Consider the following 51,645-nt stretch of genomic DNA (forward strand, 5'->3'; position numbering starts at 1 on the left):
AGGTAGCGACTATGCAATTTTACAGATCGACCAAGCTCCCGCTCATACCAGTTCTGCCATTCGCTGGCCAGAAAATATTATTCCTTTACTTCAACCCCCTCATTCTCCCGAACTTAATCCGATTGAGAGGCTTTGGCAGTTCCTCAAAAAATCGCTCAAAAATGAACTATTTTCTTCTCTACAAAATTTACGCGAGCGCATACAGCAATTGTTCGAGCAACTTACATTTGAGCAGGTAATGTCTGTTTCTTCTTATAACTTTATTTTAGAAGCTCTTTTCTATGCAGCCTCATATTAAATTGGTATTATACCAATTCTCTATGAAGTTGCACTTAATAAAGCGGAGGTGATGTAATCCCATCCACAAATGGAGGCGATCGCTTCGGATGAGATGGAATCAAGAACTTGTTTTAACTTCTGTCTTAACTGATCTAAAGTTGTGCAATGTTCCCAGGACAATTCGTACTTGATGTGTTCCCATAAGCGTTCTATAGGATTCAACTCAGGGCTATTTGGTGGCTGGAAAATGGGGATAACATTATCAGGCCATTTTAAATCCAAGGACTTGTGAAAGCTGCCATTGTCCATCTGAACCAAATTCAATACGTCAGGGTATGCTTTTGAGAAAAGGTTTAAAAAATCTTGAAAACACGTACCATCCAAGTGAGAAAATTCCCAAAAGAAACTATCTCCTGTTGCTGGTTCAACAAGACCATACAGATAAAAGTTTTTTCGTTGCCAACCAACAATACCTTCTATCTTTATCCCCTTTGAGAGTGATTGTACGACCTGTCAAAGTTTTAAGCCCTAAACGACTTTCATCTTCACACCAGTACCGTACTTGTTGATCTGTCCCCAAATAGCGCAGCAACACTTGAATTATTTCTGGCAGTTTTTTTTAAAGGCTTCTTGGACTTCAGGTTTCGCTTTTGCGCTGCGCGGACGGGGTACTTTCAATTTGGCATTGAGTTTGTAACGCACAATTTTATGTACAGTTTTATACGCAGCAATAATATTGCACTCTTGAGTCAGCCATTCTTGGATTTGGCTGTAGCTCTTGAATCCTTGAGGCTGACCTAGACGTTCGTGAAGTTGGCTCATGACATTTGCTGGTACTACACTTGACTTCCCTGGAGGTGTTTTGACTTCAAGCAATCCATTGATTCCGCCTTGCTGATATCGTTTCAACCAGCGATACACTGTTGATTCATCTCGTCCTAATCGTTGCGACAGTTCCTGCCTTGTTGCGATCGCTTGAGTTTTCACCCAGTAGAGCATTTGTACTCGTTCTTTCGTTGCAGCAGTTACCGCATGACGCAATCGGTGTTGTAATTCTTCACTACTCTCGCGCACTTCCACCCGAAACTGATTACCCATGCCCCTGCATCCTTAATTTATTCCTCTATTAATTTAGTGCATCTTCATGGAGAATTGGTATTAATTAAAACCTATGTGATTACATTTATCCAAAAAGCAATAAAAGCCACTCCCGCGCCAGAAGGTAAGCAGCAGTGGCTCTCAGAAGCTTGTGTGTAGGAAGTTTTACACCCAGGCTTTCTTTGCTAGAGTAAACATCAAGTTTGACAGTTCGTCTTTTGACAGCGATCGCAACTTCACTTACAGTGCCCCACTAGAGGAGTGCTGAGTACTGAGCAAAGAAGAAAAGAATTATATTATTACTTCTTTAAAATCTTTATTCTGACACTCAGGACTCATGACTCAGAACTCAGGACTTTTTTTATGGTAGATTTCTTGCTGATCGCGATCGTGGGTTTCCTGGGGAGTTTTGGGCACTGCTTTGGGATGTGTGGCCCGCTAACGGTGGCGTTTTCTCTGTCTCATCAGCCGAAACAGACATCATCCTCAGAAAAGTCCGACACTTGGCAACAGCAATTAAAATTTCATATCCTACTAAACCTGGGGCGGATGTTAAGCTATGCTCTAGTCGGTGCTGGCATTGGGGCGCTAGGTTCGGTATTGCTGCAAGGTGGACAGCTAGCGGGTATTGGCAGCGACTTCCGGCGTTGGATGGCAATTCTGACTGGTATAATGCTGATTTGGTTTGGCTTAGGACAAGTAAAACCCGATTTGCTGCCGCGCATTCCCGTATTACATCCTCTATTGCAAGGTAGTTTACACGATCGCCTCAGCAGAGGAATGGTTAAGCTTTCCTTAAAAGCCAAATGGTGGACACCAATGCTTTTGGGGATGACTTGGGGTTTAATGCCCTGTGGTTTCCTGTATGCAGCCCAAATTAAAGCTGCTGAAACTGGCAATTTATGGATGGGTGGGGCAATTATGCTGGCTTTTGGCTTGGGAACCCTGCCGACGATGCTAGGCGTAGGCGTTTCCACATCATTGGTAAGTAAAGACAGGCGCAGTCAGTTATTCCGATTAGGCGGTTGGGTGACACTGATTATTGGCGTGATCACCTTGTTGCGGACTGGTGACACAATGGTAGATTACACCGGACACGCCGCCTTGATCTGCTTAATCTTGGCGTTAATTGCGCGTCCCATTAGTGGCTTGTGGGCTTCACCACTGCGTTACCGCCGGGGCTTGGGAGTGGGATCTTTTGTGCTTTCTGTGGTTCACACCGCCCACATGATCGAACACTCATTGCAATGGAATTTTGCCGCCTTTGATTTTATGCCGCCAGAATTTCAGTGGGGTATGGCTGCGGGTGCTGTAGCATTGGTATTAATGTCCCCCGCCGCTTTAACGAGTTGGGAATCATTGCAGAAATCTTTGGGCAAGCGTTGGCGACAGATTCATCTATTGGGTGTGCCAGCCTTGCTCTTGAGTGCCATTCATACTGTGTTGATTGGTTCCCATTACCTGGGTTCGTTGCAATCAACTTGGGGAAATAAATTAGCGACAGTACTAATGGTAATTGTTACCCTCGGTGTCTTGCTAGTGCGATCGCGCTTTTTTTGGTCAAAGTTAGCCGTAGAAAAGTTTTATGTCCCGCCAACCAAATCGCGGTAAATCATCTTTGTTTTTTGGCTCAATCCCAACGAGTCAAAAACAGAGACATTACCTAAACAAAGGAACAATGAAGTATTTATTATTCCTGAGTTCCTTAGTTATATCAATAACTAATGTTTACCCTGTTGCTGCTCATAAAGTGGAAGTAGCTGGAGATGTCGGTGGCACCCTGCACATTGAACCAAATGATAATCCCAGTGCTGAAGAACCAAGCCAAGCCTGGTTTGCACTTACCCGCAGAGGTGGAAAGGTGATTCCCTTAGCACAATGTAATTGTCGGTTGGCTGTTTATGCCAAACCCTATGCAGCCGGAGAGCCACCACTCATAGAGCCAGCGTTAGAACCTGTGGCAGTTGAGCGTTATCAAGGCATCCCAGGTGCAGAAGTTGTCTTTCCCAAGCCAGGTATTTATGAGTTGCAACTAAATGGTAAACCAATCTCTGGGGCAAGATTCAAACCCTTTAAGTTCAAATTTGAAGTTACTGTGGCAGGTGGGTCTACAGAAAACACACGAAACCTGCGAAATGTCAATGGTGATTTAGCAGAGGGTGAATCTCAGAAATTACCAGTTTGGGCGATCGCACTTCCAATCCTCGGATTTATCGGTATCTTATTTGTCGTCATGCAAAGTATGAGGAGGAATGGGGAGTAGGGAGTAGGGAGTGGGGAGTGGGGGGAGACAATGGAGCAATTTTTCTTTCTTGTCCCCCTTGTCCTCTGGCTCTAAAATGCCAATGCGATCGCTTGGCTGAAGCTACAATTAATAATTTAGGAATCAGGTCAAACTCTATCTGCCAGGCTGAATGCGATCAAATCGAATTATGTCGCTTTTGATGCCACTGCCACGCATGAGCGACAATATCTTTGATGGATGGGTACTCAGGTTGCCAGCCTAAGATTGTTCTGGCTTTCTCGCTGGTGCCAATCAGAATTGGAGGATCGCCAGGACGGCGATCGCGTTCTTCTACTAATATAGAAAGTCCTGTTACCTCTTCGGCCGCTGCAATTACTTCTCTGACAGAAAAGCCACTGCCATTACCTAAATTAAAAACTTCGCTATCGCCACCTTTTAATAAATATTCCAATCCCAAAATATGGGCATCTGCTAAGTCGTTAACGTGAATATAATCGCGAATACAACTACCATCGGGCGTGGGGTAATCGGTGCCGAAAATTGAGATGGATTCTCGTTTGCCTAAAGCTGTCATCAGCACTAAAGGAATCAAATGGGTTTCTGGGTTGTGATCCTCGCCCAGTAAGCCACTGGGATTAGCACCAGCAGCATTAAAATAGCGGAAACGCACTGATTGGAAACCGTAAGCAACATCAAAATCAGAGAGAATCCGCTCTACCATCAGCTTTGTAGCGCCATAAGGATTAATCGGATTTTGGGGATGGGTTTCTGGAATCGGCACAAATTCCGGCACCCCGTAGGTAGCACAAGTAGAAGAAAAGACAAATTTCTTTACAGATGCCGTCAGCATCGCTTCTAACAGAGTCAAAGTACCAACGACGTTATTACGGTAATATTTGGCCGGGTCAGTCACCGATTCTCCTACGTAGGCATAGGCAGAAAAGTGCATCACCGCAGCAATATCGCGGGTTTTAAATAGGTGATCTAGTAGGGCGCGATCGCCTGTATCCCCAACTATCAATTCTACCTGTAAAACGCTTTCTACCAGGTCACGATGCCCATAGACCAGATTATCAAGGATGACAACGTTATAACCCGCTTGCTTCAAAGCAAGCACTGTATGAGAACCAATATATCCGGCTCCCCCCGTTACCAAAATGCTAGGCTTTCCAGGCAACATAGTTTTTCCTTTTGAGTGGATTACTCAATTAATTTAGTTTACCGGTGCCACATTACTCTTGTGGAAAATTATAAATAATAGACGCAGTAGCAAAAAATTGCACTAAAATCACTACGACGGTAGTCTTTGGGTGTGAGGTTTGAAATATTTTAAGTCAAACAGTGCGATTACAATTTGACCATCAAATAAATCCATTTCCCGAAACCTCTAGGTTGACCCTTACGGGTGACGCTTCTAGCGTCGCTAACGCTAAGAAGTCGCTAGTTGTTTTATACAGGGACATGCACGGCAGTTTCTCTTGGGGAGCCACTGCCGCCGGGGTTCTCCCGGTTGAAGAAGTGGCGTTTAAACCCCAATCCAAGCAAACTGTCTTACCACCACACTGGCTCACCCCACCAGAAAATTTGAGAGTTAATCTATGTTTCTATTGTTAAGCCGGGTACTGCTGTGGCTGCTGATTGGCACTATCGTATATTCTCTGTTCCAGCGATTTTATCCCTCTGGAAGTTTTGTAGGGCGATTAATCTTAGTCGTTATATTGGTAATCGTAGCCCTATCATTTCTTAACCCCAATGAACCAGCTGTGGCGTCGTTGTGGAGGATGCTTTCTTTTCCACTCAAGCCTCTAGGAGCTTCTGTTCTACTGATGATTTTTGCAGCTCAAAAAATCAAAGGAGGTGGGATAGAGAAACCAGGAGGATACTTGATCGGTTGGGCACTGACGATTTTGCTGTTGGCAAGTACACCAGCAGTCGCCTATTTCCTTTATCGCGCACCTCTAGCAATGACAGGTGAAACCTATGTAGCAAGTGCTGCACCAACTGGGACACTGGTAGCATTAGGGCAACAAACCACCACAGCGAACATCTCAGATGTGACGGGCGATCGCATTCTTTCTTATAATTTGAGAGTGCCTCCCTACTTATTACAAGGAAATCTTCAAGATATTCGCACACGCGGTTTACGACTTGAAGATTTTGTACCGGATGCCCAAACGTTGCAATTGACAACAAGAACTTGGGAAAGTTATCTCGTTGAAATTTACAGGTTCATGCGTGTTCAACGGTAATCAACTTAAAAAAGAAAAACTAAAAAGGTCACAATGCCACCCTCTAGTACCGCGTTCCCACTGGTAGCGGTACTAGTAGCTGTTTTAATTAAGGCTGTGATTGCCGCCAGAACACCAAAAGTTTGAGTAGACGTACCATTCGGCTCTCAGCGAAAGGGAACGGCAATAGCTATGCAGTTGAAAGAGGTAACAAAAGCCTAAATTAAAAGCGATATTTCCTCTACATAGCTGCCTTCTGGGACTAGCAGTTAATCTAGGATGATAAAGTTGCAAAATTGCTTTAATGGCAAAATATCGGCGAATCGCTAAACTCATTGCTTACCTAAGACCCCATTGGCGAGAAACGTCCTTAGGGATTCTCGCTTTGTTGTCTGTCAACGCACTAGGCGTTTATATCCCTTGGTTGATTCGTGCTGGTGTTGACAAACTCTCCACAACCTTCGTCTGGAACCAAATACTACATTACGTAGTGATCATTGTCTTGCTCAGTTCAGCGATGTGGCTAATGCGGATGGCATCACGTATTTGGCTATTTGGGGTGGGGCGTCAGGTGGAATTTGACCTGAAACAACGGATTTTTGAACACTTACTCAAGCTGGAGCCGGCTTATTTTGCCAGTAATAGTGCTGGCGATTTGATTAGTCGGGCTACCAGTGATGTGGACAATATTAAGCGGTTATTGGGTTTTGCGGTTTTGAGTTTGGCAAATATCGTGTTTGCCTACACTCTGACACTGCCAGTAATGCTGACGATTAGTGTTGATCTGACACTAGCCGCTCTGGCAGTGTACCCTTTTATTTTCTTGTTGGTGACACTGTTTAGCGATCGCTTACGCAAACAACAAGCAAAAGTCCAAGAGCAACTTTCTGAGATCAGCGGACTCATCCAAGAAGATATCAGTGGCATTGCCTTAATTAAAATCTATGCCCAAGAAGCAAACGAGCGTCGAGCCTTTGCTAAGAAAAATCAGCAGCTATTAGCGGCTAACTTGGAATTGGCAAAAAGCCGAAATACGCTGTTTCCGCTAATTGGCGGGCTAGCTAATATCAGTTCGCTGGTAATCATCTGGCTAGGGGCGGCGCGGATGTCTTCTGGGACGCTTGAGGTTGGCGACTTTTTAGCACTGTTAATTTATGTAGAGCGTCTAGTTTTCCCCACAGCCCTTTTAGGATTCACAATTACTGCCTACCAACGCGGTGAAGTTAGTCTTGACCGCCTTGAATCTATTCTCTCTGTCACACCGAAAATTCAAGACACAGCCGATGCTATACATCTACCAGTGGCTGAACTTAAAGGGGAAGTGACAGCTAAAAATCTCACCTATACTTACCCTGGTTCCACTACTCCAGCTTTAGCAAATGTTAACTTTACCATTGCTCCGGGAGAAACGGTGTCCATTGTTGGGGCAATTGGTTCGGGAAAATCCACTTTGGCAAATGCTTTGCCGCGCTTGTTGGATATTGAATCAGGACAATTGTTTTTAGATGGGGTGGATATTACTAAAATCGCTTTGGCTTCTTTACGAGGTGCGATCGCCTATGTTCCTCAAGATAGCTTTCTATTTAGCACCACAATTAAAAATAATATCCGCTACGGTGATCCAATTAGCGAACAAAAGCAGGTAGAATCTGCGGCTCAAGTTGCCCAAATTGAATCAGAAATTAACAATTTCCCACAGCAATATGAAACTATTGTTGGTGAACGCGGTATTACTCTTTCTGGCGGTCAACGACAACGTACTGCCTTGGCTAGGGCAATGCTGATCAATGCTCCAGTATTAATTTTGGATGATGCCCTCTCTAGTGTGGACAATCAAACAGCCACGCAAATCCTCAAAAATCTCTCTAGTGATACTGAACGCAAAACAGTAATTTTCATTACCCATCAATTATCGGCGGCGGCGGCAGCTGACCGAATTCTTGTGATGGAGAAGGGAAAAATTGTTCAGACAGGCAATCACTTAGAACTGCTGCAACAACCGGGTTTGTACAGAACTTTGTGGAGCCAGCATCAAGTTGAAGATTTACTCCACTAGACATAGGCGTGAAAAAGAATGTAGAGACGTAGCAGTGCTACGTCTCTACAAGCAGTGCTACGTCTCTACAAGGGTTCTGGTTAACGCATATTTAATTTCTAGAGATGTCTACTAAATAAAACAACCATTCTCAAACACTACCGTTTGAGAAATTACAGTATGCCCGTTCTGCTAATGTGACATCTAGCACGAATGGATTGTCATTACCTTGAAATTTAGCGATCGCATGACTGCGTTCTATTTCAGTAATATCTGGGGGGTCTTGCTGATTCCATTTACACAAAGTCTGACGCTGATTCTGAAAGTAATTTTCCTCTACTTTCTTAGCCTGATCCCGATAGATAGTATAAAAGTAAAAAATTGCCCTGGCTATATCCCCTTTTACTTTCTCTCTAGGCTCAAATTTAGAAGATGCTGATTCGCTAAACTCATCAATTGCACTACTAGGAATTGTAGATTGAACAATATCATTTCGATACCATTTCTTAGTACTTGTGTCAGCTATATCATCGAAGGGTTTATTGCCTCGCTCACTATTAACATCTTCTCGTGCAGGAAAAAGATGGTGAAGGTCACTTTGGGCATTACCCTTGTTAGCTCCTTTACTTTGTGGCCAAACATGTTCAGTATTCAGACCTAGTTTGTCAGCTTCCTGACTAGGATCGCCATTGCCAATTAAACGAATTGGGTAACTAGCATAAATGTCTGTCACAATACCTGCTTGGTTGTCAATAATGCCAAACATTTCGTCTCTTGCCCGATCATAATTCAAAGTTTTGCTAGGCGTATACTCCTTAGCTAGTTCTTTAACTAGAGGCACTTTAGATAATTGAGGCAATATAATCGCCGAATCACTTGCAAGAGTAGGTTGGCTAACCGCAGGGATGGTTTCAGAGGTAGACTGGTTAGCAGGTAATGTAAACGCTGCAATCACCGGATCATGGTCGCTGACAGGTTTACTAAAGCCCACGTTGACATGAACAATATCAATTTCCGGTTGAGCAACACGAGAAAGATTTTCACTGACTAACAAATGGTCAATAAGTTCAGGATTTCCCCGAAATTTGTAACTAAACTGATCGCTAACAGGTAAACGAGCCGTCAGATTTTCCAGAATGTTACCCTTCAAAGTCTTCAGAGGTAGGGAATCTGGTAAATCGTTTAAATCACCCAATACAATTACTTTGGCTTCCGGGTCAACTTCTAGTAGTTGCGCTACAAATTCATTAACAATTTGGGCTTGTTCGACTCGTTGAGCATCGCTGGGAGAACCTCCAAGCTTGGAAATAAAGTGATTAGCAATGATAAACACTTTTTGATCGTTAAATATAAATTCTGCCGCCAGTGGCTTACGGCTTTGATCAAAAGCATTATTCGTCGGGTCAATCCGACCTGGGTTAAGCGAAAGGTCAACACCATTTGAACCTTGAGTAATAGCTACAGCATCTAATGAACCGCCTTTTCTGGGCAATTTTGCTAGAGTTATCCGGCTGGGTTGAAACAATAAACCGACACGAATATTACCTCCAGGTTCTCCACCATCTTGATCATCGCTGGGTGGAATGTCCACAAAGCTGTATGCTGGACTACCAATATTTTTGAGCGCAGCAATCAGTTTTTGGTAAGTCTGGTTAGCACTAACAACGTTATCATTGGTTGGCCCGTTGTTATCCTGAACTTCAATTAAACTGATCACATCTGGTGCATTCAAATTATTGGCAATAATTTTGGCAATACTATCAAAGCGTCCATCTTTTGGGTCTAAATTCTCCACATTAAAAGTTGCAACAGTCAATATATCCTGTGAATTTTTCAAAGATGTTGTTTCACGTTGGGCAACTAAAGGTGAAGGATTTGGCAATTGAGCTATTGGACTAGCTTGTAGGGGACTAATCCATGCAAAGAAGATGAGAGCAATACTAACTACTAGCAATTTGATCAATTTCATTCTCTCTTCCAATGAATGTATTTTCTAGATTAGTCTTTTTCCTTATAGATTCAGTTAAGAGAAGTTTTAACTTAGGTAAAGGTGAGCATTCCACCTGAGAAGAAATACCAGGATATAAGGAAATCGTGACTACACTTTGAAAATAAATTTGCGGTCGAATAAATACTGTCTTGAATGTCAAATGTTGCTCATAACTCTCTCCTCCTTATTCCTCTGTGTTCTCTGTGCCTCTGTGGTTCGTTTATTTGAGTAATTTATTTCTTGGAAGTCCCTTACCGAACATTATCAGGGCTTTGTTGGGTAACGCATTGCCTCAACCCAACCTACAAATATTTTTAACCGAAGAGTATTGATTGCTGTGTCTCTACAATAAATATGGTTTAAATAAATGAAAACTGCTGTAAACAAGGGGTTTAAGCTCCTTGTTTGGTTTAAGATGCTAGCTAGGTTTTTGCCAAACTGTACGAGTGTAATCTAGCGTCATGACTACGTTAGTTTTTTTTGGTATGTGGGTAGTATAAATTACGGAAAAACTAATTTGGCATATCGTGATGTTCAGAACTAAATTATCAGAACCCCGTGCATCAGGAGAACTTTATAGATCAAAGCTAATGCATCGGCATATTGGAGCGATCGCAGCTCTAATTTTAATTAGCTTACTGAGTTCATTGAGTGGAACACCAGATCGTTATACCATCTCTAACTGTTGGGAAGGCTTTCTCTGGGGACTAGCAGATCCAGTAATTAGCTTAGATTGTTTAGTTGGTATCCTTGCTATTGGCTTACTCTCATCTGCGTTTGTTCGTGGCGCTGTGATAGTGAGATATTTTGTCTTAGCAGCAGTCTTGGGTATTGTCATTCATTTATTTCAGCTAAATTTTCCAGGCACAGAAATAGCCATCGCCATTTCTGCCATCCTTTTTGGTACTATGCTGATGATGCCAAATCAACCAAACTTTATGGTACTTGCTTTGGTGGGCATCAGTGCTGGCTTATTTCAGGGTTACGCTAATGCTGAATCTATCATTGGGGCAGGAATAATCCCACTAGTTGCTTATATACTAGGCATTAGCTTAACTCTGTTTGTAGTTGCCATGAGTGCCAGAGAAATAGGTAGTGCGATCGCTATGGCAGAGATCAACCGAATTTTACCTGGAAAAATGAGCATTGCTGGTTTCGCTTTCTGTGCGATCGGTATCGTGTTTTTGAGCAATTTGATAATTTAAATCACATACTTCAATTCAGTGGAATACATTCATTTGTGGGGGCGTACACTTAGCTGTGCGCCCCCACTGCGTGTTCGTTGTTAGATTTACTGCTGGAAATTGTCCAGCAAGCCACCACCTTAGCTCAAGCCATTCAACAGAATGAAGCGATCGCCCGCAGCGTGCTAGAACGCCCAGTAGAAGCGGGTTTACTTGAAGCCTCTGTGCAAGCTATGATTGACTTTTAGTTCTGACTACTTTTGAACAACAAAAATTTATGCAGTGAAGTATGGATACTCGCATCCCAAAATGTATTCGTCCAGTGTTAAATGATTATTTGTTGTTATTACGCGTTGAGAGAGGATGAAATCCTCTCAAAAAATCAGGCTGGTCGATATGGATTGGTGCATCTTCCACCAAGGTGGCATCAACTTATTCAAGAGGCAATCAACCTTCGCGAAATTCGGCACGGTTCCTCCTATCGCAGCAAAGTCAGCCGGGCTGGTAATTAATGTATGTAACGAACAGGCATCTTCAAGAGAAAACAGTTAGTAGATAGCATTCTAGTGAATAAGCTGATCCACCTCTGCGCTAATCTAGAGGCTATATCTAAATAAATAAAGGCTTATGACACCTGAAGAAATTGCGGGTACGCTAACAGAATTATTTGACACCTCGGCGATTAATGCGATCGCTCCTGGATCGTGGCAAGTAGACACTTCTACTTTTCGGCTGTTGGTTCTGCTTTCTGAAGATAATACTTGGCTGCGAGTTTTACTGCCTATTATACCCGCAGAGTCAGGGCAACCCTTTTTAGGACAGTTCCTAGAAGCCAACTTTGATGACACTCAGGAAGTACGTTACGCTTTATCTGAAGGAGTAATTTGGGGGGTATTTCAACATGACAGTGGCACTTTAGTGAGTCCAGATTTGTCCAATGCAATCAACCGACTTGTATCTCTCCATCAGGCTGGATTAGATAATGTCTTTAATCGATTAATTCAAAGCCGCATCCGGCAAATTATTCAGGCAGCAAAACAACAAGGACAATCTCTGCAAGCTACTATGCAAAGCTTGGAACGCTTTTACGCAGAAGGATTAATGGGCGATATAAATCAAACCTCAGAGGCGCGAGAAGAAGTTCTAGCTGTTTGGCGGCGTCAGTTAGAACGCCTATGGAATGAGGGTTGATTTAAATTTTTAATAGGCATTTATCTCCGTGCCACATTTCCATATCAAACCAATTTACAGAAGATATATCTATTTATTATGGATATCATTGAAATCCTCAAAGAAGACTATCAAAGATTCCCAGTAAATCAAACTTACAGCATTTACGCTCCAGACGTTTATTTTCAAGACCCCCTGAATAAATTTCATGGTGTTAAACGTTACAAAGAAATGATTAATTTTATCCAAACTTGGTTTTTAGATTCCAAGATGGACTTACATAATATTCAACGTTTAGAAGACACAATAAAAACTGAGTGGACACTCAGCTGGAATACTCCTCTCCCCTGGAAGCCACGCATCTCCATTCCTGGGTGGAGTGAATTAGGTATTAACTCTGATGGTTTGATTGTCTCCCATATCGATTATTGGAATTGTTCACGCTTAGACGTGGTGAAGCAGCATTTCTTTGCTGCAAAAATCTAAACAATTAAAGTTTGCTCTAATTTCCTCCTTAACCTCCCTAACCCAATCGGCATTCACCATCAGGGACTTGCAAATAAAAAAAATACCCAATCATTTATTGTGGGGTGGGCATCTTGCCCGCCCTTGGTTATTGGGCGGGCAAGATGCCCACCCCACAAGTAGTGGTAATTTATTTCTTGAAAATCCTTAATATCACGACATTCCGCATCAACATCACGATATTCCGCATCAACATCACGACATTCCGCATCAACATCGCGATATTCCGCATCAACATCGCGATATTCCGCATCAACATCACGACATTCCGCATCAACATCACGACATTCCGCATCAACATCACGACATTCCGCATCAACATCACGACATTCCTCACTAACATTAAAGCAATCGTCCAAAAAACCAGGTGCAATATCTGAATTAATCGGACTTGAACAAAAAACACCTAAAAAATGAATACGGTTCGGTTAAGGCAAGAGACGCGATAAATCGCCGTCTCTACAAAGGGCTGATTATTGTAAAGACGGCGATTTATCGCGTCTTTGCGATTAGCGGCGTGTCATCAAAAAACCTTATCCGAACTGTATTGCCCAAAAAATAGCCTCAAATCTTTATACAGAAAGGCTTTGATATTGTTTTGCTTAGTTTATTGATATATCTTAATATGCTTGGGTTAGCCCCAAAAACCTTAAACTGCGTAGGAACGAAACCCAACAAAGCTATTTTTTTTAACCCAAGCGTATTGTGATATCTCTGGGCTTCAGTTCTTTTGAAGCATTTGGTTTATTCCCTTACCCTGCATGGGCTTGAGCCTTCTTTCTCTCAAAAATGTTTAAGTCCAGTTAAGAGAAATTACCCAGATTTCTGTATTAGTTTTTTAATAAATAAAATTATTCATGAATTTTACTGAACCAGAAAACAGCTTTACTAAGCCAAACTAAATCTAAAGCATTGATTCAGTAATCAAAAACTTAACCCCCCACTCCCCTTTCCTACCAGGGAAGGGAAAGCCAAACTTGACTATAAGCTTTTGAGAAGGGTTGGTAAAGAAGTTCTTCCAAGATTGCGATCGCTGAATTGGTGTTCTAAAACCCTCTCTAACAAATATATCTATGTCCCGCGCCAAACGTACATCTCGTGTTTTAGAAAAAGCTGAATTGAGATCCGCTGGATTCAAAGCAATTGATTCAAATATGAATTTTGGTGATAATTGCGGTTTGCAAAATCTAACTCAATCAATTGAGCAGTTACGCGCTATGCTTGATGCTTATAACATCGATCTAGCGATGATTGACTTTTCCAAAACTAAAATTGATGAGATGGAAAAGACATTGAGCAATCTTACAGATAAGATGGTCAGGGGCGTTGCTTTTAAGTATGGCAAAAACAGCAGCGAATATGAGATGGCGGGTGGTATTCGTGATAGTGAACGTGTTCGCAAAAGCAGGTTAAATCGGCTGCTGAAAGCTAGTGCAGCAAAAATATCAAATGAGAATGCTAAAACCGCTTAGTACAGCACGGCGCAAGGCAAAAAGCAGAGGTAAAAAACCTTCTAACAAGGAATATCAAAAATGAGCAAACGCTACTTGTTCATTAAAAGCATTTGTTGTTGACTACTGCGATACTCTTGGTGGGCAACTCTTCTCTACCTTCGGCTGCGCCAAGGAGACGCTCTTGCTAGCTTGCTTCCCCGTAGGGGTTAAGCCTACGCAATTTTTTCTATTCACTGATGCTCTTTGATTAGGAAGGTTTATGCAGAGATCATATCATGCATATTATCTTATGCGTTTTGTAGTTTAATCTCATTTTCCGTAATATTGGGAATGCTGCAATCTGCAAGCCTCAACAATTTTACTTGGCTAAATTCTGATTAGAGATTACAGTAATACGAAGTTTTCCCTACCACTTTCTTGGCAGATTTATACCATGATTTCTTCTCAAAAATTGCAGAAGTATTTCGCATGTTTTTCTGTATCTGTAGTATTAGTAGCTGATTTAGCAATCACACAAAAAGCTCCTCCAGCTTTTGCCCAAACGCTAAATTCATCTATCGGTAATAGTGTAACATTCAGTTGCAATGATAGTGAAGCGACAATTAAAGCTAAAAATGGCCCGAAAGTAAGCAATGGAAATACAGCCATTTACATTGGTTATCAGCAAGTCTCATCTAATAACAAAAACCCTGTGACAATCCGTTTTAATAGCGGTATCAAATCATGGTGTAGAACTGATTACGAAACAACAAATGACGATGGTACAGGTTACGGATTGTATTGGGATGGGGGCAATGTTTTATATGGCGTTTACTCCTCCACTGGCAGCCAGACTGGTAATGATTTTCGCCGCTTTGCCACTGGGCGTTGGTTGTCTAGCTATGGTAGCGGAGGCGGGCCACAAGTCGCAGTTATAGCCCAGATTAATCCAGCCAATGGCCAGGTTAACTATGCCACGTTTTTATCATCCAAAAAGCCGACTGATGGAAAAACTAACTCTTTACTTGTCAACAAACTATCATGGAATGGCGCAAATTTGACTGTGCAAACAACCTCATGGTGGACTCCCCGTGGTGCTAATACAAATTCTATGAATTGCACTGGTACATCACCTTATCAATACACAGCAGTATTCAGTGGCGATTTAACAAAGGTTAACTCAGCTTCAGCTCTTACTTGTAGGTAAAGCGCTTAATATTCAGCTATCAAATTCAGGAAGCATATTTTTCCAATTGTTTGAGTATTGACAAAAGCGATCGCTCTTGGTATTTGTAGTGCGTAGCGATCGCTGTTTCTGATTTATCTACTCTTAATTTTTCCCATGCGGACGATGAATAATCGTCTCTACTACCCGCCGCTTCGCCTTTGGATCAATACCTACCAAGCGCACATACTCACCCTTATATTCTGCCAGAGTTGATTCCAAATTTGAAATTGCATCAGACTCGCTATCAATGTGGCTATTTAGACAACTTTGCCAAGAACCTGTGCGGAAACGGCGCTCATCTACGTGTTCAATACTAATTTTGTAACCTTGAGACAAGAGTTCCCGAATTTGTCCTTGTGTCTCTAGGGTTAAATGTGGACTCGATATTTCCTGTTTCTCGAATCCATTAGTTTTTACTTCTTGAGTTCCGCTATTCCTTAACGGCTGATTAATTGGTGTTACAGCCGCAGGTGGTGGAGATTGAGAATTTCTACCTCGATTGAGTCGGTTGTAATCATCAACCAAATGGGAATTTTCCACCCGTTTTTGTTCACCAACGAGGAAGTTGCCAGACTCGATTAAGTGAGACAGCCTGAAATCTGGCTTTTTAAATTCTGGTGGCCCTTCAACGCTGTTAACCACACTTAAGGATACCCGCTCAAAGCCTACTTGATGGATGTAGTTGCGGATTTGTTCGTCATAAATGCGCGATCGCAAAGCGCTAAAAAAGTCAATGGACTGATTCACAAAAGTATCAACTAGCTGTTCAACTTCCTTCTGTGAGAGTCCATCCGGTTCAAAAATCCCCTTGACAATTCCCACCTTGTCATCTCGGTTTGGTTCCCAGTAGAATTTATCCATCCGTCCATCCCGAATTAACGGTGCATAGAGGGTGGAAAAATCATTACCTGTGACAATAATCGGCACACGACGTAAAGGTGTGGAATCATAGCTTCCAGGCAACTGCACATCTGTGGGATTATCAGCAATATTCATCAGTGTGGCATTCACCAACTGCGTATTTACAGTATATTGAGTGCCTTCATCAAAGCGTCCAGCACCCGCATCCAAATCGTTAATCATCAGTACGCACATTTTGCCGCGTACTTTGATCAGTTCTGCTGTTTCCCGATAGCGCAGCCGAATCAACCGCGCTGGATCTCCTGCATCTGGACTTTCCAATTCGCCGCCAGAGATGTTAGTTACCTCGATACCCATTTTCTCGAAGACTAATTGACATTGAAATGTTTTGCCTTCTCCTTTGCGTCCGTGAATACCCAAAATCACGGGAACTCGCACACCAGAAAGCTTTAGAAAGTTTTTGGTGATGTGGACAGCCAGTTTGTCTAGAAAGCGGGGAGCGATGTAGTAACCCATAAAATTATCTTTGCCTAGCAGTGCTTAAAGTAATGTTAAGTTTTTTTGGTGATTAGTGTTTATTTATCTTTTGGTAGAAAAGGAGCGCTATCTACCATATACGCCCAATTGGATATGCATCAAAAATTTTATCAGCACTCAATACAGGTATATTTTCAACTACCGACTGTGCAATTAAAAGTCGGTCGAATGGATCACGGTGATGTAAAGGTAGTGTAGCAACAACAGCAACGTGGTCTATGGTGATTGGCAAGAATTCAATACCATTCCTAATTATTTGCTGTTGGATAAACTCATTAAAAGGCAAACCAAAGCTGAGTTTACCAATGCTGTGCTTGATTGCCATTTCCCAAACGCTAGCAATACTCAGTAGATTATCATTATTTTCAATTTGCGAGCGCAAACTAACGCTGATTCTTGGATCACCCATCACAAACCAAATAAAAGTATGAGTGTCTAGTAGTTGCCTCATTCCATATATTCCTTAAAATCTTCGAGCGGTACATCAAAGTCATCAGATATTGTTACAAGTCCTTTAGCACTACCATACTTAGGACGGTGTTTAACTGCCGACACAGGAGTTAACTTCACAACAGGTTGATTATCTTTGATGATAATAATTTCCTCACCACTGAGTGCTGCTTCAATCAACTCAGGTAAGTTTTGAGATGCTTCAGCGAGAGTAATTTGCTGCATAAGTATTACCTTTGGATAGAAAGACTAAAGTGCTACCACTATCCTAACTTTGAATTCTCGATTAAATTAAAGGAAACCAATTTAACCAAGCGTCCCAATTTTCTACAATTTGGGCAAATTCTGCGTAACCGCTTGCTTGAGGATGAACACCATCATTAGCTTTTGCCTCATTTATCCAGATGTTTGATTTTTCTAATATCGGAAAAACATTTAAATAAGGTACATTTAATTGATTACAAATCAAAGTATACTCTTTAGATAAATCGATATTTCTCTGCCTCCTTTGAGGGTTTTCTTGTTCTGCATATGGCGCAGAACCAACCATCAACACAGGGTACAACTTTTGGGCTTCACTTAAAATTTCACGCGTATTTTTGATTGAATCTGCCAAATCCACGCGAGTTTTACCATTTTCTACTGTTGTGTCATTCAATCCAAAGGAAAATATAACTCTGCCATCATATTCTTTGGGTAAGCGAAGTGATACTTCCTGTAACCAACGCTTTGCTATATTAGTACTAGTATCTCGCCTAATCCCTAAATTATAGTAGGTGATATCATAGCCTTTTTTATTAGCATTAGCGCATATTCTGCCTGTCCAACCAAGACATTCTGGGTCGCCAGTACCATTAACAAAAGAGTCGCCAACAAAGCAAATTCTTACTTCCGGTAGATGCTGCAATTCCATTTATTACCTTATTAAAAAACGTAGAGAATAACTCCGCGTCCCTTTGCGTTCCTCTGCGTTTTCCTTCTCTGCGTTCGCGCAGCGTGTCGCAGACAGACGCTTTGCGAATGCGTTCCTCTGCGTTTCAAAACAAATCTAGTAAATAGGAGAGGCAGATAATTCTACCTCTCCTATGGGGATAAACCAATTACTCAAAGCTTGCTAACTTTAGTATTTGTTAGCTTTGTTGGGTTTGTGAACAAGAAAGCTGAGAATTTGGCACTGCTTGATGTTGTCAAAACCCACAACCCGGATATAGCTGGTGTTGAATTGAGAACGGCATCCTTGAACTTCGCTCAATACTTCTTGAGTGGATTTAGCACCAAACAAAGGTAGCTTCCACATTGTCCAATAGAATTCTTTAGGATCAGAAGTTTCGTTAAACTCGATCGCTGGAATGTAACCTTGATTCAAAATGTACTGGATCTGTTTGGAAATTTGAGCATCAGACAGGGGGGGCAGATAAGAAAGGGTTTCGTAACGACGCTCTTTTGGTAAAGTTTGCATAGCTTTTGATAATGGGTTGTGATTTTTTACTACTAGGTTGACCGAACTAATTCGATAAGTTATCTAAATTCGGATCTGAAGTTGCTTGCTGTTCTGGTTGCAGACTGGGGTTTGATGCGTCTATTCGGGTGATGCGTTCTAAATGCTGGCGACGCTGTTCCATGTTGGCTTGCTGAATGCCAGTGCGAACCATTTCCGGTAAAAATTCGATGATTTCTTCGGCAATGTGTTCCCTGACAGTCATGATTCGCAAAGCCAAATCTGGTTTTTCTTGCAACAGTTGCTCAATGTATGATTCACCATTCTGAATTTTGCCAGACGAAAAGTTATGCAGCCAAAGTTCTAATGGAGGATTCGTTTCGCCTAGCTGTACCAAGACTGTCCTTAGAGCCTGATAAGTCAGATAACTTTGGAGAGTCTTGGCTGTGTCCTTTGCAATTTGCTTAAGATTCATGCTTGACCCCAGCCGTCAACAGTTATGAGTTAAGAAATTAAGAGTTATGAATTATGAATTAATGTAACTCTTAACTCCTAACTTCTAACTCCTAACTTTTTATCAGACGGTATCCATAGCTTCAAACTCGAACTTGATTTCTTTCCACAGTTCGCAAGCAACGGCCAATTCAGGAGACCACTTAGCGGCTTCGCGGATAATATCGTTACCTTCACGAGCCAAGTTGCGACCTTCGTTACGAGCTTGGACGCAAGCTTCTAAAGCTACGCGGTTAGCTGTAGCACCAGGAGCATTACCCCAAGGATGTCCGAGAGTACCACCACCAAATTGCAGCACGGAGTCATCACCAAAGATTTCTACGAGTGCAGGCATGTGCCAGATGTGGATACCACCGGAAGCAACTGCCATTACACCAGGTAGAGAAGCCCAGTCTTGGGTAAAGTAGATACCGCGAGACTTGTCTTGTTCAATGTAGTTTTCACGCAACAAGTCAACGAAGCCCATTGTGATACCGCGTTCACCTTCGAGTTTACCAACCACTGTTCCGGTGTGGATGTGATCACCACCAGACATCCGTAGTGCTTTAGCCAAAACGCGGAAGTGGATACCGTGGTTCTTTTGACGGTCGATAACGGCGTGCATAGCGCGGTGAATGTGCAACAGAATACCGTTGTCACGACACCAACGAGCCAATGTAGTGTTGGCGGTGAAGCCTGCTGTCAGGTAGTCATGCATGATAATGGGCTGTTTGAGTTCTTTAGCGAACTCAGCCCGCTTCAGCATTTCTTCACAGGTGGGGGCGGTAACGTTTAGGTAGTGACCTTTGATTTCACCGGTTTCAGCTTGAGCTTTGGTAATAGCTTCAGATACGAACAAGAAGCGATCGCGCCACCGTTGGAATGGAGCGGAGTTAATGTTTTCGTCGTCTTTGGTGAAGTCCAAACCACCGCGCAAGCACTCGTATACAGCACGTCCGTAGTTCTTAGCCGAAAGACCTAATTTGGGCTTAATTGTACAACCCAGCAAAGGACGACCATATTTGTTTAACTTGTCACGCTCAACTTGAATCCCGTGGGGAGGCCCTTGGAAGGTCTTCAGGTAAGCTACAGGAATCCGTAAGTCTTCTAGACGCAGTGCCCGCAAGGCTTTAAAACCAAATACGTTCCCCACAATCGAGGTCAACATGTTGGTTACAGAGCCTTCTTCAAACAAATCCAAAGGATAAGCAATGTAGGCGATGAATTGGTTGTCATCACCAGGAACTGGTTCGATGTCGTAGCAACGACCTTTGTAGCGATCTAGGTCGGTGAGCAAGTCTGTCCACACAGTTGTCCAAGTACCTGTGGAAGACTCAGCCGCAACAGCCGCAGCTGCTTCTTCGGGGGGAACTCCGGGCTGGGGCGTAACACGGAATGCCGCTAAAATGTCTGTATCTTTCGGTGTGTAATCGGGTGTGTAATAAGTTAGTCTGTAATCTTGAACCCCGGCTTTATACCCAGTTTTGCTCTGAGTCTTCGTTTGCGCGTAAGACATATTTTATCCTTCCCAGAAGTCAGTCTTTTTACTTATCAAATCACGTTCTTGCAACTTTTCCTTACCCCGCTCCTCCCCCCTTCAGAGGCAAGAAGCTCAGGAAAATTTTTTTTAAGGGTTGCTTTTGGCAGAGGGTACAGTTTTTCGCGGCGGTAATCCTCTTCAGCAGTGTTCTCACCTTCTAGAGGTACACGACCTAGCGCTTTACTGTTCCCTGTTCCTACGAGTCAAAATTCTTTTTTACCTTTTCTCCCCACCTGACTAAACCTTCTCAATTTCACCAAAACTTCCGAGTTTTGCGGGCAGCATTTAGATAATGCCCTTACAAATCAGGGTCTTCAGGGGATTGGGCTGGCTGCCACACATTCCCGCCTCTACACTCCTTCTATCTTCCCCACTGATGGAAAAGATACCACAAAAGAATCTACTTGACACAGATATTAGCAGAGTAATGAGCGAAAGAAAAAAGAATTGCACACCACGTAATTTGTATCTTGTCTCACAATATATCAAGAATTTGATAAGTTATTCTTTGAAAGTTTTTAACTTATCTATTTAATTTTGTTATCACATAAAGATTTAAAGATTTTGTAACAAAAAGTTTACAAAGTTTGATGAATAACTGTAACGAAGCTTTTCGGGGTGGGGGAGTTGTGCTGTTAGCGGATAGCTGTTGTTTAGCCTGTGCTGGGTGGGAAATCTTGCTTCTTTACTGAGAAATGGGAACTGGAACTCAAAAAAGAGGAACTGTTTTGCCCAATAGCATTAAATTTGAGAAAAATTGCCTATGACGTTTAAAAAATCCCAGCTAAGGGAACACTGGAATTAACCCAAAGCGAGTTTAGGTAGTGGCTATGGGTACTGTCTCCAAAGGAAATGTCACCGTGGTATTGTTTTACAAGCGTACTAGTTTATTGATTACTTCTATCTTGTTGGGGTTGATAGCTTTGCCTAGTATGGGATGGGCACAAAAAACCCCTAGCATTAATTCATCTGATGTAACCCCTACTTACCCACCTTCCCCACCGCCACCGCGAGTGCAACCCTTGCCCAATGATCAAGAAGTGCAAGAACATTCTCGACAAACTGATTATCGTGTGGGTAACTTACTGGCAGATGTAACAGGCAATCTTTGGGTAGGTTCTGGGCGGGGACTATCGCGGATTGATCCTAAAACTGGCAAGATTATTTCTCGTGTTAGCTTACCAAATATTGCCATTGGTGCTTTAGCCCAAGACAAAGTAGGACGTTTGTGGGTGGGAAGTTATGAGGGACTAGTACGAGTAGATCCCCGCACTAACGAAATTACCGCACAGAATTTATTTTTGCCTTCTAAACGGGTGTTGTCGCTGTTACTTGACAAGCGGGGTTATTTGTGGACTGGAACTGATAATGGTTTAGCTTTAATTAGTCCCGACCAAGGCTTGATTATGACAACATTACAAAATCTGCCTGGTGTTAGCGCCAACACTCTGACTTTAGATGCTGAAGGTCAACTGTGGGTTGGCACCCTTGATGGATTAGTGCGGGTAAATACTGGTAGTGCTGCGATTATGAAGCGGATAGCCGATTTACCAGGGACGACTGTACAAGCTTTAGCTATTAGTCCAGAAGGATTAATTTGGGCGGGAATGCCGAATAATTTGCTAGTTATTAACCCAAAAACTGGTGCAGTGTTGCGGTCTGTGACTCGCTTGCGTGGGCGTAACGTGACAGTAGTACGTTTTGCTAAAGATGGTAGTCTCTGGGTCGGGACTAATAATGGTTTGTTACGATTAAATCCAAATACAGGAGCTGTGTTAGATGCAGAAGTTGCTGGACTTCCTTCTAGTCGGGTTCTTGCCCTTGCACCTGACATTAGCAATAAATTATGGATTGGTACTAGTGAAGGTCTAGCTTGGTTAATGCCCAAAATGCGTAGTGCAAAACCCCATATTGCTTTCAGTCGCGTCGTTAAATGAGGGAATGGGGAGTGGTGAGTGGGGAGTGGTGAAATTCCCTAATTCCTAATCCCTAATCCCCACTCCCTACTCCCTACTCCCTACTCCCCACCTAGAAAAATGGCAATCACTACCCAGCAATTAATTCAATGGAAACAACAGGGACGTGCAATTGTGGCGTTGACCGCCTGGGATTATGCGATCGCTCAACTCCTCGATGCAGCTGGTGTAGACTTAATCCTTGTGGGTGACTCTATGGCAGTAGTTCTAGGGTATGAAACAACACTGCCGATCACTTTGGATGAGATGATCTACCACGCCAAATCTGTGCGTCGAGGGGTTAAACGCGCATTAGTGGTTGTAGATTTACCATTTTTGACGTATCAAGAAAGTCTCCAGCAAGCGATGCACTCAGCTGGGCGGGTATTGAAGGAAACGGGCGCTCAAGCGGTAAAATTGGAAGGTGGCTATCCAGCGATCGCCGAAACTGTGGCTCGTTTAGTACAAGCCGGAATTCCGGTAATGGGTCATGTAGGTTTGACACCGCAATCAATACATCAACTCGGTTTGCGACAACAGGGAAAGAGCCAGGAAACGGGAGAAAGAATTTTCAATGAAGCGATCGCTCTAGAACAAGCTGGTGTATTTTCTTTAGTGTTAGAGCATATCCCCGCAGATTTAGCAATGCAGATTACACAACAATTGAGCATTCCGACAATTGGTATCGGTGCAGGAATTCACTGCGATGGACAAGTTTTAGTTACTTCAGATGTCATCGGACTTACAGAGAAACGTCCACCATTTGCCAAAGTTTATACAAACTTGCGGGAGACGATTACTAAAGCCGTGCAAGATTATGCTGTGGAAGTGAGAGAGCGAAAGTTTCCATAATAAATAAAGGGACTAGTACCGCAAGGCGGAAGTCAAAAGTCAAAAAGCTTGTGTTGTCAGCTTTTCCCTGATTGTGAATGGTATCTCTATTTACGCCGTGCTGTACTAGGAACTAAGGAATAAGAATTAAATAACATACAGCTTACCTCACCCTCAATCCCTCTCCGATATATTGGAGAGCGAAGCTAGAGACAACAAAGGCAATTAGCACAACAACGGGCTGAACGCTTGGCGCAAAGGCTGAGAGACATGGGTGCAAATCCAGACGAATAAGCTTTAACTTTGAGAATCTTGCTTGTTTTGATTTGCTTGCTCAATGCGTTGCCTAATTGCTTCTTCTGCGATGCGAATATTGTCTTCTATGGGTGTACCATCTGCTGTCACCATTGGCCCATACAATGTTGCTTCCGAATCAGGAGTCCGACGATTAACTAATATATCTAAAGCTTCCAAATCTTCCCGATGTGCAAGCACATAGGCTTTTAGTTTTTTTGTAGACATTTCTGCAAAATTAGGTTTCATCGATAAACCTCCAATCTCCACTAGGAAAAATCATGACTTGGATATCATCACCTGCCAGAATGTATATGTATCCTTTGAGTTCATTAAAACGGAATAGTTGGATGTTGCGATAGCCATTAGACAGCATCTGGTAGACACGCACGCTGGCTAAGGCTTGTTCGTTGGTTGGGTTGATTGTCTGTTCCTCAATTGTGACATAAATAATAGTAAGCCTTGGCGACTTATTACAAACCCTGTTATACCATTTCACGTAAACCCTGATACATATAGATTTATCGTAGGGGCACAACATATCTTGCAATGAATTTAAAGCTGATTCAACCGAAGCTATAGATCCTTTGACTGGGGAAACAACGCCTCTATTTAATCCGCGTACACAGAGATGGTCTGATAATTTTACTTGGAGTTCTGATGCTACAAAAGTTGAAGGTTTAACTATTATTGGTAGGGCGACAATTGTTTGCTTGCGAATGAATAATCCAGTTATACTTGTTGCCCAACGACGTTGGACAATTAGTAGTTGGCATCCTCTTGATGATTAATTTGAAGAGTTTCTTAGCATCTGCAATCAAGATAATCTGGATCTATAGCTAAAATCAATATTAACGCGATCGCTATCTCAACTAGAAATCTCAGCTAAAAACCCCATACTTGGAGGTGCAGCAATGGTACAACAAGTCACACCAGAAACCACAATCGAAGTCATCTACCCAGAAAGCGACGGACAGCCAATGGCGGATAATACAGAACAATTTGCATGGATTGTTAAAATTAAAGAAAATTTAGAAATCTTATTTGCATCGCCAGCTGATGTATTTATCGCCGGAGATTTGTTTTGGTATCCAGTTGAAGGAAACCCTAATATTAAACAAGCGCCCGATACGATGGTAGTCTTTGGCAGACCAAAAGGAAAACGGAGTTCCTATTTACAGTGGAATGAAGATAATATACCTCCCCAGGTAGTATTTGAAATTCTCTCGCCAGGTAACACTCTCAAAGAAATGACCAAAAAATTGCAGTTTTACCAGCGTTACGGCGTGGAAGAATATTATATTTATGATCCGGAGAAGAACGATTTAAATGGCTTGCTCCGTTCTGAGGATAGTTTTGAAGTTATCGAAGAGATGAATGGCTGGGTAAGTCCGCGTTTGGGAATCCGTTTTACATTAACACTGGATACCCTGGAAATTGTTTCTTCCACCGGACAAAAGTTTTTAAGCCCCTTAGAAATTGACCAGTTACGGGAACAAGAACGCCAACGTGCAGAACAAGAACGCCAAGCAAAGGAAGCGGCTTTACAAGAATTAGAAGCGGCTTCACAAGAATTAGAAGCGGCTTCACAAGAATTAGAAAAAGAGCGCGATCGCTATCAAGAATTGTTAGCTAAACTCAAACAAAAGGGAATTGACACAGATAATTTGTAATTGCTGCTGTTGATGGTGCGTTATGCTGTCGCTACTGGCTATGTCTAAAACGCCCTATTTGTTCATGCATCTTAGCGCTGATGCTGATGGATACTTATGATATAGGAACTAAAAATTTAACTATGGAACAACAACCGATACAAGTAATTGGAGGTGGACTAGCTGGGACAGAAGCAGCGTGGCAAATAGCCCAAGCTGGAGTGCCTGTAATTCTGCATGAAATGCGTCCAAAACGCTTCAGTCCTGCTCATCATACAGAACATTTGGCAGAATTAGTCTGTAGTAATTCCTTTGGGGCAATGGCAAGCGATCGCGCAGCGGGATTATTGCACGAAGAGTTACGCCAACTGGGTTCGATCGTCATTTCTAAAGCTGATGAACACGCCGTACCTGCTGGTGGGGCGCTAGCCGTCGATAGAGGACAATTTGGCCAAGACTTGACTCAAACTTTAGCACATCATCCTTTAATTGAATTTCGCCGGGGTGAAGTGTCTGCGATTCCAGAAGGAATTGTGGTTTTGGCAACTGGCCCTTTAACCAGTCCCGACTTAGCCGAAGATTTGCGCCGCTTTACCGGGATGGAATACCTCAGCTTTTTCGATGCCGCTAGTCCGATTATTGTGGGAGAATCGATTAACCGTGACGTTGCTTTTATGGCATCACGTTATGACAAAGGTGAAGCCGCTTATCTCAACTGCCCAATGAATAAACAGCAGTATTTGAGGTTTAGAGAAGAACTTTGTAAAGCGGAACAAACAGAACTCAAAGGTTTTGAACGGGAAACAGCGAAATTTTTTGAAGCTTGTTTACCAATTGAAGAACTAGCACAGCGCGGGGAAGATACCATGCGCTACGGCCCCCTAAAGCCAGTGGGATTGTCAGATACTCGCACCGGGGAACGTCCTTATGCTGTGGTGCAGTTACGACAAGAAGATAAAGCCGGTCAACTGTGGAATATGGTAGGATTCCAAACTAACCTACGCTGGGGTGAGCAAAAGCGAATATTTCAGCTAATTCCCAGTTTGGAAAAGGCAGAGTTTGTGCGGCTGGGAGTGATGCACCGCAACACTTTTATTAATGCTCCACAGTTAATGCATCCGACTCTACAATTTAAAGAGCGTCCGACATTGTTAGCTGCTGGACAGTTGATTGGTACTGAAGGCTACACTGCGGCGGCTGCGGGTGGCTGCTTGGCGGGAATTAATGCAGCAAGATTAGCTTTGGGTAAAGAAGCTTTGGTTTTACCACCAACAACAATGATGGGTGCGTTATTGGAATTTATTAGTTCCGCTTCCCCGAAGCATTTCCAACCAATGCCGCCCAACTTTGGGATTTTTCCGGAATTGGGTGCGAAAATCAAAAGTAAGCAGGAGCGTTATGGACGTTACCGCGATCGCTCTTTAACTGACTTAGCAAACTGGAAAGCTAATCATAATTAATCGGCATGGGGTATTGAGATTTTCTCATCTCTCCATTTCTCATTCCCTATACCTTCAGTACCCACAATCCGGTTTTGATTGTATTATTTATAGTTTTCAAATTCACTTACTGATGCTTTTTAGGAGCTAAAGAAGAGTTAGAAACTCAGTTTCCTCGATAAACCGATAGCGGAGGCGTGTTTGTCAAACATCTATACTTACGAAGCGATGAGTTTTATTTTGTTTAATAAAACTTCAAATAGGTTTATTATCCTTTAAAATCTTTTGCAGAGATTCTAGGTAAGATATATGGCTGATATTGTTGATATTGCAGTTACGGCTGAGTCTTTTAAAACACTGGTGGCGGCTGTACAAGCTGCTGGTTTAGTAGAAACATTAAAAAGTCCTGGGCCGTTCACTGTCTTTGCACCAAATGACGATGCTTTTGCGAAGTTACCAGCAGGAACTATCCAAACTCTGTTACAGAATATCCCCCAGCTAACGCGGATTCTAAAGTATCATGTCGTTCCAGGAAAGCTACGACAGGCTGATTTGGCACAACTTGGTACGGTTAATTCTGTGGAAGGTTCACCGATTAAAATTCATTCTTCGGATGGTTTTGAAGTTAAAAATGCCACAGTTTTAGCAGCAGATATCGAAGCTGATAATGGTGTGGTACACGTTATCGATACGGTGATTTTACCGGGTTAATTCAGTTAGGGTGGGTATTTTCCACCCTACTTATCCAAAATCTTTATAATTAACTAACTATTGGTAGTATCAAAACGCAACTCAATAGTTTCATTTGTGTTATATTTGCAATGTGATTACTCACTCATATGTTAATTTAAGTTTCTTTATTTTAAAATACAATAAATCAAATTCTTAAAACGCTAACATCTATCCCAAGAAATTAATGCTCGATTTAAACACCTTAGCTGAGTTCTCTCGTGGCAACTGCGTAAGTATTTGTACATTTCTCGTACCAGCGAACTTGCTTGTCACAATTTTAACAATCAGCCTGGTAACGTTACGTCGCCCATCACATCAAGTGTGGCAGTCTGCTGGAATTGCTAGCTTTTTCGCTTCTATAATGATACTGCACGTATATACTTGGTTTCTGATTGGCGTGGTGATGGCTCCTACTTATATCTTGCTGTGGCTAGCAATCACCTGCTTAGTGACTAATTTGGCAGCAATTCTTTTTCAAAGACGCTACAGTAACAGCCCTAGTCTTTCCAACAACGCCTGAAATCTACACTTACCGAAAAATTGGGTCTAAAGCCCCTTGTTAAAGGTAGGCAAACTTCTGCCACACTATACTAGTATCCACTGGATTAAGAACGCCGGACATTCAAACAACACCATTCTTTGCGTTTCCACAGGGTAGCAACGACCCAACCATTTTTTTCTAAAGCGTCAGCAACAGCTTTAGATTGTTCTAGTAAAATACCACTGAAGATAGCCCAAGTCTCAGGTTTAGCGATCGCACTCATTTCTGGAACCAATTCAATAATCACGTCAGCCAAAATATTGCAAACGATACCATCCACTGGTTTCTCAACTAGTTTTGTCAAAAGGTCTACACTTCCCTGTGCAGGTAGTAAACGTTCTGGGCTAATGTCATTCAGGGCGCCATTACTGATAGTTGATTGCACCGCTAAAGGGTCAGTATCCACTGCATAGACTTTCTCGGCTCCCAGTAGCAGCGCCCCAATGGAAAGGATACCAGAACCACAGCCAATATCCGCAATTACCAGATGTTCATGTTTGCCACTAGCACCCACAAATGACTGAGGAACTCCACTTAGGCGCATTTCCAGGGATTCCAAACATAGCTGAGTCGTGGCATGGTTCCCCGTACCAAATGCTACACCAGGGTCAAGACGAATCACTAACCGTTCCGTTGTTTCTGGTAATGGTAGCCAAGCGGGGTTGATCAGGAAGCGATCGCCTATTTCTTGCGGATGCCAATATTGTTTCCAGCTAGTCGCCCAATCTTCCTCATTAATTAACTGCCATTGCAGGGAGGGAGATGAAACTCCGAGACAGAGGGCATCTTGACGCAGCCACAGCGACAGCGCTGCCAAATCTAGTAGCTGTGTTTGAATTGTCGGCAGATAAGCCCTTACTAAAGATGAATTTTCTTTGTTTTCACTAGCTGTACCACGACAGCCAAAATCTTCCAGTCGCCAAAAGATCAAATCTTCTAGGTCTGGCTCACATAAAATCTGTAGTTCCCACCAGGTGTTTGCCATATAATTTTAGATTTTAGATTTTAGATTTTAGATTAGGGACTAGGTAACGGTTAGTGACCAATGCGAAAAACAATGAGCAATTAGCCATTACCAATCCAAAATCCAAAATCCGCAATCCAAAATTAAAGAGTTACCGTATACGCGTCCCGAATACCAGGGACTTTTATAATCTCATCCAAAATGCCCTCTGGTAAAGGGTCATCTATACTCAGAGCCATTACTGCATCACCACGGACGATTTTACGACCTACCTGCATACTGGCAATATTCACATTAAAACTGCCGAGTAGGGAACCAAGTTTGCCGATAATCCCTGGCATATCACGGTGCAGGGTAAACAGCATATATTTGCTGGGTGGAACGTTAATCGGAAAACCATCAACGTCGGTGAGGTGGATTTCTCGCTCGCCCAACAACGCCCCTGTGACAGAATGAGTACCTAAAGTACCTGTGGCTTCCAGATGAAGCGTTCCGGCATAGTCTCGAATCGAAGCATCGCGGGTTTCAATCACCCTAATTCCGCGTTCTTTGGCTTCTATGCTGGCATTTACGTAATTTACCCTTTCCCGCAAAGCTTGGTAAAGTAATCCTTTCAAGGCTGCTACCACCAAAGGCTGACTTTTGTTGGTCGCTAGTTCGCCTTGCAGTCGAATATTGAGTACTTCCACCCGTCCGCCAGCTAGCTGTCCGACTAGATTACCTAGAGTTTCTGCTAGTTGCATGTAGGGTTTGAGTTCTTCCAACACGTCGGGGCCGAGTCCAGGAATGTTGACGGCTGAACGCGCTGGTAGTCCTAAAAGTACATCGCGAATTTGTTCGGCAACATCAATAGCCACATTCACTTGAGCTTCTGCGGTTGAGGCTCCCAAGTGGGGAGTGAGGATAACTTCTTTGCCTAGCGATCGCAACTCAGATTCACCCAGTGGTTCTGACTCGAACACATCTAAGGCTGCACCCCCGATTTTACCCGCTTTCAGAGCTGCTGCTAAAGCTACTTCATCAATGATCCCACCACGAGCGCAGTTGATAATCCGGGCTGTGGGTTTCATCTTTGCCAGGGTTGTGGCATTGATTAAGTGGGTGGTTTCTGGGGTTTTAGGGATGTGTAGCGTAATATAATCTGCTTGCTGGAAGAGTAAATCTAACTCAACTAACTGACAGCCAAGTTGTTCGGCTCGGTCTGTAGAAATAAAAGGGTCATAAGCTAAGAGTTTCATGCCCATTGTCTTAGCTACAGAGGCAACATGGGAGCCAATTTTACCCAAACCGACAACGCCGAGAGTTTTTTTGTAGACTTCCGCGCCGACAAAGCTATTGCGATCCCACGCACCGCGTTTCACCGAAGCGTTAGCATCGGGGATGTGGCGAGACAAAGCCAAAATCATCGCTAGCGCATGTTCGGCGGCAGCAATTGTATTTCCCTCTGGAGAATTGACTACCACAATTCCCCGGCGTGTGGCAGCAGGAACATCCACATTATCCACACCCACACCAGCACGACCGATGATTTTTAGCTGGGTGCCGGCTTCAATGATTTCTTGGGTGACGCGCGTACCAGAGCGAATCATCAGCGCGTCATATTCACCAATAATTTCGATCAGTTGGGCTGGTTTTAGACCTAGTTTGACATCAACAGTAGCAACTTGCGAAAGAATGTCAATTCCAGCTTGGTCAATAGAATCAGAGACAAGAACCTTAGACATGATTACTTCATTTAAAGCTACAGGTTTTGCTGCACAAGACTTTTCAGTTTAGTCTTTATCTGTCCCATTCAGCAAAAATTATTCGTTTTAATATCAACTTAACCTTTACTTACGCTGTGTGCTGATGGTATCGAAGCATCAGTTACTTCCGATGGGTACTGCCTCCTAAGTATTTGAATATGAGTGGCTGTTTGTACTACCCTGTCGCTAAATATAAAGCATGAATAGCACTAAGCACCTATATATTTATTAATCGTTAAGAGTTACCAAAATTTTATCAGCTTAAGCAACTTTCTTGGTGAGGTAGAAACGCCTGCATTCTTGACTGGGCTGCAACTTTAGCTGAGGCAATACTCTGCACAACCACCAAACGAGCCAGTAACTATTATATCTGTCGAATCTTGCCTGTTTCTTAATACCACAAGTGGTACCCCTTAGTCAAAGCAAAACATTGCATCATCAAGATAATCGGATTGTGACAGTTAGAATCTAGGTATCAAATAAATTTTCTTGCTCCTGATTGCAGCAGATTTAAGATTGTCTAGTAGTTAAAAGCTGCCAATTAGTGTCTGTAAAGTACTTAATATACAATAGACATAGGAGTGAAATTAAATATGCGTTACCCAGAACCCTTGTAGAGACGTAGCAGTGCTACGTCAAAACAATTCTTTTTCACTCCTATGTCTATTAGTACTCTACTGATATAGTTGCACAGAAATCGCTATAATTCTGGTGAGCTAAATAGAGCCAAATATCCTTTGAGTTTTGGGGAAACCAGCCATGTTAGAGTACAACTTGCCAAGGTACTTGCCCTCAGCCGAGGAACTACCAGACTCTGATGAAACCCCTGTGGATAATGAACTGCAAGAATTGATACCAGGCTTGCTGAAGGCGATCCTGCTGATACTGTGGTCAGAACGTATGGATTGGCTCTTTGCCATAGATATGGGTATTTATTATCACCCCGATAAACCGGCCATTGTGCCAGATGGGTTTTTGAGCTTAGGGGTAGAGCGGTTTTATGATGAGGAGCTGCGTCCCAGTTATGTGCTGTGGGATGAAAATGTTGTACCGATTTTCGTGCTAGAAGTAGTTTCCCAAAATTATCGCAAGGAATACACTACTAAATTGGATGAATATGCGGCTTTGGGTGTACTTTATTACGTGATTTATTCCTCTCGTCGCCGGCGCAAACCGCATCTGGAAGTACATAAGTTAGTTAATGGTAAGTATGAATTGCAAGCGGGAAACCCCGTTTGGCTACCAGAAATTGATTTAGGAATTGGTTGCGAAAGGGGAAATTATAGCGGTGTAACGCGGGAATGGATGTATTGGTATGATCAGCAAGGACAACGATATCTCACGCCCGCAGAACAAATAAAACAAGAAGCACAACGCGCTCAACAAGAAGCACAACGTGCTCAACAAGAAACACAACGCGCTCAACAAGAAACACAACGCGCTCAACAAGAAGCACAACGCGCTCAACAAGAAACACAACGCGCTGAAGTTGCAGAACAACGGGTGCAACAATTGACAGAACAATTAAAAGCGCTGGGAATAGATCCAGATAATCTGGGTTAACTGAATATTTTGCAATATGCAATATTTTTAACTCAACAAAACTGAAAAATCAGGTTTTTCAGATTTATGTATTTGCGATAAATCCGGGTTTGCTACTAGAACCTGTCAGTAAAGAAACTATTGCTTTTTAGGAATAACGTTCCTGATTCCACTTTTAACAGAGACAGTATCACCTTTGTAACGAGGGATGATATGAATACTGGCGTGCATAATATTTTGACCTGCGGCTCTGTTGATATTCATTCCTACATTAAAACCATCAGGTTCGAATTCAGTTTTAAGAATTCCTTGTACTTTGTTCACCATATACCAGCAAGCAGATTGCTCTTTCAATGGTAGTTCAAAATAACTGCTAACATGACGTTTGGGAATAACCAAAACATGACCTTTACTTATAGGATAGCCATCAAAAATTGCGTAAGCAGTTGCTGATTCAGTTAATAGCTTGAGAGTTTTATGAGGATTACAGAATATACAATAATTAGATGAATTTCGCTGATGATTATAGTGAATATACTCATATAATTCACGATGTTCATCTAAGCAAACTGAAGGAAAGGGAAGTTTGACAATACACTGATAAGTAGGTTTTTTATGGACATAATGTTCTCGAAACCCTTCTTTTTTGAGATCCCTTCTTACAGCATAATAAGCTTTACCTCCTGGTTTTAATAAGTGTGATACTTCCATAAGAACATTAGTTTGTTCTTCAGTAAACAAAACATTTAAAACATAAAAGCAAATTATGGTATCGAATTTATTCTCAGGATATTCTGGGAAATAATAAGGGTCATATCCTGTAATATCACAACCTTTTTGGCGCAATATTTTAACATCATTACCAAAGCCACAACCAAAGTCTAGTATTTTGCCTTGTAGAAGGTTTTGATTTAATAAAAACTGTGCAGGAAATGACAGATAACTTCTTTCGATCGCAGTGAGATGGCTGAACTGATTTTTTTGCTGTTTCATAGAATTTTGGTGCTGATGTCCCAAAATTATTATTCCCAGCATCCCTTGAGGTTATGCCATGTCTACGACGGGCTACGACGCTCTCTACGTTCGCGCAGCGTGTCGCAGACAGACGCTGCGCGAAGGCGGACTCGCTACCGCTACGCTATCGGCGTTGCATCAGGATCAATACCTAGCTCACGTAACTTAGCTGCTAATATATCAGCACGTTGGCGTTCTTGTTGGGCACGTTGGCGTTCTTGTTGGGCACGTTGGCTTTCTTGTTGGGCACGTTGGCTTTCTTGTTCAGCGCGTTGGCGTTCTTGTTCAGCGCGTTGGCGTTCTTGTTGGGCTTGTTCGCTGCTCCACAACAGCAAATTTCCTTCTGTATCCCACCAGCGCAGCCAATTCATAGTTTGGCATAATCTTTCACCTTGCCAAATTCCGAGAAATAACTCTAACTCAGGAATCCAGTAACGTCCATTAGCATCTGCTTGCTGCAAAGTATATTGTCCATTTTGCAAGCATCGTAGTTCTATGCTTGGTTCGTAAGGGTCGTAGGTTACATAGGTGGGAACTTGGAGAATTCGTTCGTAATAATAGAGTTTACCGTAGGGTGGAGTTGAGCGGACTGATAGTTCTCCACCTTCTGTGTCTGAGAGAAATTCCATCACCACAGCCACAGCAGCGCCTTCTAAATTCGGGGTATAGCTGCGACGAACTACATTTGTTCCTACAGACTGCACTTGAGGGACATAAAACCAATCAGGGGCTTTAACGACAATTTTTTTGTTGACTGTGGCTACAAGTCCAAAATTAGAGCCAATCAGCATCTGGGGTTGGATGCGTCCTCTGCTTCCCAAAGCATCGGTAAGCGCAGCAGCGATCGCGGGTTGTTGAATATTTTCCACTGGATCGTCAGGTAAAATGAAGTCGCCTGGAAGTGCTTCCCAAGTAACAATTGGTTCTTTTTGGATGGGGTTAACTTGTAGAACCATAAAATTATTCCTAATATCCATGCACAGTATATAGTTATTTTTAACAAATCTTCAGGGCGCACATCTGTGCGACGTGCAGCCATCAAAGCATTAGCCAGCAATTTCAAAGATGACCCGGACACCCGCTCGTTTCTTAAAGACCGCATCACTGCTGATGATGCATGGAATGTGAGAGTTGCAGCCATCGAAGCATTAGCCAACAATTTCTCAGATGACCCGGACACCCGCTCGATTCTCCAAGACCGCGCCACTGCTGATGATGATGAGGATGTGCGATATGCAGCCATCCAAGCATTAGCTAGCAATTTCAAAGATGACCCGGACACCCACTCGATTCTCAAAGACCGCGCCACGGCTGATAATTCTGGGTATGTGCGATGTGCAGCCATTCAAGTATTAGCCAAACACTTCAGAAATCAGCCTGAGTTGTTTGAAATTTACTACAACTGCGCCGTGAATGACTCCTTTGAGGGTAGATATCATCCCCCATTTCATCCCAACCCTCGGCGCGTTGCACTGGAGATAATTATTAAGCAATTTCCTCAACATCCCCAGACTTTACCACTGTTGCGCGACAAAGCAGAGAATGACCCACATGAGGAAGTGCGGAAGTTTGCTCAAAAAAAGTTGGCAGAATTAGAGAAGTAGCTTGACAAACTCAGGTTACATCATTAAACGAAAGTGTAGGTATTTGATTATAAACTTCTGCATTTTCTTCAAGAGCTTGACGTATATCGTATTGCGTTTGTAAATTCAACCAAAACTGAGCGCTGTTACCAAAATAGCGAGATAAACGCAAAGCTGTATCTGCTGTAATAGTACGTTTTCCAGATAAAATTTCACTAATTCTTGTCTGAGCTACACCTATATCTTTGCTTAATCGATAAGGAGTGATATTTAGTGGCTCCAAAAATTCTAGTTGTAGGATTTCTCCAGGGTAGATATTTGGTAGACGGTTGTTGTTCATGATTATTTCTAGGCAAATGCCTTGGTCAAAACCGGAATGACAGCAGACTCTCAAAATTGCTCAAGAACTTTTAGATATATTGAATGAATCATCCTGAGCAGATACACACGGCGAACTGTTACCCAAGCCGAAAACACTATAACAATCGTAAAAACTAGCAAAACTCCAAAAAAGCGCTCCTTTGACATCTACCCAAATAATCCTAAGTTATAGTTGGTTGGTTTAACCAACAGCATAATCTGTAAATTGTCGTTTGAACGGTGAATGAAAGCCGACGACTATATCCTGCTTGGGGATACCTAAATTCGCTAAGTCTTCTCCTACTTCATTTTCTGTACCGTTATGTTGCAGCCAAACTTTACCGTCTTTAATATCTATATGTAAAAAACAACCATAAACACGGCGCTGATTTTTCCAACCGACATTCACAAGTTGGTAGTGGTGATGTTCTCTGTCAAAAACTAATTGAGTTTCAATTTCGGGGTCTTGATTAGCAATTGCAGCATATTCTTCGAGAAGTTGCTGAATTATTTTTTCATATTGCGTTAGTTTATCCATTCGACAAGATCCTCTGTCACTGGCTGATAAGTAATCAATTTAAGTTGATATGTTTTGATAATACTTTGTACAAGTCTAATGGTGAAAAAAGACGTGTATGTATCGATGGGAACTGCTAAATAAAGAATACGGTCTGGTTCTTGTTCAGATAATGCTAGCCGATAATTAATAAACTGTCCTAAAGCGGTGTGAAATTCTGAAATTACAGACGTTTTAAAAAAGCTTTTAACTTCAACAGCAATTTTTTCTCCCTCTCTTTCTGCTGCAAGAATTTTTTCTGCACCTAAATCTATGTACATATCCCCTAACTCAAAACTAACGGGTAAGGGATCGTGAGTAATTTTCCACCCTTCTTTTTCTAGCGTAGGCGTAGCCCGCCGTAGGCATCGCTTGACTGCATTGTGAAAGATATCTCTAGCTGGCATGATGCAACATCATAATAAATATACTAAAAATTCTAATAAAAAGATGTAGCATCGCATTTACTTTGGGAATCATATACTTAGCAACTCTTGCTACTGACTCTCTACTATCCCCAGGTAATTATACGATGGACGATCGCAATATCACAGGCACTCTTTCCCCAGAAGATATCCAAGAAATTAAAGCAGCGCTACAAATAATTGAACAAAAGATGCCCTTTCTCATTGCTTTAACTGCACAAGAACGCCGCAAGTTATTCAAAATGGGCGATAAAAGCCTAGCTTTTGTTACCAATAGCGTCAAGGCTGCTCAGTCTAACCGTGAGATTCTCCCAGCTAGCTTTGACATTGAAGAATTTATCCGGGGTTATCAACTAGCCATCACCCTCAGCGAACTTTTAATCTCAATCCGGCAACTCTCCGAACAAGTAGATGATACCCTGTTGGCTGTCGGTAGCGAAGCGATGCTCGGCAGTTTGACAGTTTATAATTACGTCAAGACAGCAGCGAAAAAGACTCCAGGCTTAAAGACTGTAGCAGAACTGTTGAGCGATCGCTTTAAAGCTATTAGTAAAAACAGAGCTGCAAAAACTTCCGCCTCTTGATAAATTAATACTCGTGAATGAGTCTTTTAGCTCCATTCATCCACCTTTGATACTCGTGAATGAGTCTTTTAGCTCCATTCATCCACCTTTGATACTCGTGAACGAGTCTTTTAGCTCCATTCATCCACCTTTGATACTCATTAATGAGTCTTTTAGCTCCATTAATCCACCTTTGATACTCGTGAACGAGTCTTTTAGCTCCATTCATCCACCTTTTATAGCGTTTCCTAATCACATGAAGTACATCTTAGCCCCCTCCTCGCTTGCTCTTAGGGGGTTGGGGGTGGGGTTCAGTACTTACTCAAACGAGAACCGCTATAATCTATGGCACACGCCACATTTTAATAGTATTATCCTTACTGCCACTCACTAGAGTCTGTCCATCTGGACTAATAGCAACGGCATAAACTAAATCTGTATGCCCGGCGAGGGTATTTTTCAACTCACCCGTTTGCAAATTCCAAATTTTAATTGTGTTATCAAAACTTCCACTCACTAGCGTCTGTCCATCTGGGCTGATGGCGACGGAAGTCACCCCATATTTATGCCAGTCGAGCGTATTTTTTAACTCACCCGTTTGTAGATTCCAAATCTTGATTGTTTTGTCAGCACTCCCACTCACAAGAGTTTGTCCATCTGGGGTAATAGCGAGAGAATAAACTAAATCTGTATGCCCAGTCAGGGTAGCTTTTAAAGAAGGTGGTTGTAGATTCCAAATCTTGATTGTATTATCGTAACTCCCACTTACTAAAGTCTTGCCATCTGGACTCAAAGCTACTCGCCAAACAGATTTAGTATGCCCAGTGAGAGTATTTTTTAGTTTACCTGTTTGCAAATTCCAAATTTTGATAGTCTTGTCGGCACTCCCACTCGCCAAAGTCTCTCCATCGGAGTTAATGGCAACAGAATTAACCGCATCTTTATGTCCAGTGAGAGTATTTTTTAAGCTGCCATTTTCCAGATTCCAAACCTTGATTGTGCCATCTTTGCTTCCACTTACCAAAGTCTTGCCATCTGGACTAATAGCAACAGAATTCACCGCATCCGTATGTAAGGAAAGGGTAGTTTTCAAGCCACCCGTTTGCAGATTCCAAATTTTGATGCTTCTATCCCCACTGCCACTTACTAGAGTTTTTCCATCCTGGCTAATAGCAAGACTACTCACCCAATCTGTATGCCCAGTCAGGCTGTTAACTAGCGCCAGTTTCTCATAAGCGACGGTTTTGGCCCAAAGATGATTAGTAATTTGCGAAATTCCATATCCGCCTAAAGCTAAAGACAGAATAATACCAGCTATTAGCAATGGTTTTTTAGATTTAGCTTTTTGCTTGGGTAAATCTACAGGTGATAATAGTTGATTATTGTCAATTGCTGTGGGCAGTATCTCTGGTATCGGCAGAGGTAATTGATCATAATATGTTCCTGTGGCTGGAATCTCTAGCGGAAGTGGGGATGATTGATCATAATATGTTGCCGTAGGTGGAATATCTGGTATCGGCAGAGGTAATTGATCATAATATGTTCCTGTGGCTGGAATCTCTAGCGGAAGTGGGGATGATTGATCATAATATGTTGCCGTAGGTGGAATATCTGGTATCGGCAGAGGTAATTGATCATAATATGTTCCTGTGGCTGGAATCTCTAGCTGTGGCGGTGATGGTTGATAATGATATGTTCCGGTAGGTGGGATATTTGGCAGTGGCGGGGATGCTTGATGATAATATGTTGCTGTGGAAGGCACATCAGCTAATGGTGGCAGACAATTTAAATCTTGTAAAACTGCCTCAGCCGATTGATAACGCCCCTGGTAATCTGTTTTCAGCAACTTATCTAAGATAGCTGCTAATTCTTCGCTCAATGGTTGCCGCAAATGTTGCCGCCAATCATCAATCCAGCCGTATCCTTGTTTCTTCCACAATTCCCAAGGGGCAATAGTGGTGAGGAGATGAAAGCAAGTTGCACCTAAACTATATAAATCACTAGCTGGATATGCTTCACCGCTCTGCATTTGTTCTAAGGGTGCATAGCCAAAGGAGCCAATAGTTGTTCCTTGTTGAGCAACCACTGTCTGACTCAATTGTTTAGATGCACCAAAATCAATGAGTACTAAATCTCCTTTAGTTGGTTGGGGAAATTTGCGACGAATGATATTCTGTGGCTTGATATCGCGGTGAATGACTTTGTGTTGATGAACAGATTTAAGGATGTTTAATAAATCGAGCAATAATTCCCGAATCTTGAATTCACTAAAGATTCCCTGGTGTTGTAATTCTTCTAATAAATTCTGCCCTTCAACATACTGCTGCACCAGATACAGGCGCTTATCTTCCTCGAAATATGCAAACAGTGTCGGAATTTGGAGATGTTCTCCTAACTGTTGTAGTCGCCTTGCTTCTTGCTGAAATAATTCTGTTGCCTTGTGGAGTGCGCCAGTTCCTTGTACCTGCGGTGCAAATTGTTTGATGACGCATATTTCATTGAACTTTTCAACGTCTTCAGCCAAATAAGTTTTACCAAATCCCCCGCTACCTAATACTTGGATAGGGCGATAGTGTCGCAATATTACCAGGGAAATTCCGCAGTTGGAGCAAATCTTTGTCTCATCAGAACAGGGGGGATTGTGGCATGAGGAGTTGAGGCAACATATCATACAGCGTGCATCTACCTACAGATGGATTCATTATTACCTAGTAAACAGCTACTGTCAGCCTTCAGTAGTCCCCTTGTCATGAGTACTAAGTATAATTGCATGGGTAAATGCAGTGCGATCGCTAGTTGAGAAATCAGTAGACTTTTTGCATAAATCAAAAAAAAGAACCCCGCCCCGCCTTTGACATACGTCAAAGTCTCCCCTAAGAGCAGGCGGGGCTACGGTGTACACACAAGTCGGTCGAATTACCCCCCTTAATTCCCCCGATATATTGGGGGGAAACAATAAATCTAGTTCCCTCCCCAATAGACCTATCCACAAATAAAGCTCAAAATAGCTGAAATCCTTACCTAGTAAGCTTTTTAGCTAAAATAAAACAATAATCTCTAAAACCCTCTCCAGGGCTAGGTTTCAGGCAAATAAAGTTCTCATTTCCGGATAGGTCTAATATATCGGGGAGGGTTAGGGTGGGGTAAAATCTTGGTTAATCACCTATTTCAGACTTCTGTGTACAGCGTAGGCAGGCTCTTAGGGGGCTTTTGCAAGAGGTCTAATATAATTCTTTCTGGTGAATTAAGGCTGGGCGATGCCCAGCCTTAATTGTTATCCAATTACCTCAGCAGTCTTCTTCTTATCCAACTTGAGAATCAACACACCCAAAGGTGGCAAACACAAATCCAGGGAATAGGGATGACTGTGCAAAGACCAATCATCCGTCCACTTACCACCTAAGTTGCCCATATTACTGCCGCCATACGGTCGCGCATCACTATTGAACAACTCAGTATAAAATCCCTTTTGCGGTACACCGATGCGGTAGTGAGAATGGGGTTGTGGTGTAAAATTGCAAACGACGATCGCAAAATCATCAGAATCCTTGTCGCGACGGATGAAGGAAACTACACTATGGCGATTATCGCTACAGTCAATCCACTCAAACCCAGCTTGGGCAAAATCCTGAGTGTACAAAACTGGTTCTGAACGGTAGAGATGGTTCAAATCCTGGAAAAACTTTTTTAACTGTTGGTGGGCTTCATGCTGCAATAAATGCCACTGCAAATCTGCCCAAGCATTCCACTCACTCCACTGCCCAAACTCCATGCTCATAAACATGGTTTTCTTGCCTGGGTGAGCAAACATATAGCTAAATAAACAACGCACATTAGCTAACTTCTGCCATGTATCCCCCGGCATTTTACCGATGATATTGCTCTTGCCATGCACCACTTCATCGTGGGACAGAGCCAGCATGAAGTTCTCGCTGTGGTTGTACCACATACTAAAAGTGATATTGTTTTGGTGGAACTGACGGAACCAAGGGTCCATGCTGAAGTAATCCAGCATATCGTGCATCCACCCCATATCCCACTTCAAGTTAAAGCCCAGTCCGCCTGTGTAGGTGGGCCAAGATACCATTGGCCAGGAAGTAGATTCTTCAGCAATTGAGAGAATGCCAGGGAAATAGCTAAAGATAATGTGATTTACCTGACGCAGAAAATCTGCTGCTTCTAGGTTTTCTCTACCGCCGTACTGGTTGGGCAGCCATTCTCCGGGTTCGCGGCAATAATCATTGTAGAGCATCGAGGCAACAGCATCGACACGAATCCCGTCAATGTGGTACTTGTCGAACCAGAAGAGGGCATTTGCTGCTAAGAAATTACTGACTTCACGGCGACCGTAGTTGAACACCAACGTACCCCATCCTTTGTGTTCGCCTTTGCGGGGGTCAGCGTGTTCATACAGGTGGCTACCATCAAAGAAAGCTAAACCATGTCCATCTTTGGGGAAGTGACCAGGAACCCAATCTACAATTACCCCTAGATCATTTTCGTGACATTTGTCAACAAAATACATGAAATCTTCGGGGCTGCCAAAACGGGAGGTGGGAGCATAGTACCCAGTTACTTGATAACCCCAAGAACCATCAAAGGGATGCTCCGCAATCGGCAGCAATTCTAGATGGGTATATCCTAATTCTTTGACATAGGGAATGAGTCGTTCTGCCAGTTCCCGGTACGTAAGGAAGCGTGCGCCCGGCTTCAGTTCGGAAACGATAACTACCGGTTCAGTTTCACCATTGGGGAGTTTCGCTGGTTGGGCACTCGAAGCGTGTAACCAAGAGCCTAAATGCACTTCGTAGACTGAGACGGGCTGAGTCAAGGGGTCAGTGCGACGCCGCTTTGCCATCCAATTTTCATCAGTCCATCTGTAAGCATTTAAATCAGTGACAATGGAAGCCGTTTTCGGGCGGGGTTCTTGCTGGAAACCGTAGGGATCAGATTTTTCGTAAATGTGTCCTTCAAAATTTTTGATTTCATATTTGTAATGCTCTCCCACACCGATTTCAGGAATAAATAATTCCCAAACCCCGGTGCGGCCTTTACGCATCTGGTTTTTACGGCCATCCCAGAGATTGAAATCTCCCAGCAATGAAACATTGCGAGCGTTGGGTGCCCAAACAGCAAAATAAACACCTTTAACGCCGTCTATTACCGCCGGGTGCGCTCCTAGTTTTTCGTATATCCGGTGATGGTTGCCTTCACTAAACAAATGCAAGTCAAAGTCTGTCAAGTTGGGAGAACGGAAAGCGTAAGGGTCATAGATGACACGTTCATGTTCCCCTTCTTTAATCCGTAACTGGTAGTTTGCCAGTTCTGCGGTTTCAATCGTGCATTCAAAAAAGTGGGGATGATGCACTGTTTGCATCGGGTATTCCTTCCGTTGTTCAGGAAGAACCACCCATACTGCACTTGCATTTGGTAAGTAAGCTCGCACAGCCCAGACAGTTTTGCCGTCTTGTTCTATGGGATGAGAACCTAGTATTTCAAAGGGATCGTTATGCTGATTCCAAACGATGCTGTTAACCTGTTCAGGGGCGATCGTGGTCATGGACATGAAGCTACCTAAGTGAAATAACGTGATTGACTAAATCTAGTTTTTTAATATCTATATATATTCTTTACATTTATTTGCAATTTTGTCGTCACCGTTATCCTACATCAGAATGGGGCAAACAGGGGATGGCGCATTGCACAGAGGATGAATGAGTAATGACTAATGAGGAATGTATCAAAAATTTAAAAATGGGAAAAACTGAAGTAACGTTTTACGTATGCGAAGCAAGAAAACCTGTTCCCGAATTTTGGGGTCTAGTTTTGGTGGCGGGGCTTCTTGCAGCTGCGCTTGCAATTGAATGTATTCGGCAGCTGTGAGAAATCTTCCATCAATAGGCGATCGCGCTTCTATGATAATCTTAGTGCGTAATATTTCTTCTGGTATATCCTCTGCTGGCGGTAAGGCTACTACTGCTGCTCCCCAATAGCTACTTAAGACAACTAACGTAGCAGTAATCACAATTAAGCACAGTAATTGTATAGCCTTTCTCGCTTTAACTTTCCTCATCTCCTGAAGTGCGTTCACAACGCAGGATGAAAATCTGTTTTTCCTATTCTCCACATTCCCTATGTCCATTACAGATTTTCCCAATAAAAATCTGGCAATATCAAGGGACATTACCAGGTCTCTCCTGATCCGGAATAGACTACAGGGAATGCTCAAGAGCAATTGCCAGTGAGCGATCGCGATGAATTGTTTTACTTTCTCAAAACTTAGGAGTCTCAGCCATTGCAAATACCAAACCAGGGAAGTACCTTGCCACAAAATGGCTTAGATTCACATAACTCAACTCCCTTGGACTTGGAACAAGGTTCGGTCAGCCGAGAATTTCAGGCGGACACTTGGTTGAGGACGTAACCCTCATCACCAGTGTCCTCTAGTTGCTGTCCTACTTAGCTGATATATGAGCAAACTCTAGGCTCTGATACACCAATAGTAAAGCGTGCAGGTTTTTACGTTAACCTAATTAATTCAAGCTATGTAGTGACAACCGTTGTTACTAAGCTGTTTTCGGCATGATTTAAACTAAAGCTTACTGTTGCCTTATTTAGGAGTAGCTGCGGGAGTAGGTGCTGTAGTAGCTGCGGGAGTAGGTGCTGTAGTAGCGGCAGGGCTAGACCCCGCAGGAGGTGCATCAGTTGGTTCACCTGTAGCAGCAGGAGCAGTAGTGGCACCACCACCAGCACCACCTTCACCACCACCACCTTCACAGGCTCCCAGAATTGCAGCCAGACTTAACATTAAAGCCAAACCAAAGATTTTTGTTTTCATAACTCCTCTTTCACCAATTGTGGCTAGAACAATTTTTCGCCTGTTGAATACGATACCGTATTTATTGCTTTTTTTTAATCCTGCGAGATTACATACTTAAAAAAACAATCCTTTGGCGTATTCTTTTTAGGAATTACATATTATACAGCCATCTGTAATGGTTCTCTTAACTCAGGAGTAAAACCCAAATAACCACGTTTACTAGCAAACGGAGTTATCATAGCAAAAAATTTTATTTTTTTCACGGAGTATTGCATCTTGGTGCCCCGCGTTGCCATACTTTAGGTGCGATACCTAAAGGGCAAGCTGTCCAGTTGCTAATCGCTGATTGTAAACATTGCAATATCTAGAGGATGAAAACATTGGTACAGCTACCTATCAGAACAGTTAAAAGGGTGTAGTCTGTTATGTGTGCTTGTTGCACAGAAGGTGATTTTAACCTATGCAAAAACAGACAATAAAGACAATCAATCTAAAGTACAGTATTTCCCATCTAAAAAAAAATTATGGTAGTTGCTCGTAAATCTGCTGTTTCTACAAGCGGTAATTGGTTCCGGCGAGATTCTATCCTTTCTTTAGGGAGGCGACGCTCTGCGCGTATAAAGTCAGCAGCACGGAACGCTTCTACACCAGTATCCTCTCAAAGACAACAGCGTTCCTCCAAAAAGCTCGCGCTTTCTCCCACAAATGAGGCAGTTATACCCAAATCGGTGAAAGAGTTGGGTAGACGACAACTGCCAAATCTCAATGAGCAGTCGAGTGGGAAGGAGAAGATTCCGGGGGTAGGTTTTCTTCCCCTTCCCACAATGCCTAATTCGGGAACGGCACCTTTTTGGTTGCTGCGCTTGTACACCTTTCATCGTTATTCGACAGTTTTGGTGTTCTTGTTAGTAGCATCGACACTTGCTGTTTATGGCTGGACGGTATATTCCCAAGAGCTTTGGAGTCAGTCATATCGCAGACTGCAAAGCCTCCAACGTCATGAGCAGTTGTTAATGACAACCAACGCGACGCTGACAAATAAAATGGCTCAGGAAGCAGAACAACCAACAGCAGGACTGGTATCGCCGACTGTTCAAGGGATGATTTTCTTGGCTCCAGCATCTCATAGCCCTAAGCCAGCATCGTCTAAGATCACGCCAAATCCCCAAACGCAACAGCAAACACGTTGGCCACTGGGATACTAATCGTAATTTTTAATGACGCTCTCTACCAGACGCGTTTCTCTACGAATACTCGCGCTTGGCGGCGCGAACGCAGCGTCTGGTAGAGTCATTAGTCATTAGTCATTAGGACTCACTCAGACTTGTGGCAAATGACAAATGACAAATGACAAAGGACTAACCCAATGCAGAAGTCACCAAGCAGAACAAAATTCACAAAGTTTCGGAATCCAGCACTCACAAGGCGACAAAAGGGTTATAAACGAGGGATTTTGGGAAAATTAGCCTCTAATATCCAAGACAAAACATTCAACACCAAGTCTCGACTATTGATAGTATGGGGCGTATTAATGGCATCAGGGTTGGGTTTGGGTATCAAATTATATAACCTACAAATTGTCAAGGGGCCAAAGTTAACAGAGCAGGCGCGAAACCAGCAAATGGTGAATCTGCGACCTTTTATGCCTCGTCGCCCGGTGGTAGATAGCAATAGTAATCTGTTGGCCATTGACCGTCCTGTATACACTTTGTACGCTCATCCCAAGCTGTTTGATAAGTCTAATGAAGATATGGCTGGGCGACTTGCCCCAATTTTGGCAAAAGATGCTCCTGAATTGGTGAAAACTTTTCAAAGCAAAAGAAGCGGAATTATACTTGCCCCTGCCCTACCGCAAGAAATTATTGATCGCATCATTTCTTTGCGCTTAAATGGCTTGGAGTGGGTGCAAAAATACTCCCGATATTACCCGTCAGATGATTTGATTTCTGATGTGGTTGGCTATGTGAATGTTGACCGCCGTGGTCAAGCAGGTGTGGAATACTCTCAAGAAAAGTTGCTAGAACGTCCTGTGCAAACGCTGCGGCTCAGTCGGTCGGGTAATGGCTCTCTGATGCCGGATCATGCCCCTGAAGGTTTTTTGCATATTGATGATTTGCAACTACAACTCACTATCGATAGCCGTCTGCAACGAATTGCTCGGACTGCGCTCAAACAACAGATGCAGAAGTTTGATGCTAAACGTGGAGCGGTAATTGTGATGGATGCGTTTGATGGTTCCTTACTCGCCCTCGTTTCTGAACCTACTTATAACCCTAATGAATACGCTAAAGCTAATATTTCGCTATTTAAAAACTGGACGGTGGCGGATCTTTATGAACCGGGATCGACTTTTAAACCTTTGAATGTGGCGATCGCTCTGGAAAATGGCGTCATCAAACCAGATGATGTATTTAATGACTCCGGTTCTATTAAAGTAGCTAATTACACCATCAAAAATGCGATGAATAATGGTAATGGGCGAATCAGCATCGCTCAGATTTTGCAATATTCCAGCAACATTGGCATGGTGCAAATTATCCAACGCTTAAAACCTTCAATCTATTACAACTGGTTGGAACGCTTGGGGTTAGGACAAAAAGTTGATACAGATTTACCTTTTGAAGTTGGCGGACGGCTCAAAAGTCAAGAAGAATTTATCGCTTCGCCAATTGAGCCAGCTACTACTTCCTTCGGGCAAGGCTTTTCCATGACACCGTTACAGCTAGTGCAAATGCACGGTGCTTTAGCTAATGGCGGTAAGTTGGTTACACCCCATGTAGTTCGAGGGCTGATTGATAGCAAAGGGCAGATGCATGATTCACCCACTCGCACCATCCCCCGCCAAATTTTCTCAGCCGCAACAGCCCAAAAGGTTGTAGAAATGATGGAAACTGTTGTTTCTGAAGGCAGTGGGAAGGCAGCACAAATTCCGGGATATCGCATTGCTGGCAAAACTGGTACAGCCCAAAAAGCTAGTCCGAATGGCGGCTACATCAAGGGCGCTAGAATGACCAGCTTCGTGGCTATTTTGCCCGTGGAATCTCCTCGCTATGTAGTGTTCGCACTGGTGGATGAGCCAAAAGGAGAAAGTGCCTATGGTTCTACTGTCGCCGCGCCAATTGTGAAATCGGTAATCGAAGCCCTGATTCCTCTTGAGGAGATTCCACCAAGTTCTGCGATCGAGCAACACACAAAAGCGCCGTAGGGACAAGGGGATAAAGGGCAGAGGAGCACAATAGTGGAGTTCAAAGACTCATTAAACTTATCCGTAAATTAGGTTTTAGCCCCTGATTTATAAACCTTTGAGGTTAATTCGCGGATATGTCTATTAGGGATTTCCAAGAAATAAATTATCCATCTTGTGGGGTGGGCGAAGCCGCCCACCTTTGGCTACGTGCGGGCTTTTTGGCCTACCCCACAAGAATTAGTTGAGTATTTTTTTATTTGGAAGTCCCTAACCCCCCTTAAAAAGGGGGGAACCAGAATCAAAGTCCCCCAATTTATCGGGGAGCCAGTGCGGGAACAGGGGGTTTCCCCCATGAGCAACTGGCGTGGATTTAGGGGGATCTAAAACCTTTTTATACCGTTCAGAAGACTTTTAAAACATCCTCTTACGAAAGATATGGTTTTTAACCTTGATTCATATTTGGTATTTATTGTCAAGCGTAAGTCCGATTAAAAATCATTAAATCATTCTTCTCTACTTCCCCTGCCCCCCCTGCCCCTTTTCTTGCGTTCCTCTACTAGACTTCATCTTTCTTTATAACCAGGGAAAGAGTTACAGAAAGCCACTCGTGTGGAAAGCTAAATATTAGAGCTGATAATTTCTTACTTTTTCAAAGCTACCGAAGATTCCATGCAAAGCAATTTAGTTATACTTCCTAACGCTGGGGCTGCGAAAAATAGCACGCAAACAGAAGAAAGAACAATTACCAAGTACGACCGTGCTGAGGAGCAATTTATAGAACTGCTAGCAATGGAGGATTTGGACACTAAACTGGATGTAGAACCTGCAAGAGCCAGTGAGTTTGAACAGGCGCTTTCTATGGCAATTCGCGCCGCTTATGAAAACGATCGCTCTGATGAACAGGCTCACCGTTTTCTCCAACGGATACTTTATCGGATTAATCGGCTAAAGCTGTTTTGGTACGACGATTTGCGGCACTATAACAATGAGCGATCGCCTTACCTCTACTCATGTCGTGACCAAATTGAAGCTGCTTGGCAAAAGTGGGAACTGGCACAAATAGATGTGGCTGCACTGCAAAAATTAGATGTAAAACAAGCTTTAATTGAGCGTGCATCTGCCGATTTAAATCCGCCTTTATCGGAGGGTAGTCGCTACATGCGTGAGGAAATGACGGAGGTTGGCTATCGTCATTTGCTAGCGATCGGCTCCTTTGATGGCTTGGTTGAAGGTAGTCGTCTTTGCTACGTATTAGGTGGTGCTGCTAATGAAGTGCAGTGTACGCTGGTGCGAGTACTACTAGAAGAATACGGCAATGGTCGTTTATCCCGCAAGCACTCGACATTTTTTGCTCAAATGCTGGCTGAATTTGGGATGAACACTCAACCAGAAGGATACTTCGATTTAGTACCTTGGGAAGTCCTAGCTTGCGATAATCATAACTTTCTGACCACCGATCGCAAACGCTATTTCCTACGTTACAGTGGCGCGTTGACATATTTTGAGGTGGCTGGGCCTGCGGCTTACAGAAACTATCTGACGGCGGCGCAACGACTCGGACTATCAGAGGCGGCGATGGCTTATTGGGAACTGCACATCAGGGAAGATGAACGCCACGGTCGTTGGATGTTGGATGATGTAGCCTTGCCTTTGGCAGAACGATATCCCAATAATGCGTGGGAACTGCTGCTTGGGTATGAGCAGGAGAAACTAATGGGCGATCGCGCCGGTGGTGCTGTTGTGCGATCAATACGCCAAGCAGAACAAGCCGCCTTACTCATCTAAGAAATCTAAAAAATTAGAAATTAAAAATGGCAGATTCTTTCTAGCGTTTTTAATTCCACATCTCTAAATGATCTTATTGCTAATCCACCTACAACCTAATTTCTTTAGTAAAAACTTCTTTACTAAAGGAACGGTTATTTATTGCCTTAATACAAGGTAATAAATAGCCTCTTATCACATTGATTATACCTTACACGTTGAAGTGCAGTCAAATGAAAGACATCTTTTTTTGCCCTGAAGAATCTAATTTCTACTCAAATTGTTTAGAAACTTTTGTACTCAGAAATTGCAAAAACTCCGAATCTATTGTGGAGTTTGGCTCAGGAGATGGTACCCCTGTAATTAATTCTTTATTGAAAAACAAGTTTGATGGGGTGATACATGGATTTGAATTAAATACTTCTGCATGGAAAGTAGCAAATTCAACCATCGATGAATATAATCTCACGAATAAATACATAATCCATAATTCATGTTTGTTTAATTCTTCTCAACCCGATGCAGAGTATCTTGTAGCTAATCCACCGTATCTCCCCGCACCAGATAATGATATTTATATGCCACTCTTATTTGGAGGTGTAGATGGAGCCACAGTTACCAACGAGCTTTTGTCCTTAGATTATGAAAACGTGTTGGTTTTAATCTCTAGTTTTTCTAATCCAACAAGTACGCTGAACCTAGCAAAAGAAAATGGATATTGTGTTCAAAATTTCATGGTGTTACCTTTGCAGTTCGGCTATTATAGCTCTGACCCCAAGGTAAAGAAACACATAGAAGAACTCCGAAAAAATAAGATGGCATTTTATTCTGGCGATTATTATTTTTTAGCTGGTGTTTTATTTAAAAAATCCCAGGAGTCTGTAATTGATTTATCTAATCAATTAGCTCAGGCGATGACTAGTTTGTGAAAATCGAAAACAACTTAGCAGTGCTGTCTTTAGGAACCAGCAAATTTTTATGAATGCGAACCGCCTATGTATATTTAGCAATATCCCTTAAAGATGATGCCGTTACTAAACCTACATAGGTGCGTCATTGATAGCGTCGCTAACACTACGCAGGAGCGTCACAGCCCGTCGTAGACATCGCTTTTCACATTTGATAAAACGCTAAGGAATGGAACTTTAATCTCGTAGGGTACATTAGCGATCGCATAATGTACCCTACATTAGTAAATACAGATTAATTGACACTCTCAGCCCTAAATTGACTGAGTTTTACGCTTACCGTGTGCTTCTATAAATGCAGATTCTCAAGTAATTACTTTGTTTACCTGAAGTTGTTGCATTAACTTCTTTGTTGTATGGCTGCACTGCTAGAGTCAGGTTTGCGCTTGAACGCTGCAAATAAAATTACAACAGCACCAAATGACAAAATAGGAAAGCCTGAAGTTGGTTCAGGTACAGAGGCAGATGAGATTGGCGTCAACAGGAAGGCGTGTAATTCACCATTAACTGCACCACGGCCTACTATTTGTCCATTATTATTAATCGCAGATGCTGCCGTCAAGGTAAAGCCAGCATCTGAACCAGGAGCAATCAGGTTATTTAGGTCGTACAGAGTGTTATCACTATAAAGAAAAGCCCGCAAACCATTGTCATTTCTTGCAAAAGAGTTATTGTTAGTGCCAGAATACCCGACTACTTGACCCAAATTATTGATCCCCAAACCAGCACTGAACAAATCTGTAGGACGTAACCTACCGAGGTTTTTGAGTCCCGTGCTGGAGTTGTACAGAAAAGCACGACTATCATCTACTCCAGTGAGTCCCGAACTACCAACTACTTGTCCTGAGTCATTAATATCTTGTGCTGAACTGTAGTTGTCACCAGGGAGGATGCCGAGATTAGTTATTATACCGTTGTCGGATAAAAAAGCTCGGCTGGAAGAACCGAAAATGCCGACTACCTGACTTAGATTATTTATGCCATAGGCAACATAATTTTCTTGTAAATTCTTGTTAATGATAGTTGTCGTACCATTGCTGTATAGGAAAGCGGCCCCGTAGGGAAAAGCAAGTTTTGGGAATATACCGCCACCACTCGTACCGCCAACCACCTCACCTGAGTCATTGATAGCATATGGAATGCCATTAATACCGAGACTTTGCGTTGTTCCACCACTGTAAATAAAGGCGTGATTATCACTGCCGATGTTACCGACCGAATTACCAACTACTTGCCCCAAGTTGTTGATACCAGTCACTCCAAGTTGATTATCGCCAGGTAACGGACTAATTTTTTGGAGCGAACCATTGCTGTAAAAAAAAGAACCCTTCAAAGTATTAATGGCTACCTCACCTGAGTCATTAATGTCTGAAGCATAACTGTAGGCTTCTCCCGTAAGATTGCCTAAATCAGTAACTGAGTATAGAGATGCCGCCAATGCCGACTTGGATGCAGTAAGACTGATTGCAGTCAAGGTTATTGCTGTTATACAGGATTTCCACTTAAGTAAAACCATGTTACTTTTCCGTAATTTTCTATCACCCTACCAAATTACCACTGAAAAGTAGAGTAGTAACCTGCCGTATCTGGGTAGCCATTAAATACGCCATCAACACCTAAGCTGAAAAATAGTTTATATTCCCCTTGGGGATTTCCTTGAAAGTCTAGTGGCAAAAAGCAGTCTTGATTGTGGAAAGTCCAGACATGAACCAGCAAACCAGGCGTGTGACCATCTATGGTTAAAGATATGGGGCCGCTTATAAATCACGCCAAATGGCAGATTAACAAAAATTTGAGCGCGTCTGTGGGTGCTTTCAAAATCCCTTCAAGCTGGGATGGGTTGAAAGAAACAAATTAGTTGGTATGTTTTCTACGCTTTGTATTACTCGCCTATCAAGCATCAAAGCCCAAATGAATCTCTAAGAGGGTGTTTATAAAATAATTCTTAAGCAGGTGAGCTACTATGATTACGAGCTA

The 51,645-nt window shown here is 42.7% G+C and carries 52 protein-coding genes and 1 pseudogene; 26 read left to right on the forward strand and 27 right to left on the reverse strand.

The window, feature by feature from the left end:
- The coding region (locus HWQ23_RS18450; RefSeq protein ID WP_292830825.1) for a transposase at window positions 1–298 on the forward strand (298 nt) is incomplete at its 5' end.
- A 20-nt stretch (window positions 299–318) separates the two neighbouring features.
- On the opposite strand, the gene HWQ23_RS18455 is transcribed toward HWQ23_RS18450, so the two are convergent.
- Both HWQ23_RS18455 and HWQ23_RS18460 read right to left on the reverse strand, forming a co-directional pair.
- Window positions 319–765, reverse strand: coding sequence for a transposase (locus HWQ23_RS18455; RefSeq protein WP_365741930.1), 447 nt, complete (start codon window positions 763–765; stop codon window positions 319–321).
- 114 nt (window positions 766–879) lie between these two features.
- A complete protein-coding gene (locus HWQ23_RS18460) occupies window positions 880–1,377 on the reverse strand; it encodes a helix-turn-helix domain-containing protein (protein ID WP_292830827.1) in 498 nt (165 codons plus the stop codon).
- Between the two features lie 363 nt (window positions 1,378–1,740).
- On the opposite strand from HWQ23_RS18460, the gene HWQ23_RS18465 reads away from it, so the two are divergent.
- The gene (locus HWQ23_RS18465; RefSeq protein ID WP_292830830.1) at window positions 1,741–2,988 is read left to right on the forward strand and encodes an urease accessory protein UreH domain-containing protein; all 1,248 of its coding nucleotides are present in this window, start codon (window positions 1,741–1,743) and stop codon (window positions 2,986–2,988) included.
- The gene (locus HWQ23_RS18470) at window positions 2,963–3,640 is read left to right on the forward strand and encodes a hypothetical protein (protein WP_292830833.1); all 678 of its coding nucleotides are present in this window, start codon (window positions 2,963–2,965) and stop codon (window positions 3,638–3,640) included. Before HWQ23_RS18465 ends, HWQ23_RS18470 begins: the two co-directional genes overlap by 26 nt.
- Window positions 3,641–3,797: 157 nt before the next feature.
- On the opposite strand, the gene galE is transcribed toward HWQ23_RS18470, so the two are convergent.
- A complete protein-coding gene (galE, locus tag HWQ23_RS18475; RefSeq protein WP_292830836.1) occupies window positions 3,798–4,802 on the reverse strand; it encodes a UDP-glucose 4-epimerase GalE in 1,005 nt (334 codons plus the stop codon).
- A 418-nt stretch (window positions 4,803–5,220) separates the two neighbouring features.
- On the opposite strand from galE, the gene fraI reads away from it, so the two are divergent.
- Together fraI and HWQ23_RS18485 are read left to right on the forward strand one after the other, a co-directional pair.
- Window positions 5,221–5,871, forward strand: coding sequence for a septal nanopore formation protein FraI (gene fraI, locus HWQ23_RS18480; protein WP_292830839.1), 651 nt, complete (start codon window positions 5,221–5,223; stop codon window positions 5,869–5,871).
- A gap of 283 nt (window positions 5,872–6,154) precedes the next feature.
- Complete coding sequence (locus tag HWQ23_RS18485) at window positions 6,155–7,906, forward strand: ABC transporter ATP-binding protein (protein WP_292830842.1); 1,752 nt, start codon at window positions 6,155–6,157, stop codon at window positions 7,904–7,906.
- 130 nt (window positions 7,907–8,036) lie between these two features.
- Here the strand turns inward: HWQ23_RS18485 and HWQ23_RS18490 are convergent, their stop codons facing one another.
- Complete coding sequence (locus HWQ23_RS18490) at window positions 8,037–9,854, reverse strand: endonuclease (RefSeq protein ID WP_292830845.1); 1,818 nt, start codon at window positions 9,852–9,854, stop codon at window positions 8,037–8,039.
- Window positions 9,855–10,405: 551 nt separating this feature from the next.
- On the opposite strand from HWQ23_RS18490, the gene HWQ23_RS18495 reads away from it, so the two are divergent.
- The 5 genes from HWQ23_RS18495 (at window position 10,406) to HWQ23_RS18510 (ending at window position 12,715) form a co-directional block, all read left to right on the forward strand.
- A complete protein-coding gene (locus HWQ23_RS18495; protein ID WP_292830848.1) occupies window positions 10,406–11,080 on the forward strand; it encodes a HupE/UreJ family protein in 675 nt (224 codons plus the stop codon).
- A 77-nt stretch (window positions 11,081–11,157) separates the two neighbouring features.
- Window positions 11,158–11,307, forward strand: a complete 150-nt coding sequence (locus HWQ23_RS18500; RefSeq protein ID WP_292830851.1) for a hypothetical protein — start codon at window positions 11,158–11,160, stop codon at window positions 11,305–11,307.
- Between the two features lie 81 nt (window positions 11,308–11,388).
- Entirely contained in the window at window positions 11,389–11,571 is a 183-nt protein-coding gene (locus HWQ23_RS33465; protein ID WP_365741907.1) for an aminoglycoside adenylyltransferase domain-containing protein, read from the forward strand.
- Between the two features lie 115 nt (window positions 11,572–11,686).
- Window positions 11,687–12,250 carry a leucine zipper domain-containing protein gene (locus HWQ23_RS18505; protein WP_292830854.1) on the forward strand — a complete coding sequence of 188 codons (564 nt, stop codon included), beginning with the start codon at window positions 11,687–11,689 and terminating at the stop codon, window positions 12,248–12,250.
- A gap of 78 nt (window positions 12,251–12,328) precedes the next feature.
- Window positions 12,329–12,715 (forward strand): DUF2358 domain-containing protein, encoded by a 387-nt coding sequence (locus HWQ23_RS18510; protein WP_292830857.1) that lies wholly within the window; start codon window positions 12,329–12,331, stop codon window positions 12,713–12,715.
- A gap of 59 nt (window positions 12,716–12,774) precedes the next feature.
- Here HWQ23_RS18510 and HWQ23_RS18515 read toward each other — a convergent pair whose 3' ends face one another.
- Window positions 12,775–13,113, reverse strand: coding sequence for a hypothetical protein (locus HWQ23_RS18515; protein WP_292830860.1), 339 nt, complete (start codon window positions 13,111–13,113; stop codon window positions 12,775–12,777).
- Window positions 13,114–13,827: 714 nt separating this feature from the next.
- Between HWQ23_RS18515 and HWQ23_RS18520 the strand changes: the two genes are divergently transcribed.
- Both HWQ23_RS18520 and HWQ23_RS18525 read left to right on the forward strand, forming a co-directional pair.
- Window positions 13,828–14,226 carry a hypothetical protein gene (locus HWQ23_RS18520; RefSeq protein WP_292830863.1) on the forward strand — a complete coding sequence of 133 codons (399 nt, stop codon included), beginning with the start codon at window positions 13,828–13,830 and terminating at the stop codon, window positions 14,224–14,226.
- 415 nt (window positions 14,227–14,641) lie between these two features.
- Window positions 14,642–15,394 (forward strand): hypothetical protein, encoded by a 753-nt coding sequence (locus tag HWQ23_RS18525; protein WP_292830866.1) that lies wholly within the window; start codon window positions 14,642–14,644, stop codon window positions 15,392–15,394.
- Between the two features lie 123 nt (window positions 15,395–15,517).
- On the opposite strand, the gene HWQ23_RS18530 is transcribed toward HWQ23_RS18525, so the two are convergent.
- From HWQ23_RS18530 to HWQ23_RS18560, 7 genes are all read right to left on the reverse strand, one after another.
- Window positions 15,518–16,792: a ribulose bisphosphate carboxylase small subunit gene (locus tag HWQ23_RS18530; protein WP_292830869.1), complete on the reverse strand. Its 1,275-nt coding sequence runs from the start codon at window positions 16,790–16,792 to the stop codon at window positions 15,518–15,520.
- A gap of 91 nt (window positions 16,793–16,883) precedes the next feature.
- The gene (locus HWQ23_RS18535) at window positions 16,884–17,264 is read right to left on the reverse strand and encodes a type II toxin-antitoxin system VapC family toxin (protein ID WP_292830872.1); all 381 of its coding nucleotides are present in this window, start codon (window positions 17,262–17,264) and stop codon (window positions 16,884–16,886) included.
- Window positions 17,261–17,488 carry a type II toxin-antitoxin system Phd/YefM family antitoxin gene (locus HWQ23_RS18540; RefSeq protein ID WP_292830875.1) on the reverse strand — a complete coding sequence of 76 codons (228 nt, stop codon included), beginning with the start codon at window positions 17,486–17,488 and terminating at the stop codon, window positions 17,261–17,263. The genes HWQ23_RS18535 and HWQ23_RS18540 overlap by 4 nt, the downstream gene beginning before the upstream one ends.
- A gap of 61 nt (window positions 17,489–17,549) precedes the next feature.
- Window positions 17,550–18,176 (reverse strand): GDSL-type esterase/lipase family protein, encoded by a 627-nt coding sequence (locus HWQ23_RS18545; RefSeq protein WP_292830878.1) that lies wholly within the window; start codon window positions 18,174–18,176, stop codon window positions 17,550–17,552.
- A 207-nt stretch (window positions 18,177–18,383) separates the two neighbouring features.
- A complete protein-coding gene (locus tag HWQ23_RS18550) occupies window positions 18,384–18,722 on the reverse strand; it encodes a ribulose bisphosphate carboxylase small subunit (RefSeq protein ID WP_292830881.1) in 339 nt (112 codons plus the stop codon).
- Between the two features lie 46 nt (window positions 18,723–18,768).
- Window positions 18,769–19,176 (reverse strand): RuBisCO chaperone RbcX, encoded by a 408-nt coding sequence (gene rcbX / locus HWQ23_RS18555; protein ID WP_292830884.1) that lies wholly within the window; start codon window positions 19,174–19,176, stop codon window positions 18,769–18,771.
- A gap of 102 nt (window positions 19,177–19,278) precedes the next feature.
- Complete coding sequence (locus HWQ23_RS18560; RefSeq protein WP_292830887.1) at window positions 19,279–20,709, reverse strand: form I ribulose bisphosphate carboxylase large subunit; 1,431 nt, start codon at window positions 20,707–20,709, stop codon at window positions 19,279–19,281.
- Between the two features lie 854 nt (window positions 20,710–21,563).
- Between HWQ23_RS18560 and HWQ23_RS18565 the strand changes: the two genes are divergently transcribed.
- Both HWQ23_RS18565 and panB read left to right on the forward strand, forming a co-directional pair.
- Entirely contained in the window at window positions 21,564–22,670 is a 1,107-nt protein-coding gene (locus tag HWQ23_RS18565) for a ligand-binding sensor domain-containing protein (RefSeq protein WP_292830890.1), read from the forward strand.
- Window positions 22,671–22,769: 99 nt separating this feature from the next.
- Window positions 22,770–23,540, forward strand: coding sequence for a 3-methyl-2-oxobutanoate hydroxymethyltransferase (gene panB / locus HWQ23_RS18570; RefSeq protein WP_292830893.1), 771 nt, complete (start codon window positions 22,770–22,772; stop codon window positions 23,538–23,540).
- A gap of 276 nt (window positions 23,541–23,816) precedes the next feature.
- Here panB and HWQ23_RS18575 read toward each other — a convergent pair whose 3' ends face one another.
- Complete coding sequence (locus HWQ23_RS18575; RefSeq protein ID WP_292830896.1) at window positions 23,817–24,062, reverse strand: DUF6887 family protein; 246 nt, start codon at window positions 24,060–24,062, stop codon at window positions 23,817–23,819.
- A complete protein-coding gene (locus tag HWQ23_RS18580; RefSeq protein WP_292830899.1) occupies window positions 24,052–24,312 on the reverse strand; it encodes a DUF6888 family protein in 261 nt (86 codons plus the stop codon). The genes HWQ23_RS18575 and HWQ23_RS18580 overlap by 11 nt, the downstream gene beginning before the upstream one ends.
- Before the next feature lie 88 nt (window positions 24,313–24,400).
- Here HWQ23_RS18580 and HWQ23_RS18585 point away from each other — a divergent pair, with 88 nt between their 5' ends.
- From HWQ23_RS18585 to HWQ23_RS18605, 5 genes are all read left to right on the forward strand, one after another.
- On the forward strand, window positions 24,401–24,604 hold the full coding sequence (locus HWQ23_RS18585) for a hypothetical protein (protein ID WP_292830902.1): 204 nt from the start codon (window positions 24,401–24,403) through the stop codon (window positions 24,602–24,604).
- A gap of 123 nt (window positions 24,605–24,727) precedes the next feature.
- On the forward strand, window positions 24,728–25,486 hold the full coding sequence (locus HWQ23_RS18590) for a Uma2 family endonuclease (protein WP_292830905.1): 759 nt from the start codon (window positions 24,728–24,730) through the stop codon (window positions 25,484–25,486).
- Between the two features lie 122 nt (window positions 25,487–25,608).
- Complete coding sequence (trmFO, locus tag HWQ23_RS18595; RefSeq protein WP_292830907.1) at window positions 25,609–26,925, forward strand: FADH(2)-oxidizing methylenetetrahydrofolate--tRNA-(uracil(54)-C(5))-methyltransferase TrmFO; 1,317 nt, start codon at window positions 25,609–25,611, stop codon at window positions 26,923–26,925.
- A gap of 288 nt (window positions 26,926–27,213) precedes the next feature.
- The gene (locus HWQ23_RS18600; RefSeq protein ID WP_292830910.1) at window positions 27,214–27,615 is read left to right on the forward strand and encodes a fasciclin domain-containing protein; all 402 of its coding nucleotides are present in this window, start codon (window positions 27,214–27,216) and stop codon (window positions 27,613–27,615) included.
- Between the two features lie 205 nt (window positions 27,616–27,820).
- Window positions 27,821–28,156 (forward strand): hypothetical protein, encoded by a 336-nt coding sequence (locus HWQ23_RS18605; protein WP_292830913.1) that lies wholly within the window; start codon window positions 27,821–27,823, stop codon window positions 28,154–28,156.
- Between the two features lie 85 nt (window positions 28,157–28,241).
- Here HWQ23_RS18605 and prmA read toward each other — a convergent pair whose 3' ends face one another.
- The gene (prmA, locus tag HWQ23_RS18610) at window positions 28,242–29,162 is read right to left on the reverse strand and encodes a 50S ribosomal protein L11 methyltransferase (protein WP_292830916.1); all 921 of its coding nucleotides are present in this window, start codon (window positions 29,160–29,162) and stop codon (window positions 28,242–28,244) included.
- Between the two features lie 122 nt (window positions 29,163–29,284).
- Window positions 29,285–30,865 (reverse strand): phosphoglycerate dehydrogenase, encoded by a 1,581-nt coding sequence (gene serA, locus HWQ23_RS18615; RefSeq protein WP_292830919.1) that lies wholly within the window; start codon window positions 30,863–30,865, stop codon window positions 29,285–29,287.
- Between the two features lie 780 nt (window positions 30,866–31,645).
- On the opposite strand from serA, the gene HWQ23_RS18620 reads away from it, so the two are divergent.
- On the forward strand, window positions 31,646–32,449 hold the full coding sequence (locus HWQ23_RS18620) for a Uma2 family endonuclease (protein ID WP_292830922.1): 804 nt from the start codon (window positions 31,646–31,648) through the stop codon (window positions 32,447–32,449).
- Window positions 32,450–32,566: 117 nt separating this feature from the next.
- Here the strand turns inward: HWQ23_RS18620 and HWQ23_RS18625 are convergent, their stop codons facing one another.
- Window positions 32,567–33,421, reverse strand: coding sequence for an HIT family protein (locus tag HWQ23_RS18625; protein ID WP_292830925.1), 855 nt, complete (start codon window positions 33,419–33,421; stop codon window positions 32,567–32,569).
- Between the two features lie 140 nt (window positions 33,422–33,561).
- Window positions 33,562–34,398, reverse strand: coding sequence for a Uma2 family endonuclease (locus HWQ23_RS18630; RefSeq protein WP_292830928.1), 837 nt, complete (start codon window positions 34,396–34,398; stop codon window positions 33,562–33,564).
- A gap of 66 nt (window positions 34,399–34,464) precedes the next feature.
- On the opposite strand from HWQ23_RS18630, the gene HWQ23_RS18635 reads away from it, so the two are divergent.
- Window positions 34,465–35,046: a HEAT repeat domain-containing protein gene (locus tag HWQ23_RS18635; protein WP_292830931.1), complete on the forward strand. Its 582-nt coding sequence runs from the start codon at window positions 34,465–34,467 to the stop codon at window positions 35,044–35,046.
- A gap of 10 nt (window positions 35,047–35,056) precedes the next feature.
- Here the strand turns inward: HWQ23_RS18635 and HWQ23_RS18640 are convergent, their stop codons facing one another.
- The 3 genes from HWQ23_RS18640 to HWQ23_RS18650 all read right to left on the reverse strand — a co-directional run bounded on the left by HWQ23_RS18640 (window position 35,057) and on the right by HWQ23_RS18650 (window position 36,348).
- A complete protein-coding gene (locus HWQ23_RS18640; RefSeq protein ID WP_114085304.1) occupies window positions 35,057–35,365 on the reverse strand; it encodes a HigA family addiction module antitoxin in 309 nt (102 codons plus the stop codon).
- A gap of 222 nt (window positions 35,366–35,587) precedes the next feature.
- Window positions 35,588–35,923, reverse strand: a complete 336-nt coding sequence (locus HWQ23_RS18645; RefSeq protein ID WP_292830935.1) for a XisI protein — start codon at window positions 35,921–35,923, stop codon at window positions 35,588–35,590.
- The gene (locus HWQ23_RS18650) at window positions 35,911–36,348 is read right to left on the reverse strand and encodes a XisH family protein (protein ID WP_292830938.1); all 438 of its coding nucleotides are present in this window, start codon (window positions 36,346–36,348) and stop codon (window positions 35,911–35,913) included. Before HWQ23_RS18650 ends, HWQ23_RS18645 begins: the two co-directional genes overlap by 13 nt.
- Window positions 36,349–36,473: 125 nt before the next feature.
- Here HWQ23_RS18650 and HWQ23_RS18655 point away from each other — a divergent pair, with 125 nt between their 5' ends.
- A complete protein-coding gene (locus HWQ23_RS18655) occupies window positions 36,474–36,950 on the forward strand; it encodes a hypothetical protein (protein WP_292830971.1) in 477 nt (158 codons plus the stop codon).
- A 322-nt stretch (window positions 36,951–37,272) separates the two neighbouring features.
- Here HWQ23_RS18655 and HWQ23_RS18660 read toward each other — a convergent pair whose 3' ends face one another.
- The 4 genes from HWQ23_RS18660 to HWQ23_RS18675 form a co-directional block, all read right to left on the reverse strand.
- Complete coding sequence (locus tag HWQ23_RS18660; RefSeq protein ID WP_292830941.1) at window positions 37,273–39,600, reverse strand: serine/threonine-protein kinase; 2,328 nt, start codon at window positions 39,598–39,600, stop codon at window positions 37,273–37,275.
- 603 nt (window positions 39,601–40,203) lie between these two features.
- Window positions 40,204–42,495, reverse strand: coding sequence for a 1,4-alpha-glucan branching enzyme (glgB, locus tag HWQ23_RS18665; protein ID WP_292830944.1), 2,292 nt, complete (start codon window positions 42,493–42,495; stop codon window positions 40,204–40,206).
- Window positions 42,496–42,669: 174 nt separating this feature from the next.
- A complete protein-coding gene (locus tag HWQ23_RS18670) occupies window positions 42,670–43,002 on the reverse strand; it encodes a hypothetical protein (protein WP_292830974.1) in 333 nt (110 codons plus the stop codon).
- 537 nt (window positions 43,003–43,539) lie between these two features.
- Window positions 43,540–43,767, reverse strand: coding sequence for a hypothetical protein (locus HWQ23_RS18675; protein ID WP_292830947.1), 228 nt, complete (start codon window positions 43,765–43,767; stop codon window positions 43,540–43,542).
- A gap of 506 nt (window positions 43,768–44,273) precedes the next feature.
- On the opposite strand from HWQ23_RS18675, the gene HWQ23_RS18680 reads away from it, so the two are divergent.
- From HWQ23_RS18680 to HWQ23_RS18695, 4 genes are all read left to right on the forward strand, one after another.
- Entirely contained in the window at window positions 44,274–44,954 is a 681-nt protein-coding gene (locus HWQ23_RS18680) for a hypothetical protein (RefSeq protein ID WP_292830950.1), read from the forward strand.
- Window positions 44,955–45,115: 161 nt separating this feature from the next.
- Window positions 45,116–46,954: a peptidoglycan D,D-transpeptidase FtsI family protein gene (locus tag HWQ23_RS18685; RefSeq protein WP_292830953.1), complete on the forward strand. Its 1,839-nt coding sequence runs from the start codon at window positions 45,116–45,118 to the stop codon at window positions 46,952–46,954.
- Window positions 46,955–47,605: 651 nt separating this feature from the next.
- The gene (locus HWQ23_RS18690) at window positions 47,606–48,721 is read left to right on the forward strand and encodes an iron-containing redox enzyme family protein (RefSeq protein ID WP_292830956.1); all 1,116 of its coding nucleotides are present in this window, start codon (window positions 47,606–47,608) and stop codon (window positions 48,719–48,721) included.
- 212 nt (window positions 48,722–48,933) lie between these two features.
- On the forward strand, window positions 48,934–49,629 hold the full coding sequence (locus HWQ23_RS18695) for a class I SAM-dependent methyltransferase (protein WP_292830959.1): 696 nt from the start codon (window positions 48,934–48,936) through the stop codon (window positions 49,627–49,629).
- Window positions 49,630–50,008: 379 nt separating this feature from the next.
- Here HWQ23_RS18695 and HWQ23_RS18700 read toward each other — a convergent pair whose 3' ends face one another.
- Both HWQ23_RS18700 and HWQ23_RS18705 read right to left on the reverse strand, forming a co-directional pair.
- The gene (locus tag HWQ23_RS18700) at window positions 50,009–51,142 is read right to left on the reverse strand and encodes a DUF3466 family protein (RefSeq protein WP_292830962.1); all 1,134 of its coding nucleotides are present in this window, start codon (window positions 51,140–51,142) and stop codon (window positions 50,009–50,011) included.
- A gap of 77 nt (window positions 51,143–51,219) precedes the next feature.
- Window positions 51,220–51,420 (reverse strand): annotated as a pseudogene (locus tag HWQ23_RS18705) (glycerophosphodiester phosphodiesterase); the annotation flags it as partial.
- Between the last annotated feature and the right edge of the window lie 225 nt (window positions 51,421–51,645).

The organism is Nostoc sp. JL33 (assembly GCF_017114985.1).
In the GTDB taxonomy this organism is placed as follows: Bacteria; Cyanobacteriota; Cyanobacteriia; order Cyanobacteriales; family Nostocaceae; genus Nostoc.

Bases quoted from the DNA above. Each gene is read 5' to 3' on its own strand.
- HWQ23_RS18460 (WP_292830827.1), bottom strand. From the start codon at position 1,377: ATGGGTAATCAGTTTCGGGTGGAAGTGCGCGAGAGTAGTGAAGAATTA.
- HWQ23_RS18465 (WP_292830830.1), top strand. From the start codon at position 1,741: ATGGTAGATTTCTTGCTGATCGCGATCGTGGGTTTCCTGGGGAGTTTT.
- HWQ23_RS18470 (WP_292830833.1), top strand. From the start codon at position 2,963: ATGTCCCGCCAACCAAATCGCGGTAAATCATCTTTGTTTTTTGGCTCA.
- galE (WP_292830836.1), bottom strand. From the start codon at position 4,802: ATGTTGCCTGGAAAGCCTAGCATTTTGGTAACGGGGGGAGCCGGATAT.
- fraI (WP_292830839.1), top strand. From the start codon at position 5,221: ATGTTTCTATTGTTAAGCCGGGTACTGCTGTGGCTGCTGATTGGCACT.
- HWQ23_RS18485 (WP_292830842.1), top strand. From the start codon at position 6,155: ATGGCAAAATATCGGCGAATCGCTAAACTCATTGCTTACCTAAGACCC.
- HWQ23_RS18490 (WP_292830845.1), bottom strand. From the start codon at position 9,854: ATGAAATTGATCAAATTGCTAGTAGTTAGTATTGCTCTCATCTTCTTT.
- HWQ23_RS18495 (WP_292830848.1), top strand. From the start codon at position 10,406: ATGTTCAGAACTAAATTATCAGAACCCCGTGCATCAGGAGAACTTTAT.
- HWQ23_RS33465 (WP_365741907.1), top strand. From the start codon at position 11,389: ATGATTATTTGTTGTTATTACGCGTTGAGAGAGGATGAAATCCTCTCA.
- HWQ23_RS18505 (WP_292830854.1), top strand. From the start codon at position 11,687: ATGACACCTGAAGAAATTGCGGGTACGCTAACAGAATTATTTGACACC.
- HWQ23_RS18510 (WP_292830857.1), top strand. From the start codon at position 12,329: ATGGATATCATTGAAATCCTCAAAGAAGACTATCAAAGATTCCCAGTA.
- HWQ23_RS18520 (WP_292830863.1), top strand. From the start codon at position 13,828: ATGTCCCGCGCCAAACGTACATCTCGTGTTTTAGAAAAAGCTGAATTG.
- HWQ23_RS18525 (WP_292830866.1), top strand. From the start codon at position 14,642: ATGATTTCTTCTCAAAAATTGCAGAAGTATTTCGCATGTTTTTCTGTA.
- HWQ23_RS18530 (WP_292830869.1), bottom strand. From the start codon at position 16,792: ATGGGTTACTACATCGCTCCCCGCTTTCTAGACAAACTGGCTGTCCAC.
- HWQ23_RS18535 (WP_292830872.1), bottom strand. From the start codon at position 17,264: ATGAGGCAACTACTAGACACTCATACTTTTATTTGGTTTGTGATGGGT.
- HWQ23_RS18540 (WP_292830875.1), bottom strand. From the start codon at position 17,488: ATGCAGCAAATTACTCTCGCTGAAGCATCTCAAAACTTACCTGAGTTG.
- HWQ23_RS18545 (WP_292830878.1), bottom strand. From the start codon at position 18,176: ATGGAATTGCAGCATCTACCGGAAGTAAGAATTTGCTTTGTTGGCGAC.
- HWQ23_RS18550 (WP_292830881.1), bottom strand. From the start codon at position 18,722: ATGCAAACTTTACCAAAAGAGCGTCGTTACGAAACCCTTTCTTATCTG.
- rcbX (WP_292830884.1), bottom strand. From the start codon at position 19,176: ATGAATCTTAAGCAAATTGCAAAGGACACAGCCAAGACTCTCCAAAGT.
- HWQ23_RS18560 (WP_292830887.1), bottom strand. From the start codon at position 20,709: ATGTCTTACGCGCAAACGAAGACTCAGAGCAAAACTGGGTATAAAGCC.
- HWQ23_RS18565 (WP_292830890.1), top strand. From the start codon at position 21,564: ATGGGTACTGTCTCCAAAGGAAATGTCACCGTGGTATTGTTTTACAAG.
- panB (WP_292830893.1), top strand. From the start codon at position 22,770: ATGGCAATCACTACCCAGCAATTAATTCAATGGAAACAACAGGGACGT.
- HWQ23_RS18575 (WP_292830896.1), bottom strand. From the start codon at position 24,062: ATGAAACCTAATTTTGCAGAAATGTCTACAAAAAAACTAAAAGCCTAT.
- HWQ23_RS18590 (WP_292830905.1), top strand. From the start codon at position 24,728: ATGGTACAACAAGTCACACCAGAAACCACAATCGAAGTCATCTACCCA.
- trmFO (WP_292830907.1), top strand. From the start codon at position 25,609: ATGGAACAACAACCGATACAAGTAATTGGAGGTGGACTAGCTGGGACA.
- HWQ23_RS18600 (WP_292830910.1), top strand. From the start codon at position 27,214: ATGGCTGATATTGTTGATATTGCAGTTACGGCTGAGTCTTTTAAAACA.
- HWQ23_RS18605 (WP_292830913.1), top strand. From the start codon at position 27,821: ATGCTCGATTTAAACACCTTAGCTGAGTTCTCTCGTGGCAACTGCGTA.
- prmA (WP_292830916.1), bottom strand. From the start codon at position 29,162: ATGGCAAACACCTGGTGGGAACTACAGATTTTATGTGAGCCAGACCTA.
- serA (WP_292830919.1), bottom strand. From the start codon at position 30,865: ATGTCTAAGGTTCTTGTCTCTGATTCTATTGACCAAGCTGGAATTGAC.
- HWQ23_RS18620 (WP_292830922.1), top strand. From the start codon at position 31,646: ATGTTAGAGTACAACTTGCCAAGGTACTTGCCCTCAGCCGAGGAACTA.
- HWQ23_RS18625 (WP_292830925.1), bottom strand. From the start codon at position 33,421: ATGAAACAGCAAAAAAATCAGTTCAGCCATCTCACTGCGATCGAAAGA.
- HWQ23_RS18630 (WP_292830928.1), bottom strand. From the start codon at position 34,398: ATGGTTCTACAAGTTAACCCCATCCAAAAAGAACCAATTGTTACTTGG.
- HWQ23_RS18640 (WP_114085304.1), bottom strand. From the start codon at position 35,365: ATGAACAACAACCGTCTACCAAATATCTACCCTGGAGAAATCCTACAA.
- HWQ23_RS18645 (WP_292830935.1), bottom strand. From the start codon at position 35,923: ATGGATAAACTAACGCAATATGAAAAAATAATTCAGCAACTTCTCGAA.
- HWQ23_RS18650 (WP_292830938.1), bottom strand. From the start codon at position 36,348: ATGCCAGCTAGAGATATCTTTCACAATGCAGTCAAGCGATGCCTACGG.
- HWQ23_RS18655 (WP_292830971.1), top strand. From the start codon at position 36,474: ATGGACGATCGCAATATCACAGGCACTCTTTCCCCAGAAGATATCCAA.
- HWQ23_RS18660 (WP_292830941.1), bottom strand. From the start codon at position 39,600: ATGATATGTTGCCTCAACTCCTCATGCCACAATCCCCCCTGTTCTGAT.
- glgB (WP_292830944.1), bottom strand. From the start codon at position 42,495: ATGTCCATGACCACGATCGCCCCTGAACAGGTTAACAGCATCGTTTGG.
- HWQ23_RS18670 (WP_292830974.1), bottom strand. From the start codon at position 43,002: ATGAGGAAAGTTAAAGCGAGAAAGGCTATACAATTACTGTGCTTAATT.
- HWQ23_RS18675 (WP_292830947.1), bottom strand. From the start codon at position 43,767: ATGAAAACAAAAATCTTTGGTTTGGCTTTAATGTTAAGTCTGGCTGCA.
- HWQ23_RS18680 (WP_292830950.1), top strand. From the start codon at position 44,274: ATGGTAGTTGCTCGTAAATCTGCTGTTTCTACAAGCGGTAATTGGTTC.
- HWQ23_RS18685 (WP_292830953.1), top strand. From the start codon at position 45,116: ATGCAGAAGTCACCAAGCAGAACAAAATTCACAAAGTTTCGGAATCCA.
- HWQ23_RS18690 (WP_292830956.1), top strand. From the start codon at position 47,606: ATGCAAAGCAATTTAGTTATACTTCCTAACGCTGGGGCTGCGAAAAAT.
- HWQ23_RS18695 (WP_292830959.1), top strand. From the start codon at position 48,934: ATGAAAGACATCTTTTTTTGCCCTGAAGAATCTAATTTCTACTCAAAT.